Genomic DNA, 57,671 nt, shown 5'->3' with positions numbered 1-57,671 from the left:
TTCGCCTTTGGCGAATATGCGCGCTTCCAGCGCTCGGCCCAGATCGAGGAGCAGGATTACGAGATCGTCGCCTTCGGCCACGTCACCCCGGACAATTTCTTCCCCTCCCACCTCGAATATTGCCACGTCCACCAACCCGGTCTCCTGGTGCGCCGCGAATGCTATGACGAGGTGGGAGGCTTCAACGAGACCCTGGTCCGGTCGCAGGACTATGAGATGATGTTGAGGCTCGCTCGCCGGTTCAAGGCGATCCGGGTCGACGGCCTGATGTTCTTCCAGCGCCAGCACGACATGGTCCGCGGCAGCACCAAGGTGGTGATTTCCTACACCGACCGGATAAAGGCCTGGGGCTCGTACGACCGCGTGATCATGGAAGAGATCTACAAGTCGGTCGATCTCCACGAATATCTCGATCGCCCGGAACAGGCCTTGCCGAAAACGGCCGATCTCGAAATGCAGGCGGTGCTGCAGCGCTCGAGCATCATGGCGAGGAAGGGGCTATGGCATCATGCGGCCGCGGACATCCGCCGCTACGCCCAGCTTGCCGAGCGAGCCGGAAAGACGTCGCTCAGCGACAAGGAACRCGCCATCGTGCGGCGCACCTTCGAAGCCTATGACACGGGCTTGGCCACCGCCCCCGCCGACGAATTCGTCTCGGCTGTGAAGGYATGGAAGCCAGGTCCGCTGAAGGCCGACATCGTCAGGGAATACATGCACTCCTTCCCGCATTTTCTCGCCCGCGATTTGAAGGCGGGAAAATTCGTTCCTGCATCGAAGCTCTTGCGGGAGTACTCGACGCTGTCTCTTTCAGGCTCGGTCAGCCGCCTCTGCCGGGCAATGACGTCGAAGCTTCCGTTGCYACGCAGTGCAAGCTGACGACCTGCAATCGAGCGCCGCCGGACAACGCTGGACCGAATTAGGRGCCAACCGATGAAAGTGCTTTTTGCAAGCGGCAATGGATACATTCCCGAGTTCACCGGCGGCGTGCAATCCAACACCCATCATCTGGTCGAACAGCTGATCGAGCATGGCCACCAGGCATCGGTCCTCGCCTCGCTGTTCGGCGACGGCATGTTCGGCTTCAAGGCACGCGCCAAGATGAAGCTGTTGCGGCAGCCCGCGGTCGTCGACAATTTTCCCGGCTATCCGGTGTTGCGCGCCTGGTTCCCCTGGGAGGCGGCCGGCTTCGCCGTCAGGAAAACCAGGCCCGATGTCGCCGTCGTGCAGTGCCACAAATCCGTCCTGCTCGGAAAGGCGCTCCTTGCCGAAAGCGTGCCGCTGGTCGTCTATCTGCACAATGTCGAGTTTCACGAGCTCGCCGGCGATCCGCGCGAACTCGGTTCGGCGCTTTACATCGCCAATTCGGAGTTCACCGCGCGCGTCTACAAGGAAAAATTCGGCATCGAGTCCGTCGTGCTTCCGCCGACCATCAACGACGCCCTCTATTGCACGCACACCACCGGCGAATTCGTCACCATGATCAATCCCTACGAGGAAAAGGGGTTCGATCTGGCTGTGAGGATTGCGGCCGCCTGTCCGGAGATCCCCTTCCTCTTCGTTGAGAGCTGGAAGCTGGACGACGACCATCGCGCCCGTGTCGAGAAGACCATCGCGCCGCTCGGCAACGTCACGCTCGAAAACCGCACCAACGACATGAAGACGGTCTATGGYCGTACCAGGATCCTGCTTGCGCCGAGCAAATGGGAGGAGGCCTGGGGCCGAGTCGCGTCCGAGGCGCATTGCAGCGGCATCCCTGTCGTCGGATCGCGGCGCGGCGGCTTGCCCGAGGCGATCGGTCCGGGGGGCGTGGTGCTCGACTATGACGCGCCGCTCGCCGACTGGGCCGCGGCGGTAAGGCGCCTGTGGAACGATCGCCAGGAATACGACCGGCTTTCGGCCGCGGCACTCGCCTTCTCCAAACGCCCGGAGCTCGATCCCGCGCGGCAATTGGTGGTGTTTCTCGATCTGCTCGAAAGGGCGGCCCGGCAAGGCGTTCGCCGCGCTGCGTAGTTTGGCGAGCTGGAAGACAAAGTTGATTTGYTGCGCTGCACCAAAATTGTTGCGACGCAGCATTGCTCATACTAGGTTGTGCCGACAGGAGTCAAAGTTCATGCCGCATGTGTCAGGCTTTRCCGGCGACGTTTCCAGCCTGATCCGGGCGAGAACACCCTGYCGATGAGGATCTGTTTCGTAGTCGACAAGTTTCCCACCCTGTCCGAGACATTCGTGCTCGATCAGATTGCCGGATGCCTCGAGAGAGAGATGGAAGTCAGTGTCGTCTGCAACGAGATGGCCTTTGGCAAGGACAGCAACGTGGACGATGCACRTTGGCGGACATTGCCCGGGCCCGTCGTTTCCTGGTGGGGTGGCCTCAGTCGCTACCGCTCGTTGCTCAGGAAATGGTYCGGCAGGTTTTGGGACAAGCTTTCGACCTTCATCGACTTGGCTAACGCGCACAAGCTGCGAAACGTCGATGTGATCGTGGCGCATTTTGGCCATAACGGCCTGCGCGTCGCCCGCATCATGAAGCGGCGCAGGATTTCCGCGCCTTTGGTGACCATTTTCCACGGCACAGATGTCGGCAGGCCGATGCATGACAACGCACTCGGCTACTACAGGCCCGTTTTTGAACAAGGGGCTCTCCAACTGCCTGTGAATGCGTTCTTCCRCCAGGCCCTGATCGATGCCGGCGCCGAGCCGGCGCAGGTCGCGGTCCACCACATGGGCGTTCGCCCTGGCGAGATCGAATATCGCTGGCGCTCCTGGCAGGGACGTACGCTGTCCTTCATCTCGGTGTGCCGGCTGACCGAGAAAAAAGGGACCGAATATGCGCTTCGCGCGCTCGCCCGCCTGCCGCATCGCGACTGGATCTATTCGGTGATCGGCGGCGGGGAATTGTTGGAGCAGTTGAAGCGCACTGCCATCGACCTCGGTATTGCCGACAGGGTGACTTTCCTCGGACCGCGTCCGCATGACGAGGTGAAGCAGCGTCTGCGTGAGGCGGATGTCTTCCTTCTGCCAAGCGTCGCCGGGCGGGACGGCGATCTGGAAGGAATCCCCGTTGCGCTCATGGAGGCGATGGCCGGCGGCCTGATCGCTGTCAGCACCTATCATTCGGGGATTCCMGAGCTGATCGAGGATCACAAGACAGGCTTCCTCGTACCCGAACGGGACGTCGCTGCGCTTRCCGGCAAGCTCGCCTGGATCGCCGAGAACCCGGGCCTGTGCGAGCCGATAGCGCTTGCCGCCCGACGGAAGGTCGAGGCGGATTTCAATGCTGATATCTTGAACGAACGCTTTGCGCGGATCGTCGCGCGGCTGGGGGAGACCGGATCCGTCACATGAACGCCAACCCGCCGCCCCCTCAATTCGGTCGCGTTGCCTTGCGCGGCGGCCTGGTCACGGCTGGCGCCCAAGGCTTCAAGATAGCGATCCAGTTCCTTTCGGTCGTCATCCTTGCCCGGCTGCTTGTTCCCGAGGATTTCGGCCTGGTGGCTTCCGTGGGACCGATCGTGGCGTTTGTCGGCCTGCTCCAGGATCTCGGCCTCCAGCAGGCGGTCATCCAGCGCAAGGAGATCGATCAGCGGCAACTCAAYCAGGTCTTCTGGCTGAGCGCGGTTGTCGGCCTGTGCGCCGGGGCGGTCGTGGCTTGCCTGGCCCCCGCCATTGCCGCCTTCTACGGYGACCAGCGAATGTGGGGAATAACACTTGCTTCCGCCGTGCCGCTGCTTTTTGGCAGTCTTGCCGCCGTGCCGCTTGCCCTGATGAACCGCCATCTGCAATTCGGCCAGCTTGCGCTCAACGACACAATCACCGCGGCCGTCGGCCTGCTCGCCACCGCAACCGCGGCGTATTGCGGGCTTGGCTATTGGTCGCTGGTTTTGGGGCCGGCTGTTTCAGCCGTCGTAGCGCTGGCTGCCGGCTGGTTGGTGACGCGCTGGGTGCCGTCCTGGCCGAATCTGAAGATCGACGGCGACATATTCAGGTTCGGCGCGAACCTCACGGGCTTCAACCTTGTCAATTTTCTCTCCCGCAACCTCGACAACATCCTCATCGGAAAATATTCCGGCGCGGTCGAACTGGGCTACTATGATCGCGCCTACAAGCTGCTCCTCTTTCCGCTGMAGAACATCAACCAGCCGCTGACGCGTATCATGGTGCCGCTTCTCAGCCRCATCCATGAGGACAAGCAGCGCTTTCGAGACATCTACGTCCGTACAAACTGGCTGCTGGCCGTCATCACCATGCCCGGCATTGCGACGCTGACGCTGACTTCGGAGCAGGTGGTCAGGCTTCTCTTCGGCGAGCGTTGGATGGCTGTGGCGCCGATTTTCGCCTGGCTGGGCATCGCCGGCCTGATGCAGTCCGTATCGAGCACCACGGGGTGGATATTCATCTGCCAGGGCAAGACGAAGACGATGTTCCATTGGGGCATCTATTCGTCGCTGACGACGGTCGCCTCGTTCATCGTCGGCCTGCATTGGGGGGCGATYGGCGTCGCGGCCGCCTATGCCATCAGCGGTTATGTGCTGCGCGTCCCGGTGCTTGCCGCCATGATCCATCGTGTCGGCCCGGTGACAGCCGGCGATTTCCTGGGCATACAGGGGCTCTTCATCGTCTCGTCGCTGCTCGCCTGGCTCTCGTACCTGTCGCTGCCGGCGTTGCTGACCAATCAGTCGGACCTGCTCGCGATCCTTGCGGCGATCGCCCTAAATTACGGGTTCGCCCTGGYCCTCATGCTTGCTGTTCCGCAGTCGCGCAGGGTGCTGCTCGCCACTCTTGCCAACGTTGCCGGCAACATTGGGTGAGCGGCTGCCTATCACGGACGACAACTGCCTCGTTGCCGACATTGCCGACGCATGCTCATCTAGAACCGCCTCGAGGCTTGCCCRCCGATAGTGGTCCAGATTGCCGATGAATCTGCCGAGTTTTTCGGCTGCTTCMGACGGCGTCACAGTATCGATGTCGAGCAGAAGGTCGGCGACGCCGATGCGCTTGGCGACTTCCTTCGTCTTGAATTCATAGGYGATCGGCAGCACAGGCGTGCCGACGCAAAGCGACATGATCATCATATGCATGCGCGTCGCGACGACGAAGTYGCAATCCTTCACCAGCGACATCAGTTGGTCGGGCGTATGAAATGCGGCGTCGACATTGACGTGTTTGGCGATCTCCGGGTCGAGTCCGCCCACGACCGCCCTCGCAGTCTTGGCGTCGTCATGGGCATATTCCGGCACGCCCTGGCAGGTTGAGACGAAGGTCACCTCTTTGGCGTGGTCTCTGACAAGAATTGTGGCGATCTCCCGGATCGAATCGAGATAGCGGCGCATGCCATCCTCACCGTCGCTGACGAAGCTCCAGTGGCGAACGGAAATGGCGACAYGGCCCGTCGGCGCCGGCGCGGTGCCGAGAAGTTTCTTGATCCTGTCGGAATCCGCCAGGGCAAACACGGCATCGGCGACCACATGGCATTTGCCCGGGTCCTTCACCAGGTCCAGTATGTGGTTTCGGGATCGCTCGTCACGCAGCAGGATGAGCGGAGCCCGGTCAAAGATCGGGCCCAGTTCCTGGCGATTGTAGCTTTTCTTGAACGGGCCGAGCGACTGCGTGAAGAAGATTGGGTCCTTTCCCAACATCGCGTCGATGCGGAATTGATTGAGGCGCTTTTCAAGATCGTAATTCTCGACGAGATAGGTTCCGCCTGTCGTCACCACCAGGTCGGCGTTCGCATAGGCTTCAAGGCCGCGGCGGTCGTCCTGGCTGARGAAAACGCTGCCGGCGGCGCCGGTTTGCGCGAAGCGACGCAAGGCGCGCCAGACTCCCCGATTGTAGATTKACTTGAGCCGGCCCTTGATCCCGCCGCCACGCTGATCCTTGAATAGGGATTCCGACAACAGCTTGTGGAATTCGAGATCCGGGTAATCTTTCTTCGGGTAAAGCCTGGCCGCGACGTCGGGCTGACTGTCGAAAACCAGGAACTGCACATCGCCGCCGGCGATCGATCTGAGAATATGGCGGATAGCCAAGAGGATCGCGGCATCGCCCGTGTTCAGACACACCGTGTTTTCGATCACGACTTTCATGGGGAAACCTCGTTTCGCGTCCGTCGCCAGGCCAGCGGCGGTTAAAACGGCATGTTTTGCCGAAGTGTTGCCACGCGATCCGCGTCGCGATCCTGGCGTGGTGCGCCACGCTGGCAGCCAATGAGGAATCCAGATCGACGCCAAGCAGGGCCAGAGTATCGTATCATTTTTGCAGTGCAACAAAAAATGTGCAGGCGTTTGCTTCGTCGCACCAAAAATGTTGCGATGCAGCAAAAGCTGTACTAGCATCGCCGATGGGTGGGCCCAACAGCGGTCGAGTTACATGCTGCATGTCTTGTACCTTGTGCATGACGTATCCGACCCGGCGGTGYGCCGGAGGGTTCAGATGCTCAAGGCAGGCGGCGCCGGGGTCACCCTGGCGGGCTTCCGCCGCACCACCAGCCCGGTCGCCGAGATCGAAGGCATCGAGCCTGTCGACCTCGGCGCGACGCGCGACGGCCGATTCGCGCAACGCCTCGGCGCGGTCGCCAAGGCAGCCATGTCGATCGGCGCGAAGCTGGGCGCCATGCCCACGCCCGATCTCATCATCGCACGCAATCTCGAAATGCTGGCGCTGGCCCGCCGCGCCAATGCTGCTCTTGGGGCAAACGTGCCGATCGTCTATGAGTGCCTGGACATTCACCGTCTGGTGCTGCGCGACGATTTAGTCGGCAGGACGTTGCGCGGCGCCGAGCGTCGTCTCGCCCGCGACGTGAAGCTTCTGGTGACGAGCTCGCCGGCCTTCATCGCCAATTATTTCGAGCCGTTCGGGCAGATCGTCGCACCCGTCGAGCTGATCGAGAACAAATATTTCGAGACGGCATCCGGTGTCGCCGCGCGGTCCCTCGAGGACGACAGTCCGGCGTCGCCGCCTTGGCGCATCGGCTGGTTCGGCGCGCTGCGCTGCCGCCGCTCGCTGGAGTTGCTGGCCGATTTCACCCGCCGCCAGGCGGGGCGTTTCGAGGTCGTGCTCAGGGGCCGTCCGGCGCTGTCCGAGTTCCCGGACTTTCATGGCTTCGTCGAGGCCGAGCCCTGGCTTTCGTTCGAGGGGCCTTACCGCAACCCGGAGGACATGGCGTCAATCTACGGGCAGGTGCACTTCTCTTGGGCGATCGATTTCTTTGAAGCCGGCCAGAATTCCGAATGGCTGCTTCCCAACCGCCTCTATGAGGGCTGCCGTTTCGGCGCGGTGCCGATCTCGATGGCAGACACCGAAACCGGAAGGTTCCTGAAGCAGCGGGATATCGGCGTGCTTCTGCCCGAAGCGACGCCCGAAAGCGTCGGGGCGGTGCTCGGCCGGATGGATCAGGTTCGATATCGCGACCTGAAGTCGCGGGTGCTGGCGCGCAATCCGAGGACTTGGAGCTACGACCGCAGCGATTGCGCGGCTTTCGTCAAAAAGCTGAGCGGCCTCGCCACGATGCCTTCAAATTTTGCAACGACGGAGGCGGYGGCGTGATGGCAGGGGACGCGCAAGAACCCGTGACGCAGGCGTCGATCCTGATCGTCATTCCCTGCCTCAACGAGGCAGCTCATATCGGCGGCCTGCTCGACCAGTTGCGGCCGGCGGCGGCACGGCTCGGCGGCCGCATCGTCGTCGCCGACGGCGGCAGCGCCGACGGCACGCAAGCCATCGTCGAGAAGATCGTGGCGAAGGATCCCCGCGTCATCCTGCTCGCCAATCCGAAGCGCCTCCAGAGCGCCGCCATCAATCTCGCGGTGGCGAGCCTCGGCGAGGGCGCCGATTACCTCATCCGCATCGATGCGCATGGCGGCTATCCGGACGATTACTGCGACCGGCTGGTCGAGGAAGCGCTTGCCACCGGCGCCGATTCGGTCGTCGTTTCGATGCTGACCGCCGGCACCGGCGCCGTGCAGAAAGCGGTCGCGGCGGCGCAGAATTCCAAGCTCGRCACCGGCGGCTCGAAGCACCGRCATATGTCCGAGGGCGAGTGGGTCGACCACGGCCACCACGCGCTGATGCGCATCGCCGCCTTCAGGCATGTCGGCGGTTACGACGAGAGCTTCAGCCACAACGAGGACGCCGAGCTCGATTATCGCCTGCGCCAGGCAGGTTACCGCATCTGGATGAGCGGCAGGACGCAGATGGTCTATTATCCGCGCTCGACGCTGAAGAGCCTCTATTTCCAGTATCTCGGCTATGGCCGCGGCCGCGCCAGGAACGTGCTGAAGCACCGCATGGTGCCGAAGGTCCGGCAGATGATTCCGCTGCTGGTTGCGCCTGTGGTGCTGCTTGCCCTGTTCTCCTTCGTCCACTGGCTGGCGGCGGTGCCGTTCCTTTTGTGGGCGGCGGTGTGCCTCGGCTACGGGCTGGTGACGGCGATACGCCAACGCAACGCCAGCATAGCGCTCGCCGGCGTCTCGGCGATGGTCATGCATTTCGGCTGGTCCGTCGGCTTCTGGCAGCAGCTTTTGATGCGCCGCTCGCAGCGCGAGGTGGCGTGATGGCCGGGCGCTCGATCGACATCTGCATCTGCACCTTCCGCCGGCCGGAGCTGGCCGACACGCTGCGCTCCGTCGCCGCGCTGGAGAGGCCTGAGGGTTTGGAGATCGGCATCATCATTGCCGACAATGACGATGAGCCCAGCGCGCAGAAGCTGGTGAAGGCATTGGCCGACGAGCTGAAGCTGCCGATCCGTTATCGCCACGCGCCGGCGCGCAACATCTCGATCGCCCGCAACGCGTGCCTCGACGCCAGCGTGTCGGACTTCGTCGCCTTCATCGACGACGACGAGACGGCGTCGCCCTCCTGGCTGGTCGAGTTGATGGCGGCGGTCGACGCGACGGGCGCGGCGGCGGTGCTCGGTCCGGTGCGGGCGCATTACCGCCATGACGCGCCGGACTGGATGCGGAAGGGCGATTTCCATTCCACCTTGCCGGTCTGGGTGCGCGGCGAGATCCGCACCGGCTACACCTGCAACGTCCTGCTCGCGATGACCGATGCGAGCTTGCGCGGCCGTCGCTTCAGCCTGGCGCGCGGCCAGACCGGCGGCGAGGATACCGAATTCTTCGATGCCATGGTCAAGGCCGGCGGCCGCATCGCCTTTGCGCCCGATGCCTTCGTCGACGAGGTCGTGCCGCGCGCCAGGGCCGCGTTCGACTGGCTGCGCCGCCGCCGTTTCCGCTTCGGCCAGACGCATGGCCATCTGATCGGGCGCGGCGCCGGCGGTTTGCGTCGCGCCGGCCAGGTAGGGCTCGCTTCGGCCAAGGCCGCCTACTGCTTCGGCATGGCGATTTTGACCGCGATCAGCCCGGTGCGACGGAACCGCAGCGTGCTGCGCGGCATTATGCACGTTGGCGTCGTCAGCGGTTTGGTCGGCGTCCGCGAAATCCGCCAATACGGCCTCACGTCGCCAGAACAAGGGAACAAGCGTGCAGCCTGACGTCAGCTTCGTCATCGCCGCCTATAATGCGGAGGCCACTCTCGACCGCGCCATCGCCGGCGCGATCGCGCAGCTTGGCGTCACCGTCGAGGTCATCGTCGTCGACGACCAGTCGCGCGACGGCACGCTGGATGTGGCGCGCGCCTATCCGCAAGACATCGTCAAGGTGGTGGCGCTGCCGGCCAATCGTGGTCCGGGCGGCGCCCGCAATGCCGGCCTCGACCTGGCCAGGGGCCGCTGGGTGGCGGTGCTCGATTCCGACGATGCGGTTCTTCCCGACCGCCTGGCCATGATGATCTCCCGCGCTGAAGCAGCGGGTGCCCAAATTGCGGTCGACAATGTCCAGGTCGTGCGCGAGGACGGCACCCCCGACGACACCATGTTTCCGGCCGGCTATCTCGAAGGCCTGCGCGAAATCTCGCTCGCCGACTACATCGACGGCAATCTGATTTTCGAATCGCGCTTCAATCTCGGCTATCTCAAGCCGATCTTCCAGCGCCGCTTTCTCGACGACAACAGGCTGCGCTACGACGAGAAGCTGCGCATCGGCGAGGACTATATTCTTCTGGCCAGCGCGCTGGCCAGCGGCGGCCGTTGCGTCGTCGAGCCGACCGTCGGCTATGTCTATCACATCCGCACCGGCTCGATCTCGCGGGTGCTCGAACTGCATCACGTCGAGGCGATGACGCGCGCCGATGCCGCCTTCGCGGTGGCATATCCCATGGACAGCAGCGCGAAGGCGGCCTTCGCCAGGCGCGGCCGCAGCCTGCGCAAGGCGTCGTCGTTTCTGTCCCTGGTTCAGCACATCAAGGCGCGCGCGCCGCTCAAGGCGATCGGCGCGGCGCTCAGGGATCCGGCCGCGATCGGGCATTTGAGCATGCCGATCGCGGTCCGGCTCAGAAGGGTTGCGGCGCAGGTTCGCCGCGGGGGTGGGGAGATAAAGCATGYGGGCGATCTGATAGCCGGCGACAGGTAGAAACCTTTTTCTCTCAGAAGGAAGACCAGATGCAGAAAGTCAGGAAGGCAGTCATCCCGGTGGCGGGGCTCGGAACGCGGTTCCTGCCGGCGACCAAGTCGATGCCGAAGGAAATGCTGCCCGTCGTCGACAAGCCCGTCGTGCAATATGCCGTCGACGAGGCGTTCGAGGCCGGCATCGAGCACATCGTCTTCGTCACCGGCCGCAACAAGGCGGTCATCGAGGACTATTTCGACCTGCACCCTGAACTGATCGGCACGCTGGAGCAGACCGGCAAGAAGGCGCAGCTCGAATCGCTGGAAAGCCTGCTGCCCGTCGCCGGCGCCACCTCCTTCATCCGCCAGCAGTCGCCGCAGGGCCTCGGCCACGCCGTATGGTGCGCGCGCGACGTGATCGGCAACGAGCCGTTCGCGCTGCTGCTTCCCGACATGGTGTCCTTCGGCGCGCGCGGCTGCCTTGCCGAGACGGTCGACCTTTACCAGCGCACCGGCGGCAATGTGATTGCCGTGGAGCGCTGCGACCCGGCTGAAACCAGCAAATACGGCATTGTCGGCCGCGGCGACGAGGTCGGCTCCGGCTTCAAGGTCACGGCGATGGTCGAAAAGCCGGCGCCCGCCAACGCGCCGTCGAATTTCTACATCAACGGCCGCTACGTCCTGCAGCCGGAGATCTTCGCCCTGCTCGGCAACCAGCAACGCGGCGCCGGCAATGAAATCCAGCTCACCGACGCCATGGTGCGCCTGGCTCAGAGCCAGCCTTTCTACGCCCAGCCTTTCGACGGCCGCATGTTCGACTGCGGCTCCAAGGAGGGCTTCATCGAGGCCACCATCGCCTTCGCCTTGGCGCGCGACGACATGAAGGGCCCTGTCTTCGAGATGCTGCAGCAATTTGTCCGGTCGCATGAGCGCCGGGAAGTAGCCGCATAATGCCCATCTTTCGGGTGCATATGCGGTTTCGCGATGGCGCGACAGCCACTCCAGCGCCCGGGCCTTCCGGCCCGGCGCATCCTGGCAACAACGTTGCGCGGTCTTTTCTGGTCACGACGCCGATCTACCAAGGCCGATAGCGCCTGCAACCTGGAATTGGACCGAACATGAACTATGCCAAATTCCCTCTCGACAAGAGGGTGCCGTTGCCCGGTGCCGATCAGGAAAAGGGCGAAGACTTCATCGATGTCGAGCGTCTRCTCGGCATGGCCGCCCGACAGGCCAAGGTCGTAGCGGCCTGCGCCGTCATCGGCCTGTTCCTGGGCGTGATCTATCTGCAGACCACGCCCAAGCAATATATGTCCGTGGCGAGCGTCCTGGTCGACGAGGGCCTGAACAAGGTCGTCGACGACATCTCGGCCGCGTCACAAACCGTTCAGACCGACGCTTCCTTTCTCAGCCAGGTCGAGATTCTCACCTCCGCACGCCTGGCGTCGGTGGTGGTYGACAAGCTGAAGCTCGATCAGAACGACGCGTTCATGAACCCGCCCCAATCGGCGCTGGCCAAGGGCATCGGCTTCCTGCGCGGCGTGGTCGGATATTTCCGCGGCAGCTCGGCGGGCGACATCCCCGGCATTGAGAATGTCGACGAGGCGACGCGCCAGGCCATGATCAAAACGGCGACGCACGATTATGCCGTGTTGAAGCTGCAGAGCGAGGTGCTGGCGCAGCGCAACGGCCGCAGCTACGTGATTTCCATCGGCTACCAGGCGCCCGACCCTGCTTTGGCCACGGCCATTACCAAGGCCTATGCCGATGCCTATCTGGCTGACCAGCTCAACGCCAGCTTCGATGCCACCGAGCGCGCCGCCTTGTGGCTGCAGGGCCGGCTCACCGAGCTGCGCGAAAGCTCGCAGCGGGCTGCGATGGCAGTCGAGAAGTTCAGGGCCGAACATGGGCTCTCCGCCAACAGCGACGGCCAGTTGCTGAGCGACAAACAGCTCGCCGATCTCAATGCGCAGCTCATTGTCGCCCAGGCCGATACCGCCAGAGCCAGCGCTCGCTACCAGCAATACAAGGCGATCGTCGACAGCGGCTCCGAAAGCGCCTTCAACGATTCGGCCATCGGCGCCGACCAGCCGAGCAGCTCGGTCATCATCGGGCTCAAGACCCGCTATCTGGCCATCGCCAAGCGCCTGCAGGACGTCGAGACCAACTTTGGCAAGGACCATCCGCAGGCGGTCGCGCTGGCCAAGGAAAAGGCCGACGTCTTGGCGCAGATTTTCGGCCAGCTGAAGCAGCTTACCGAAAGCTACCGCAACGACTTCCAAGTGGCGCAGGCGCGCGAGCAGGCGCTGCGCGACAAGATCTCCACGGCCGCCGGCAAGAGCTCGATCGACAACCAGTCGCAGGTGAAGCTGAAGGAGCTCGATCAGCAGGCCCAGGCGCTGACCACGCTCTACCAGACCTTCCTCAGCCGTTACGAGGAAGCCTCGCAGCAGCAGTCCTTCCCGGTCGGCAAGGTCCGCATCATATCCGACGCGACGATGCCGCTCGCGGCCTCCAGCCCCCGCACCTTGCGCGTGCTGGCGCTGTCGCTGGTGCTCGGCCTGATGCTCGGCGCCGGCTTCGGCGGCCTCAACGAGTTCAACGAGCGGTTCTTCAGGACGGGCGAGGACATCCGTGACCGTGTGGGTCTGAAGTTCCTCGGCTATCTGCCGACGATCGGCGGCGGCAAGGCCAAGGATTCCAAGGCCGACGACCTGCCGGCCGACGGCAAGGTGGCAAGCCTTTCCGCGGCGGAGAAACGGGCGCGCATGCGTGTCAGCATCGATGCCCCGGCTTCGATGTTCGCCGAGACGCTGCGCAACGCCAAGATCGCCTTCGACGTCGTGATGGAAGACCGCGGCAGCCGGGTGATCGGCGTCATTTCGGTGCTGCCCGGCGAGGGCAAGTCGACGGTGGCCGCGAATCTCGCCGGCCTRCTCGCCGCCAATGGCGCCAGGACCCTGCTCATCGACGGCGACCTGCGCAATCCGGGCTTGAGCCGCAGCCTCGGCATGGAGGCCGAGCAGGGCCTGATGGAAGCGGTGGTCAACGGCCAGACCTGGCAGTCGGTCGGCAAGGTCGATCGCCAGACCAAGCTGGCGATCATTCCCGCCGTGCTGCGCGGCCAGTTCTCGCACACCAGCGAGCTTCTGGGCTCGGCCGGCATGYGGCGCTTCATCGAGAACGCCAAGGAGACGTTCGAATACATCATCGTCGACCTGCCGCCGCTCGGCCCCGTCGTCGACRCCAAGGCCTTCGCGCCGCTGGTCGACGGCTTCGTTCTGGTCACCGAGTGGGGCCGCACGCCGCGCAACATGGTTCGCTCGATGCTGGAATCCGAGCCTTACATCGCCAACAAGGTGATCGGCGCGGTGCTCAACAAGGTCGATTTGAAGAAGCTGGCCAAATACGGCGCGCTCGGTGGTTCGGAAAGGTTCTTCGACCGCTATTCGACCTACTATCTGGAAAAATCCGAACAGCGCCCCAAGCAGGCAGCCTGAGGCGGGTTTCCGTTCGGAAAGACAGAGTTGGCGGTTCAGCCTAAAAGAGTGAACCGCCCTAATCGTTTGAGGACAGCAGCCGGCCGTATTTACCGACGATCCTGAGCGCGGTCAGCCGTCCGGTTTGAAAGGCGCCGGTGTCGATGTCGAGCCGGCGCCCGTCGAGCGTCGGAGCGTCGACGATCGTATGCCCATGCACCACCCAGCGGTCGAGGCGATGCGCCGCCTGGAAGAACTCCTCGCGGATGTTGAGCAGGTCGCCCTCGTCCTGCGCCTCGAGCGCGATGCCGGGCCGGATGCCGGCATGCACGAAGACGAATTGGTCTGAGCAGACCATCGCCGGCAGCGTGCGCAGGAAGTCGACATGGCTGGCGGGAATGGCCTCGCGTATGCGCGCATCCGCCTGTTCGCTCGAACCGTAGAGGCTTATCAGCCGGTCAGGATCGACGCCGTAGGAGAACAGGGTCTCGCGGCCGCCATAGCCAAGCCAGGTTTCACGCGAGAGATGACCGTCCAGATAGAGGAGCAGCGCGACCTCATGGTTCCCCACGAGGCAGATGCGCTGGAAGCCCTTTGGCGGCGGCGCCATCAGATGGTCGATCACGCGCCGCGAATGCGGCCCGCGGTCGATATAGTCGCCCAGCATGATGATGATCTTGCGGCCGCGGAAGCGCTGCGCGTCGAGCTGGATCTTTCCTTCCAATGCGCGCAATTCGTCAAGGCAGCCATGCACGTCGCCGATCGCGTAGACGACCGTGTCGCGTATGTCCATGACGAGGCGCTCGCGCGGCGCGGGTCGAGGGCGTTTCGATCGTTGGAACAGGCTCACGGATTGAGGCTCGGATACTTGCACTGATTTGCGCCTCGATATCATGCCGAATGCGAACAATTCCACACCGGCGGTCCAGACAGCCAGACGAGCGGTTCCCCGTTTCCACGAGACGGTGAACCGCTCTCGGYGGCCGTCGACGGATGACGGAACAGGGTGGGACCGAGCGACGGCAGAGTGCGCGGATCGCCGCCGGGCTTTACCGGTCGGTTGACGGCGACGGTAGCAAGGCGTCGCGGTATGTCGACGCCGCCGAATGTCGTCTCTTGTTGAGCCATGCCGTGCTTTCGGTATGGCCCCCCAAACGAACTTTAAGGTCCACTGCTGCGCTGCACAACAAGCGATTGCAGGGCAGGACAAACTGGTGAATTCTTCGTTAACGCGGCCGTCTGCGGGCTGCTACACGCCGATGCCGCGTCCCTTCAGCGCCGCCGTGATCTCGTCGAGGATCACGGGGTCGTCGATGGTCGCCGGCATCGTCCATTCCTCCCTGTCGGCGATCTTCTGCATCGTGCCGCGCAGGATCTTGCCCGAGCGGGTCTTGGGCAGCCGCTTGATCGTCACCACGGTCTTGAAGGCGGCGACCGGGCCGATTCGCTCGCGCACCAGCCCCACCACCTCGCTTTCGATCGCGCCGGTATCGCGCGACACGCCGGCATTGAGCACGACGAAACCGAGCGGCACCTGGCCCTTCATGGCATCGGCGATGCCGATGACCGCGCATTCGGCGACATCCGGATGCGCCGCCAGCACCTCTTCCATCGCGCCGGTCGAGAGACGGTGGCCGGCGACGTTGATGATGTCGTCGGTGCGGGCCATCACATAGAGATAGCCGTCCTCGTCCATCATGCCGGCATCGGCCGTCTTGTAGTAGCCGGGGAACTCCTCAAGATAGGCTTGGCGGAAGCGGGCATCGGCATTCCACAGCGTCGGTAGGCAGCCGGCGGGCAGCGGCAGCTTGACCACGACATTGCCGAGCGTGCCGGGCGAGACTTCATGGCCGGCATCGTCGAGGATGCGGATGTCGTAGCCTGGCATCGGCACACCGGGCGAGCCGTATTTCACCGGCAGCAGTCCCAGCCCCGCCGGATTGATCGTCATCGGCGAGCCGGTCTCGGTCTGCCACCAATGGTCGACGACCGGCCGGTCGAGCTTCTGYTCCGCCCATTTGATCGTTTCGGGATCGGCGCGCTCGCCGGCGAGGAACAAGGTGCGGAACTTCGACAGGTCGTATTTCGGCACGAACTCGCCCTTGGGATCCTGCCCCTTGATGGCGCGGAAGGYGGTCGGCGCGGTGAACAGCGCCACAACGCCGTGCTCGGAGATCACCCGCCAATAGGTGCCGGCGTCCGGCGTGCCGATCGGCTTGCCTTCGAAGAGCACGCTGGTGCAGCCATGCAGAAGCGGTCCGTAGRCGATGTAGGAATGGYCGACCACCCAGCCGACGTCGGAGGCAGCCCAGAACACTTCGCCGGGCTTGACGCCGAACTCGTTGTCCATGGTCCACTTCAGCGCGACCATGTGGCCGCCATTGTCGCGCACGATGCCCTTCGGCTGGCCGGTCGTGCCKGAGGTGTAGATGATGTAGAGCGGATCGGTGGCCAGCACCGGCACGCAATCGACATTGGCGCCGGCCGCCCGTTCGCGGGCAACTGCATCCGCATAGTCGAAGTCGTAATTGTCCTTCATCTCGCAGCGCAGCTGCTCGCGCTGCAGGATCAGGCAGGCGTCGGGCTTGTGCTTCGACATCTCGATCGCCTTGTCGAGCAGCGGCTTGTAGGCGACGACGCGTCCCGGCTCCAGCCCGCAGGAGGCGGAGATGATCAGCTTCGGMTTGGCATCGTCGATGCGGGTGGCGAGCTCATGCGAGGCGAAGCCGCCGAACACCACCGAATGCACGGCGCCCAGCCTGGCCGAGGCGAGCATGGCGATGGCCGCTTCAGCCACCATCGGCATGTAGATGATGACGCGGTCGCCCTTGCCGATGCCGCGATGCCTCAGCACCGAGGCTAGCGCGACCACCTCGCGCTTCAATTCGGCATAGGTGAATTTCCGGATCGTTCCGGTGATCGCGCTGTCATGGATCAGCGCCAGCTGGTCGGCGCGGCCGCCCGCGACATGGCGGTCGATGGCGTTATGGCAGGTGTTGCAGGTGGCGCCGATGAACCAGCGGCCATAGACGCCTTGCGTCGGGTCGAAGACCTTGTCGGCTGGCTTATACCAGTCGATCGCTTTCGCCGCTTCGGCCCAGAACCCTACGGGGTCGCGTTTCCAGCCCTCATAGACTTCGTGATAGCGTGAGGCCATCCGCCTTCCTCCCAAGAAACGTTCTGCCGCCTGCCATAGACTAAGCCGCGCGTCGCGGCCATGTCTTCCTGCATTTTGGTCGACAACGCCGGCAAACGTCTCTGTTCGGCGCCTCTGGCGGAGGCGTCGCTGTCACTCCGTGATCTAAGCCGGCTTAAAGCGGCAGCGCCRCCARCATCAGCCCGACGCCGYCGGCGATCAGGATGGCCGCCGCAAGCGCTTTCCGATGGCGCTCGAACGCCGTCGGAGCCCGTTCCCAATTGTAACGCATACAAGATCACTCCCCAAAGCCCAGCGGATTCATAGCTTACCCAACGGCAGGAACGCAAGACCTCGCTAATATTCGTCCCGCGACGGGCAAGACTGCGGGGCCGATCATCCCCTTAGCTATCCATGCCAATGGACAGCCTCGCGGCGCCGCGCTAATTGCTCTTTCAGCGAAGGGAGCGGGCGGATGGCTGAAATCGGCTCTGAAACGGTGCTTCGGATGGCGGACGATGCGTCCGTCCAGCATGTCGGCGATGGCGCCGTCGTGCTTTTGGCGCGCAGTGGCCAGCTTTATACCTGCAACGACACGACCGAGGCTTTTCTCGACAAGGTCAACGGCGCGCGCAACCTTAACCAGATCGTCGACCTGCTGTCGGACGAATTCGAGATCGACAAGGCAACGCTCGACCAGGACATGGCCGAACTGGCCGCCGAGCTGGTGGCTGAAGGCATCCTCGCCGACCCGGGCGCATGATGGCCGACGGACCGGTCCTGCGCGCGCTGTTCCGCGTCCATTTGTGGCTCAGCGCCCGGCTGATGCCGGTGCTGGTCGGCCGGCGCGATTTCGAAGGCGTGTTGAGACTGGCGCCTCTGCAGTCGCCCGCGCCCTATCGTGACTTGCCCTGGACCTACATCGTCCATCGCGTCAAGCGAACGGTGCGGYGCCCCTGGTTGATGCGCGACCGCAGGTGCCTTCGGGAAGGTCTRCTCGGTTTTCGCTTCCTGCGCATGGCCGGCTTCGACCCGGAGCTGCGTTTCGGGGTCGACGCCAGGTCGATGCACGAGCCTCGCCTGTCGGCGCATTGCTGGGTCTGCCTCGACGGCAAGCCGGTGGTCAGCGACAGCCAGCCCGGCATGGTGGAGATCTACCGCCACCCCGCCAGGATGAAGGCGCCAGCCGCTTGAGCGACCAGACTTTCCGCTACGACCTCAACGGCCAGGTCATAGGCATCACCGCCGCGCGTGCCGATCTGTGGCCGAGCTTCGACCTGATGCTCGGCGCCCTGCGTGTAAACGAGCCTGTCCCGCCCGGTTTTCGCGTCGACATCGTCGAAACGCCTGAGTTGCAGGAGAACCCCGAAGGAAAGCTGGCTTTCGACGGCGACGTGCCGCTGGACGGCCATTGCCGCATGATCGACGCAGGCAGCGTCTTCCATCTCGTCTTCCCGGGCCAACAGACGCTGTCGATCCGCGACGGCGAGGGCCGGGCCGAAATCCGCCTTCATCCAGACAGCAAGATCAAGTGGACCTTGCTGATGATGGTGCTGGACGCGGCGCTCGACGCCGACGGCCAGCATATGCTGCACACGGCGGGTCTCACCTTGCCTGGAAAGGACGGCTTGGTTCTCGTCCATGCGCCAAGCGGCACGGGCAAGTCGACGACGTCGCTGGCGCTTGCATCGCGGGGTTTCGGCCTTTGCTCGGACGACGTGATGATCCTCAACGCAAGAGCTGAGGGCATCACGGCCTGGGGCATGCTGCGCCGGGTGAAGGTCCACCGCAACACGGCGGCGATGCTGCCCTTCGTCGCGCCTTGCCTCGGCGAGAAGTGGGACGCCGAGGGCGAGCAGTCCGTTTCGCTGGACTGCCTCGGCGAAATCATTCGGGTCGAGGATGTGCGCGCCAAGCCCGTCGCCGCGCTCCTGCATCTCGCGCGCTCGGCCGACGCCGAGACCCGGCTGCTGCCGATGGCCAGGACAGACGCCATGGTGGCTCTGGCCACCGACAATGTGCGGACCGGCATGACCGGCCTGCTGTCGCTGCAGAAAAGGCGCATGGCGATGATCGCGGCGCTGGTGAAGGCGGTGCCGACCTTCACGCTGGAGGTTGGGGCAAGGCCGGCCGAGGCGGCGGCGCTGATCCGCGCTGCGGTGGATATTTAGCCGGAAGTGAGCTTCCATCAGGCGGGATAAGGTCGCGGCCGCGCCAGCCTCTGCACCCAGCGGAAGGCATCGCGGCTGAGGCGCGAGCGCAGCTTCTCGCGGGAATTGACGCGAAGCAGCATGTTGCCGGTGATCAGCCATTTCGCCAGCCGTATCGACAGATCCGGCTTGATACGGTCCGCGAGCTCGATCGCGCGCGGCGCGCCGAACAGGCGCCCGGTGACGTTGAGGACCGTCGCCAGCTCCAGCTCGATCCCGGTCATGCGGGCGGCCTCGAGCAGACGCGCTTCGTCTTCCGGCGATTTCAACGCCCGCACGCCTTGCAGCACGTCGACGCAGAGCTGCAGCCTATGGAACTTGTGGCCGCCTGCGGCATGGACGATGGCGATGGTGAGCAGCGCCGCCGGCGTGTCGGTCTCGCCCTTGTCGATCGCCCGCAGCTCGCGAAAGCCGAGCGACAGACGCCTGCGCATGCCGGTGTCGTGCACCAGGTTGCCGTGCAGTTCGATCAGCAGGCTGGAATTCTCTTTCTCCAGCCATTTGAATTCCTGCAGCGCGTGCGAGAGGGCCTCGCCGCTGCCGAGCACGAAGCCGCATTCGGCGATCGTCCGGTTGGCCGCCTCGATGCCGGCGGGGTCGACGAGGATGTCGATGTCGGTGAAGGGACGGTCGGCAAGCTGGCGATAGAGCCTGCGCGCGAACACCGGCCCCTTGACGATCCGGGCCGGAACGCCTTTTGCCGCCAGCGCCTTCATGACGCGGTCGCCGTGATATTGCAGCAGYATCGACTGCCCGGTCGCCGTCGTCATCTGGTCGCGCAGCTCGGCAAGCTTTTGCCGCAGGCCCGCGTCATTCGGCAGATCGGCGTCGCCGCGTTCCCGGAGCTTGCGCAGCACGATCGGCAGCACGCCGTGGAACTCGGCATTGGCCAGCAGCGCCAACAGGTCGCTTGCGGAAACGTCGTTGCCCCAATCGGCGGGCGCCTCGGGGTCCGCAAGCTTGATCAGCAGTTTTTCCTGGGCAGGCGAAAGCTCGGGCAGCATCGTTCAGGCAGCAGCAAGGTTTCGCGTATGCTTGCCAGAAAAGCACCGGGGAAGCCAGYGACGCCTACATCCCCCAGCGCAGCGCCGCGGTGTGCACGGGAGCGTCCCACAATGCCGTCATGTCGTCGTCGAGCAGGGTGAGCGTGATCGAGCATCCTGCCATGTCGAGCGAGGTCACGTAGGAACCGACGAGCGAGCGGATCACTGTCACGCCGTGTTTCTCGAACATTTTGCGGGCGCTGTTGTACATCAGATAGAGCTCCATAGACGGCGTGCCGCCGAAGCCGTTGACGAAGAGCAGCGCCGGCCCTTCGGTCCGGCCGCCGAAATCGCCGGCGATCGCCGCGCAGACCTCTTCGGCGATGGCGTCGGCGCTCTTCAGCGCGTCGCGCCGCCGGCCGGGCTCGCCGTGGATGCCGACGCCGAACTCCATCTCGCCGTCGCCGATCTCGAAGGTCGGTTTGCCGGCCGCTGGCACCGTGCCGCTGGTCAGCGCCACGCCCATCGAGCGTGTCGCGGCGTTGACGCGCTCGCCCAGCGCCTTGAGTTCGCGCAGCGCCATGCCCTGCTCGGCCGCAGCGCCGACGATCTTTTCCACCACCAGCGTGCCGGCGACGCCGCGCCGTCCGGTCGTGTAGGACGAGTTCTCGACCGCGACGTCGTCATTGGTCACCACCTGCAGCACGCCGTCCGCCATCTCGGCCGCCATATCGAAATTCATCACATCGCCTTCGTAGTTCTTGACGATGAACAGGCAGYCGGCGCCGGTGCCGACGGCCTCAACGGCGGCCAGCATCTGGTCGGGCGTCGGCGAGGTGAAGACCTGGCCCGGACAGGCCGCGTCCAGCATGCCGTGGCCGACCAGCCCGCCATGCAGGGGCTCGTGGCCCGAGCCGCCGCCCGAGATCAGCGCCACCTTGCCGGGCTTCAGCTCCCTGCGGCGGATGAATTTTCGGTCCTCTCCAAGCACGAGGATGTCGGCATGAGCCGCCGCAAAACCATCGAGGCTTTCGGCCAATATCGTGTCCACCGAATTGATGAATTTCTTCATGGCTGTCCTCCCATGCTTCCGCTAGCCGCTGCCCTTGCCGGCGATGCTGGTTATTTTCTGGATGAATTCGTTGATCGCCCGATCGAGCGCGGCGTTCTGTTTGTCGTCGCCGAAATCCGGCACGATCAGCGAGACATGGCGTGTCTTGCGCTGGCCCGAAGCCGCGGGCGCCTTGCCGGGATGCGCCTGGTGATAGGCGGCCATGAACTGGTCGCGCTCGGCCTGGCTGAAATGGCAGACCGAGAAGATGGAAGGCAGGTGCTTCGACGGGATTGGGATCGAATAGGCCGGGCTCGATATCTGCGTGACGAAGCTGCGGTGCTTGCCGAGCGCATCGGCCAGTCGTTGACGCATGCCTGACGGGCGTTGGTCGATGACCTGCGAAAGGATGGTCTTATAGGCGCGGATCGCGTCTTCCGAGCCGGTTTCGGCTATCCTGGCGGCCTTGGCCATACGCTTACACCGAAACGTCCGCGATGGCCGCCTTGGCCATGGCGAGTTGCGCGGGGGCGACCGACAGGTCACGCAGGCCCGCTTCGAGYAGCGCCGGGATGGTTGTCGGATCRCCGCCCGCGTCGCCGCATAGGCTGACTGGAATATCTYGCTCCCGTCCGAAGGCCGTGATCGCAGCGATCAGCCGCAGCATARCCGGATGGCGCACGGAATTGAGATGCGCCACGGCCGCATTGTCGCGCGCGGCCGCCATCACATATTGCGTCAGGTCGTTGGAGCCGATCGAGAAGAAGGCGACGTCGGCGAAGGTTTCCGGCGCCAGCGCGACGGACGGCACCTCGACCATGATGCCGAGCGGCGGAAGCTTGTGCGCGACGCCCCGCGCGGTCAGCGCGGCCTGCTCTCCGGCGAATAGCGCGGCGGCTTGGCTGTACTCGTCATGTGTGGCGATCATCGGGAACATCACCTTCAGATTGCCGTGGATGGCGGCGCGCAGCAATGCCCGTATCTGCACGCGGAAGATATCGCGCCGCTTGAGCGAGAGCCTTATACCGCGCAGACCGAGGAATGGGTTGGTCTCCTCGACGGTGAAACCCGGCACCGGCTTGTCGCCRCCGGCATCGACGGTGCGGATGGTCACCGGCTTGTCGCCCGCCCATTCCAGYACCTTGCGATAGGCACGGTACTGCGTCTCCTCATCCGGCAATGCCTTGCCGAACAGGAATTCGGTTCGCATCAGCCCGACGCCGTCGCAGGTGGCGACATCGATGCCGTCGACGTCGGAGGGGTAGGCGATGTTGACCTGGACGCGCACCGCGGTGCCGGTCTTGGTGACCGCCGGCTCGGTCAGGAATGTCCGCGCCGCGCCCTGGCGGTCGGCGAAGGAGGCGGCGGATTGCCGGAAAGTTTCGACCTCGGCCGGCGATGGCGAAAAAATGATCCCGCCGCGTTCAGCATCGAGCAGCGCGACACCGGTGAGCGTTTCAGCATCGTCGCCGAGACCGACAACCATCGGCACGCCGCGCGAGCGCGCCAGCATCGCGACATGGCTGGCGGTGCTGCCGCGCTTGAGCGCGATGCCGCCGCCCTCGCTCCAATCGGCCTCCAGGAAGCGCGTCGGTGCGATGTCCTCGCCATAGAGGATCGCGCCGGGGGGCGCCGCGGCTTCGCCGGCTTCGCTCAGCGCCCGCAGCACCTGGTCACGGATATCGCGCAAGTCGGCGGCGCGGGCGCGGAAATAGTCCTGGTCCGAGGCTTCATAGCCGGCGATCTCGCTGTCGAGCGCCGCGCGCCAGGCGGCGTCCGCCGGCTGCCCGGAGCCGATCGCCGCCAGGGCCGGACCGCTCAATGCGTCGTCCTCCAGCATGGCGATGTGGAATTCGAGGATGCCGGCGGCGTCGCCGTCGGTGGTTTCGATCAGCGCCGTGAGCCGGCCGACGGCCTTGCCGATTGCGCTCACCAGTGCGGCTTGTTCTTCCTCGGCGCTCAACTTCGCCTTGTAGCTGGCTGGAGGCTGATCGAGATCGAACAGCGGGCCTTCGGCGTAGCCGGGAGAGGCGGGGATACCCTCAATCCGCATGGCCCGCGTTCCTTGCCGGCCTGGCGACAGTCGGATCGGCCTCAAGCGGACCGGGCATGATCCGCGTCCTCGTCGAAGTCACGCTGCACCAGGTCGACCAGCGCCTTCACCGCCTGGGCCGCGCCGTCACCCTTGGCGCGGATATGCAGCATGGTCCCTTTCGGCGCCTTTGCCGCCATTACCTTCACGATGCTCTTGGCGTCGAACCAGGGGCCGTTGGCGGCCACCGCCACCTCCACCTCGGCCGCGAACGACTTGGCAAGCTTGGTGAACTTCACCGAAGGGCGCGCATGCAGCCCCACCGCGTGGGTGATCAGGACCGTTGCTTCGGCGGATGCGGACATTCAGGCGGTTCCCGTTCGTTCACGACGGCGACAATTCATGCGCCGTCGCCACCACTTCCTTGAGCGAGGCGCCGCCGGAGGATTCGGTTGCCGCCATCACCGCGCCCTCGACGATCGGCGCGTTGCAGACGATTATTCTGTGGGAGCGCGGCTCGCCGATCATCTCGACCGCCATCTCCGAGTTGGTCTCGGCGCCGCCGAGATCGACCAGGATAGCGACGCCCGCTTCCGACCAGGCCTTGTCGATCGCACCCATGATCGCCTCGACGCTGGTGCCGAGCCCGCCATGGCCGTTTCCGCCGCACCATGCAAGCGGCACTTCGTCGCCCACCATCTGGCGCACCATGTCGGCCGTGCCCTCGGCAACCAGCGGYGAATGCGACACGATGACGATACCGACATTGCTCATCAATTGCCCTCTATCGCTTCCGCGACTGCGCGCACCAGAAGCGCGGTCGAGCGCGCTCCGGCGTCCATATGCCCGATCGAGCGCTCTCCCAGGAAGGAGGCGCGCCCGCGCAGGGCCTTCATCGGCACCGTGGCCTCGGCGGCCCTGTCGGCCGCGTCGGAGATCTCGGCGGCCGTCTTGCCTTGCGCCAATGCCTCATACACCGGCTGCAGCACGTCGAGCATGGTTTTTTGCCCCGGCTGCGATTTGCCGCGCGCCGCGACCGCTTCGATCGCCTTGCCTAAAGCCGTCGTCAGGCCGTTTCGATCGGGCGCTGCCGGCAAGTCCTTGCCGAGCGCCATGAACAACGTGCCGAACAGGGGTCCGGAGGCGCCGCCGACGGTCATCACCAGCTTGGTGCCGACCGCCTTAAGCGCTTCGGGCAGCGGTTTCGCCGCAAAAACATCTGCCTCGGCGCGCACGGCCTCGAAGCCGCGCTTCATGTTCAGCCCGTGATCGCCGTCGCCGATCGCCTGGTCGAGGGCCGTCAGTTCCTCGGCATGCGCCGCGATCGTATCGGCCGCCGTCGCGATCAATCTGGAGAAATCGGCCGGGGCCATCATTGGTCCTTCATGCCGGGGCGAACAGCGCCGCCACGGCAGCGAAAACTTCGGCCACCGCGAAGGCGCCGGGATCCGCAACGTCGAGCTGCCTGCCGATATAGGCGGAACGCCCGGCCTTGGCCTTGCGCATCGCGGCGGTAGCCTCGGCGCCTTGCCGCGCCGCCTTGGCGGCCGCTTCCAGCCCGCTGGCGTCAAGGGCCCTCAGCGCCGGCTCCAGCGCGTCGACCATGGTGCGGTCGCCGATCCTGGCGCCGCCATAGAAGGTCATCCGGTCGAGGCCGGCCAGCAGCGCCTTGGGTAGAGTTGCGCCAAAACCCAAAGTCTGCGCGGCGGCGGTGAAGAAGATCGACAGCAGCACGCCGCTGGAACCGCCCATGGACGTGCCCAGCGCGTCGCCGATCGCGGCGGCGGTCGCGGCCTTGTCGGCGAGCGGCAGCGTGTCGATACGCTCGAGAATGCTGCGCGCGCCGGTCGCCACGGTCGAGCCGGTGTCGCCGTCGCCTGCCTTGGCGTCCAGCGCGTTGAGGGGCTCTTCCAGGGAGATTAGCCTCTGGCAAACGGCTTTGATCAGCCGCTCCGCGGCCGCATCGCGGCTGGCGGGCTTTGCGGTTGCGCCGGCAGCCGGCTTGGCCATCGCGACGACGACCGGCTGACGAACCGGCTTTGYCGGCAGCCAGGCATGCGGGCCGACCGGCGCCAGCAGCGCCGCCTCGCGCGCCGCGTCCAGTCTGATCAGCGACAGCGAGAAGCCGTTCATGTTGAGCGCGGTCATCAAGTGCCCGGGCCCGATTGTCAGCGCCACCGCCTTTGCCAGCGACGAAGACAGCGCGACATTCGCGATCAGCGCCATTTCGAGCGGCGGCACCGATCCAAGATTGTTGACCAGCAGGGCGTAGCGGCTGTGCGGATCGAGCCGCGCCGCGAGGCGTTCCGCCATGATGGCAACGAACGCGCTGGCGCTCTGAAGCGCGATGCGCTCGACGCCCGGTTCGCCATGGATGCCAAGGCCGAGCTCGCCATCATTCGCGCCGAAGCGCTCCTCATGCGCCTGTCCGGGGATCGAGCAGGAGGAAAGCGAGATGCCGAGAGAAACGATGTCCTTCGCCGCCGCGCGCGCCGCGGCTGCGACCGACGCCAGGTCCCGGCCGCTCTCGGAAAGGTGACCGGCGATCTTGTGCACGAACAGCGTGCCGGCGACGCCGCGCGGCTGCGCGATGTCGGGCAGCGCAATGTCGTCGGCGACGATCACCATCTCGACCGCGAGACCCTCGGCGCGCGCCTTCTCCGCCGCCAGTCCGAAATTGAGCCGGTCGCCGGTGTAGTTCTTCACGATCAGCAGGCAGCCGGCGGGCCCCGTCGTGGCGCGGATCGCCGCCAGAACAGCCTCGACGCTCGGCGAAGCAAAAATCTCGCCGGAGACGGCAGCGGTCAGCATCCCGGCGCCGACGAAGCCGGCATGCGAGGGTTCGTGCCCGGCGCCGCCGCCCGAAACCACGGCCACCTTGGTCTTGTCCCAATCGGCGCGCAGCACGACCTTGATCTCGGGATAGCCGTCGAGGCGGGCGAGCGCGCTCGACCCCGCCGTGGCGAGGAAGCCGTCGAGGGCTTCGGTGACGATCGTGTCCTTGCGGTTGAAAAAGTGCTTCATGGATTTCGTCCAGTCCGTATCTGCGGTCGTCAATCGGTGTGTAAATAATCGCGAGACAGCTACATCAGCCTTTGCCCGTCCGAGCCGAAATAGAGCGGCGCTATGTAGCGGATCGTCACCTTGTCCCCCTTTGCGAGCGGCGTGTCGGGATCGGTCAGCGTCACCAGCTTCTTCGCCCCCACCGTGACATGCAGGTGGTTCTGGTCGCCGAGATGCTCGACCCAGTCGACGACGCCGTCGGCATGGCCGTTCATCGCCTTCTCGATCGCCAGATGCTCGGTGCGGGCGCCGATCGTTTTCGTTCCGGTCGGCGCGCCGCCGTCCGGCAGCAGGYCGGCGGGCAAGAGGTTGATCGCCGGCTGGYCGAGGCGCGCCGCGACATGAAGGTTCGCCGGCTCCGAATAGATCGCGCGCGGCGTGCCGATCTGCACCAGCACGCCGTCGGCGAGGATGCCGATGCGGTCGGCCATGGTCATCGCCTCGATCTGGTCGTGCGTGACATAGAGCATGGTGGCGCCGAGCTCGGACTGGATGCGCTTCAGCTCGAGCCTCAGATCGGCGCGCAGCTTGGCATCGAGCGAGGACAGCGGCTCGTCCATCAGGTAGATCGCGGGCTTGCGCACCAGCGCGCGGCCGATGGCGACGCGCTGCATTTCGCCGCCCGACAGTTTGGTCGAGCGGTTGTCGAGCTTGTGGTCGATGYGCACCATGCGCGCCACCTCCTCGACACGGCGGCGCACCGCGTCTTCCGGAAACCGCCGCGCCGGCGAGCGCAGCGGGAAGGCCAGGTTGTCGAACACCGACAGATGCGGGTAGAGCGAATATTGCTGGAAGACGAAGGCGGTGTCGCGCTCGGCCGGCGACAGCGCCGTCGCGTCATGGCCGCCGATATGGATCGTGCCGCTGTCCGGCCGTTCCAGCCCGGCGATCAGCCGCAGCGTCGTCGTCTTGCCGGCGCCGGTCGGCCCGAGCAGCACGACGAATTCGCCGTCCTTGATCGCGAGGTCGAGATCGTCGATCGCGACGGTCTCGCCAAAACTCTTGGTCACGCCCTGGATTCGGACATCAGCCATGGCGCGCCTCCTGATCATGCATGGCGGTCCTGACCGCGCGGCCGGAACCCTTGTCGAACAGCGACAGCCGCGCGCTGCTCAGCGCCAGCCCGACCTGTTCGCCGGGGCTGAGATGGATGCCTGCCGGCACCCGCGCCTTGATGATGCCGTCGGCCGTCTCGACGGCGACGATCTGCGTGGTGCCAAGATATTCGGTGCCGTAGATCGCGCCGCGCAGCTTGGAGGCGTCGTCGAAGCGGATGTGCTCGGGCCGGATGCCGAGCGCCATGTCRGCGGGCGCGATGTCCTCGCGCACTTCCGGCACCGCAACCTTGGYGCCCTGAATGACGATCTCCTTGGCACCCCTGGCGAGGCCGCCGCCGAACTTGAGGAAATTCATCGGCGGTGAGCCGATGAAATCGGCGACGAACATGGTCGCCGGCCGGTCGTAGATCTCGCGCGGCGTGYCGAACTGCTCGATGACGCCGTGGTTCATCACCGCGATCTTGTCGGCCATCGACATCGCTTCCATCTGGTCGTGCGTGACATAGACGGTCGTGGCGTGGATGCGGTTATGCAGCTCGCGCAATTCGTGCACCATCAAATCGCGGAACTCGGTGTCGAGCGTGCCCAGCGGTTCGTCCATGAGAAAACATTTCGGCCGCCGCACGATGGCGCGGCCGAGCGCGACGCGCTGGCGATCGCCGCCGGCAAGGCCGGAGACGGATTTGTCGAGCAGATGATCGATGCGCAAGAGCTTCGCGGTCTCCTCGACGCGGCTGCGGATCTCGGCCGACGGCATGCCCTGGGCCAGCAGCGGGAAGCCGATATTCTTGCGCACATTCATATGCGGGTAGAGCGCGAAGAGCTGGAAGACGAAGGCGATGTCGCGCTCGCGCGCCCGGCGCATGGTGACATCCTCGCCGCCGAGCAGGATCTTGCCGCCGGTCGGCAGCTCGAGGCCGGCGATCATGCGCAGCGTCGTCGTCTTGCCGCAGCCGGACGGCCCGAGCATGACGAAGAACTCGCCGTCCTCGACGACGAAATTGGAATCCTGCACGGCAACGAATGCGCCGAAGGCCTTCCTCAGGTTCTGAACACGGATCTCGGCCATCGTTATTCCGGGAATTTCGAGACGATGATGAACATCACCGTGCCGGCGAGCATGGTGACGAAGGAATAGGTGTAGAGCGCCAGCGCGAAGGGCTGGAACAGCATCAGGAAGCCGATCGCGATGATCGCCGTCGCGATGTTTTCCATCAGCCCGCGCCTTGCCCAGACGGGCCAGCGCGATTTGCGTTTTGCAGTCTGGATCGTGCTCATTTGCGCACCGCGCCGAAGGTGATGCCGCGCAGCAATTGCTTGCGGAGCAGGATGGTGAAGACGAGGATCGGCACCAGGAAGATGGTCGTGCCTGCCGCCACCGCCGGCCAGTCCTGGCCRCCTTCGCCGATGATGGTCGGGATGAAGGGCGGCGCGGTCTGCGCCGTGCCGGAAGTCAGAAGTGCGGCGAAGRCATATTCGTTCCAGGCGAAGATCAGGCAGAAGATGGCGGTGGCGGCAATTCCGGTCGTCGCCTGCGGCAGCACGGTGCGCCAGAAGGCCTGCAGCCGGGTATAGCCGTCGATCATCGCGGCTTCCTCGTATTCGCGCGGGATCTCGTCGATGAAGCCCTTGAGCAGCCAGACCGCGAGCGAGACGTTGACCGCGGTGTAGAGCAGGATCATGCCGAGCGCGGTGTCCGAGAGGCCGAGCTCGCGATACATCAGGTAGATCGGGATCGCCACCGCGATCGGCGGCATGAAGCGCGTCGACAGGATGAAGAACAGGAGATCGTCCGCGAGCGGCACCTTGAAGCGCGAGAAGCCATAGGCCGAGAGCGTGCCCAAAAACACCGCGCAGAAGGTCGAGCCGAAGGCGATGATCAGCGAATTGACGAAGCGCGGCAGGAAGTTCGACGGCCCGGCGATCACCATGTTGCGCTTGCGCACCGTCTCGTCGCAGAAGCCGGTCGCCGGCCCCAATGAGTTGATATATTCCGGCGTCTGCCTTGTGCGGGTGGTGAAGAGGTTGCAATAGCCCTCGATGCTCGGCTGGAAGACGATCTTCGGCGGATAGGCGATCGAATCCGGTGGCGTCTTGAAGCTRGTGGCGAAGATCCACAACAGCGGCACGATCGAGATCAGCGCATAGGCGATGATGATCGTGYCGGCGATCAGCTTGGCGTTCGACGAGGGCGCGACGACGGAATGGGCGGTGGTCAGGCTCATCTCTGCTTCACCTTGTTGAGCGCCTTGACGTAGATGTTTGCGAGGCCGAACACCGCGACGAACAGGATGATGGCGAAGGCTGAGGAATAGCCGGTGCGCCAGCTTTCGAAGGCCTGCCGCTTGAGCGTGATCGAGGCGACCTCGGTGGTCGAGCCTGGTCCGCCGCCGGTGAGCAGGTTGACCATGTCGAACATCTTGAAGTTCTCGATGCCGCGGAACAGCACCGCGAGCATGATGAAGGGCAGCGCCATCGGCAGCGTGATCRACCAGAACTGCCGCCAGTTCGAGGCGCGGTCGACCTCGGCCGCCTCGTAGATGTATTCGGGAATGGAGCGCAGGCCAGCGAGGCAGATCAGCATCACGTAAGGCGTCCACATCCAGGTGTCGACGATGATGATCGCCCAGGGCGCCARCTCGACATTGGACAGCATCTGGACATTCGTAGGCGGAATGCCGGTGACGAACGAGACGACATAGGAGAACAGCCCGATCTGCGGCTCGTAGAGGAAACGCCAGAAATTGCCGACCACCGCCGGCGACAGCATCATCGGCACCAGGATGATGGTGGTCCAGAAAGCGTGGCCGCGGAACTTGCGGTCGATCAGCCATGCCAGCGTGAAGCCGATGACCGTCTGCAGCAGGATCGTCCAGAACACGAAATGCGCCGTCGTCTGCATGGCGATCCAGATGTCCTGGTCGCCGAGGATTCGCTGGTAGTTCGAGAGCCCCAGATTCTTCACCACTTCGTTGGGGCGGTTGGCGCGGTAGTTGGTGAAGGAAAGATAGATCGCCCAGAACAGCGGGAAGATGTTGATGGCCAACAGCAAAAGGATCGTCGGCGAGATGAACAGCCAGGCGAGGCCCTTGTCGCTGATGCCCCGGATCTTCTTGGCCAACGGCTCCGGGGTAGCCCGGGCAACGTTGTCCGCAGTCCGATTGAGCATGGTAAGTCCTGCTTCGGTCACGGGGTAAGTCTCGGCTATGGAATTTATCTGAACTGCGTCCCGTGCCAAGGCGGCACGGGACGCTGCGGTTTGGGCTCGGGAGGAGCCGGTTACATCTTGCCGTCGTCCTGGAACACCTGCGTCCAGTCCTTGACGAGACCGTCAAGCGCGTCCTTGGCCGAGCCCTGGCCGGCCACGACATAGTCGTGGAAGCGCTTCTGCGAAGCCTGCAGCAGCGGCGCGTAGCTCGGTTCGGCCCAGAAGTCCTTCACGATGGCCATCGAGTCGAGGAAGGCCTGCGCATAGGGCTGGCTGGACGGGAACTTCGGATCCTTGACGACGGAGTTCAGGCAGGAATAGCCGCCGAGCGACCACCACTTGGCCTGCACGTCCTTGTTGGYGAACCACTTGATGTATTTCAGCGCCGATTCCTGCTTATCGGAATAGGAGRCCACCGAGATGYCCTGGCCGCCGAGCTGCGCGAACTGATCGCCGTCGGGACCCTTCGGATTGACGAAGTAACCGATCTTGTCGCCGCCGACATTCTCGTCCTTCTGCAGGCCGGGCCAGGTGAAGGCGAAGTTCATATGCATCGCCACCTGGCCGGATTTGAAGGCGTCGACGCCTTCGCCCATGTAGCTGTTGGAAGCGCCGGGCGGCGTGCAGCAATCATAGAGCGCCTTGTAGAACTCCAGCCCCTTCACCGATTTCTCGGAATTGACGAAGCCTTCCATCTCGTACGGCTTCTTCGGGTTCTCATACTGGAAGCCGTAGCTGTAGAGCACGTCCATGGCGCCCATGGTGATGCCTTCCGAGCCGCGCTCGGTGTAGATCGAGGCCCCGTAGACCGTCTTGCCGTCGATCTGCCGCTTCTGGAAAAATTCGGCGATCTGCTTCAGCTGGTCGAAGGTGGTCGGCGGGGCGAGGTCYCAGCCATATTTCTCCTTGAATTCCTTCTGCAGCTCCGGCCGCGAGAACCAGTCCTTGCGATAGGTCCAGCCGACGACGTCGCCCATGGCCGGCAGGGCCCAGTAGTTCGGCGTGTTCTTCGGCCATTCCGAATAGCCGACCACGGTCGCCGGCACGAAGTCGTCCATGCTGATCTTCTCCTTGTCGAAGAAGTCGTTCAGCTTGACGTAGTGGCCGTTCTCGGCCGCGCCGCCGATCCACTGGCTGTCGCCGATGATCAGGTCGCAGAGCTTGCCGTGCGAGTTGAGCTCGTTGAGGAAGCGGTCGGCGTAGTTGGTCCATGGCACGAACTCGAACTTCATGCCGATGCCGGTTTCCTTGGTGAAGTCCTTGGACAGTTCCACGAGYGCGTTGGCCGGATCCCAGGCCGCCCAGCACAGCGTCAGGTCTTCCGCATGCGCGACGTTCGAGACGGCTGTCGACGCAAAGATCGCCGAGGCCAGTCCCAACGCCAGTTTCAAGGTCGATTTCATGCCTTACCTCCCATTTGCGAAACGCGTCCGGATGACGGTTTCAAGAGCCCCTCAACCCTCGCTCCTCCGAGGGCCTAAACAAGGCGCGAGATGCGCAGCCGATGTTTAGTAATTTGTTTAGTGATGCTCTTTTTACTAAACAACGCAAGCGAATTCGTTGCTGCGTCGCAGCATGGCGAAACGGGTCATTGAAATCGTTGGGAAATGATCGCCGGACGCTGCGTTCCGCAGCCGTCAGCTGACCGGTTTGGCGGGGCCCGGGCTCGCCATCACCGGCCGGATCGCCGGCGCCGGCGGCAACAGCGCGCGTATGTCGGCGAAGGGGAAAGTCGGCTCGAAGCGGAAGGCTTCCGCCAGCGCGCCGGAGGCGCCGTTGCACTGGCCGGCGCGAAACTCGTTCTGGAGGCGCGCCCTGTGCACATAGTGCTCCGGACCTTGCGACTGGTGCGCGCGGATCGCCTTCGCCTTGATGTCCCAGTGATGCGAGATCTCGACATAATGCGTCGGCGAAAAGCCGGTGCCGCCAAGTGTGTCGGCATGCAGCACCGGCACCGCGAAGGACGCCGCGATGCGCACGCCGTCGGAAAGGGCGCGGTGGTCGCCATGATAATCATAGGGCGCATGGGTGATGGCGAGGTCGGGTTTCACCTCGTGGATCAACGCCTTCAGCGCCGAAACAAGCRCGGCATCGGCGACGAGTTCGCCGTCGGGAAAGTCGAGGAAGCGCGGCTCGACGCCGAGCAGCCCTGCCGCCTTGGCCGCTTCCTTGCGCCGCAAGCGGGTGAGCGCCGCCGGGTCCCCAGTACCGCCTTTGGCACCATCGGTGGCTATCGCAAAATTAAGCTCTGCGCCTTGCGCGGCATAGGCGGCCAGCGTACCGAACATGAATATCTCGATGTCGTCGGGATGTGCCCCCAGCGCCAGTATCTTCACGTCTTCTCTCCCGGAAATGGTATGCCGAACGGAATCCTGCTCGCCTTGATCGCCTATGCAAGCTATTCGTTCAGCGACGCCGTCATCAAGAGCCTGGGCGGGCAGTTCACCGTCTTCGAGATCGGCTTCTTTTCGACCCTGTTTGCCGGCTGTTTTCTGTTCTTCACCAAGCCGAGCGACGAACGCTGGCGCGACGCCTGGCGCACCAAAAGGCCATGGGCGGTGCAGGCGCGCGCCTTGGCGGGCATCGCATCCGGCGTGCTCAGTGTCTTTGCCTTCACCACCATTCCGTTGGCGGAAGTCTACGCGCTGATTTTCCTGGCGCCGCTGCTGGTCACCATCCTGTCGACGGTCATCCTGAAGGAAAGGGTCGGCCCCTGGCGGTGGCTGGCCGTCGTCGCCGGCTTTGTCGGCGTCATGCTGGTGGTGCGGCCAGGCTTTCGCGAATTGCATCTCGGCCATCTCGCCGCCTTCGCCAACGCCTTCCTCGCCGCCACCAGCGTCATCTTGATGCGCTCGCTCGCCCAGCAGGAAAAGCGCACGACCATTCTCGGCGCGCTGGTCGGCTACGGTCTTGTCTTCAACGGCGTCGGCGCGGCCGCGACGTCGTTCTCGCTCCCCGGTCTCGGACAACTGGTCTGGCTGGTGCTGGCTGGCATTTTTACCGCCGGCGGACAGCTGCTGCAATTGCTCGCGGTCAAATACGCGCCCGCGAACCGCATCGCGCCGACGCATTACTCGCAGATCGTCTGGGCGGTCATCCTCGGCGCGCTGTTCTTTCAGGAATATCCCGACTGGCTGTCGCTGGTCGGCCTGGCGGTGGTCGGCGCCTCGGGCCTGCTGACGATGGTGCGCGAGGAGGTGAGGCTCGGCACCGTGCGCTGGAACCCGTTTTCGCGCACCAGGCTTTGAGCGCATACGTTGCATGGCGACCGCGACCGCTGATATGCGGGCGACATGATGACGAGACCCCTGCCGGAGCTTCCGGTCACAGCCGCGCTGCCGGCGCTTGCCGCTGCACTTGCCGCGCGCAATAGCGCCGTGCTGGTGGCGCCGCCCGGCGCCGGCAAGACGACGCTGGTGCCGCTGGCGCTGCTCGACGCGCCGTGGCTAGGGCAGGGCCGGATCGTGCTGCTCGAGCCGCGGCGGCTGGCCGCCCGTGCCGCCGCCCGCCGCATGGCCGAATTGCTCGGCGAGGAGCCCGGCGGCACGGTCGGCTACGCCATGCGCATGGAGAACCGGACCTCGACGCGGACGAAAATCCTGGTCGTCACCGAAGGTGTGCTCTCGCGCATGATCCTCGACGACCCGGAATTGCCGGGCGTCTCGGCGGTGATCTTCGACGAATTCCACGAGCGGTCGCTCGACGGCGATTTCGGCCTGGCGCTGGCGCTCGACGTGCAGGGCGCGCTGAGGCCTGACCTGCGCCTGCTGGTCATGTCGGCGACGCTCGACGGCGCGCGCGTGGCGAAGCTTTTGTCGGAAGCGCCGGTGATCGAAAGCGAGGGCCGGGCCTTTCCGGTCGCGATCCGCTACGACGAACGGCCGGCCGGAACGGCGATCGAGGACGCCATGGCCAAAGCCGTGCGCGCGGCCCTGGCAGGCGAGCAGGGCAGCGTGCTCGCCTTCCTGCCCGGACAGCGCGAGATCGAGCGCACCGCCGAGCGGCTCGCGGGCAATGTCGCGGCCGACACCGACATCGTTCCGCTCTACGGGCAGCTCGACAACCGGACCCAGGATCAGGCAATCAGGCCGGCGCCGGCCGGTCGCCGCAAGGTGGTGCTGGCGACCTCGATCGCCGAGACCTCGATCACCATCGACGGCGTGCGCGTCGTCATCGATTCCGGCCTGTCGCGCCTGCCGCGCTACGAGCCGGCAAGCGGCCTGACCAGGCTAGAGACGGTCCGCGTCAGCAAGGCTTCGGCCGACCAGCGCGCCGGCCGCGCTGGCCGTACCCAACCCGGCGTGGCAGTGCGCCTGTGGCGCGCCGAGCAGACCGCGTCGCTTCCCGCCTTCACGCCGCCGGAAATGYTCGAGGCCGACCTGTCCGGCCTGCTGCTCGACTGCGCCGCCTTCGGCGTCGCCGATCCCTCCAGCCTTTCCTTCCTCGATCCGCCGCCGGCCCCGGCGCTCAACGAAGCGAGGGTGCTGCTCACGGCGCTGCATGCCATCGACAATACCGGACGGCTGACCGAGGCGGGTGCCGCGATGCGCAAACTGGCGCTGCCGGTGCGGCTGGCRCATATGGTGGCTGAGGCCGCGAAGACCGGCCATGCGCGGGAAGCGACCATGCTCGCCGTGCTGCTCACCGAGCGCGGCCTCGGCGGCGACAGCGCCGACCTGGAGCGGCGTCTGATCCGGTTTCGTGGCGAGAAATCTCCCCGCGCCAACGCCGCCAGGCAGCTTGCCGAACGTTTGGCCAGACAGGCCGGTGGCGGGCAGGGCGGCGAAGCGATTTCTGCCGGCGGCCTCCTGATCCATGCCTGGCCGGATCGCGTGGCAAGGGCGCGCGGCGAGCGCGGCCGCTTCGTGCTCGCCAACGGCTCGGGCGCCATGGTCGATGCCGCCGATCCGCTTGCCAATGAAGCTTGGCTGGTCGTCGCCGACCTGCAGGGCAAGGCGCAGAACGCCCGCATCACCGCCGCCGCGCCGGTCGGCGAAGCCGATATTCGCGCCGCCCTTGCCGATCGCATCGAGACGAAGCGCGAGACGAGCTTCGACCGCGAGCGCCGCGCCGTGCGCGTGCGCGAGACCGCCAGGCTCGGCGCCATCACGCTGTCCGAGCGGATGCTGCCGGCGCCGTCCGGCGCCGATGCCGACCGCGCCATTCTCGACGCCCTGAGAGAGCACGGCCTGTCGCTGCTCGATTGCGGCAAGGAGGCGGAAACGCTCCGCCAGCGGCTTGGCTGGCTGCATCGCGGCTTAGGCGCACCCTGGCCCGATGTTTCGGATAAGGCCCTCATCGAGGGCCTCGACGACTGGCTCCTGCCCTTTCTCTCCGGCGATGCCTCCTTCGCGGCCATCAAGCCGGCGACTTTGTCGTCGGCGCTCATGGCGCTGGTCCCGCACGACCTGCAGCGCAAGGTCGACGTGCTGGCGCCGACCCATTTCGACGCGCCGTCGGGCAGCCATGTGCCGATCCGCTATGACGGCGAGTGGCCGGTGCTGGCGATCCGCGTGCAGGAGCTGTTCGGCCTCGACCGTCATCCGGCGATCGCGGGCGGCACGGTGCCGCTGACGCTGGAGCTGCTGTCGCCGGCGCACCGCCCCATCCAGACGACGCGCGACCTCCCCGGCTTCTGGCGCGGCTCCTGGACAGATGTGCGCACCGACATGCGCGGCCGCTACCCCAAGCACGTCTGGCCGGAAAACCCGCTGCTGGCCGCCGCCACCAGCCGCGCCAAGCCGCGCGGAACGTAGTGATAGGGCTCACAGCAATGAGCCGCATACCTTTGCGATTGGGGCAAACACCTCGCCACTTCGTCATCCACGGGCGGAGCAAGGAGCGAAGCGACGCGCGTAGACCCGAGGATCCATTCCGTTACCTCGACCGTAGAATGCAGCGGAGCAGAATTCTGCACCGTGGCAACGCTTGGAAGTCACGGAATGGATCCTCGGGTCTGCGCTCCGCTTCGCGTCGCTCCGCCCGTGGATGACGAAGTCGCGAGGCGCCTCGGTCAATCCCGAGTGTTCACGAACGATGAAGCACCGGCTGCCAATCGCTTAGGTCGCCTTTTCAGCACTACTAGCGCTTACCCTCTCGCGGTTATAATCGTAAGTCGATGATCAACATCCTGCGCGCGCCCGATTCCCAGCAAAGCCAGCGGCTGCGGCTCAACACGCTGATCCGCCTGCGCTGGCTCGCCATCGTCGGCCAGAGCATCGCGGTGCTCGTCGTCGCCTATGGCCTGAAATTCCCGCTGCCGGTGTCGATGTGCTTCGCGTTGATCGCCTTGTCGGCCTGGATGAATCTGTGGCTCACCTTCCGCTATCCGGCGGCGCATCGGCTCACCCCGCTTTCGGCCTTCGCCATCCTCACCTTCGACGGCATCCAGCTTACCGGCCTGCTTTACATGACCGGCGGYCTGACCAACCCGTTTTGCGTGCTGCTGTCCGTGCCGGTCGTCATCTCGGCCGCGTCGCTGCCGCTGCGGTTCACCGCGATCCTCGGCGCGCTGGTCATGGTGGCCGCGACGTTGCTGGTGTTCTTTCACCTGCCGCTGCCCTGGTATGAGGGATCGCCGCTGCCGATGCCCTTCATCTATGTCGCCGGCATGTGGATGGCGGTCTTCGCCTCGATCGCCTTCACCGCCATCTATGCCTTCCGCGTCGCCGCGGAAGCGCGCCTGCTCGCCAACGCTTTGGCCGCCACCGAACTGGTGCTGCAGCGCGAGCAGCATCTTTCGGCCCTGGACGGGCTGGCTGCCGCCGCCGCGCATGAGCTCGGCACGCCATTGGCCACCATCACCGTCGTCGCCAAGGAGATGGAAAAGGCGCTCGGCAAGGATCCGAAATATGGCGAGGACGTCAAGCTGCTGCGCTCGCAGAGCGAGCGTTGCCGCGAGATCCTGAAGCGGCTGACCAGCCTTTCGTCGGAAGGCGAGGCGCATCTGTCGCGCATGCCGCTCACCTCGCTGATCGAGGAGGTGACGGCGCCGCATCGCGATTTCGGCATCTCGATCCGGCTGCGACCCGGCGAGCGTATCGGCCCCGAGCCGGTCGGGCGGCGCAGCCCCGGCGTCATCTACGGGCTCGGCAATCTGGTCGAGAACGCCGTCGATTTCGCCCGCAAGTCCRTCACCGTCAGCTGGAGCTGGGACAATGAGGCGGTCACCTTCACCATCACCGATGACGGGCCGGGATTCCCGGCCGAGATCATCGATCGCATCGGCGAACCCTACATGTCGACGCGCCAGGGCACGGAGGCCGGCGGCGGCCTGGGGCTGGGCTTGTTCATCGCCAAGACCTTGCTGGAGCGCTCCGGCGCCACCATCGATTTCCGCAATTCGAGCGGGCTCGGCGAGGGCGCGGTGGTGCAGATTTCCTGGCCGCGCGGCCTCTTCCTCAACCAGGACCAGGCTTCGGCCACCATGTTCGACAACGCGTAAATCTTGGTTGGACGGTGCTTAAACCTTGCAATTGCCGCATGGCAGCTCTGTTGCCGGCTCTAAAAATTGGACATTGTTCTTGCAGGACTGTATCTGCGTAAAAGTGAGGCATGTCGCCTAAAACCGTGCAGCGGCTTTGGGAAGACGACATGCCCGGAAACAAGGATCGGAAGGGCCCCCCGCCAGAATAGGTTCGGCGCGGTGCGCTTCAGATCAGTAGGATGCCGATAAGATGAGCGGAGACGAAACGACTGGCGCAATGGTCGAGGGCGAGGACACCTCGCTGCTCATCGTCGAGGACGACAAGCCGTTCCTCACCCGRCTTGCCCGGGCCATGGAGACAAGGGGCTTTGTGGTCGAGACGGCGGAGAGCGTGGAAGAGGCGGTCGCCAAGGCGCGCGCCCATCCGCCGGYCTATGCGGTGGTCGACATGCGGCTGGGCGACGGCAACGGCCTCGATGTCGTGGYCGCCATCCGCGAGAAGCGCGACGACGCCCGCGCCATCATCCTGACCGGCTACGGCAACATCGCCACCGCGGTGACGGCGGTGAAGCTCGGCGCCGTCGACTACCTCTCGAAGCCCGCCGATGCCGACGACGTGTTCGCCGCGCTTACCCGCACCTCGGGCGAGCGCGCGGCGCCGCCGGAAAACCCGATGTCGGCCGATCGCGTGCGCTGGGAGYACATCCAGCGCGTCTACGAAATGTGCGACCGCAACGTTTCCGAGACGGCGCGCCGCCTGAACATGCACCGCCGCACGCTGCAGCGGATCCTCGCAAAGCGGGCACCGCGCTAATCAGCGCTGAGCGCGCAGTGTTATGCACCTCCAGGCCGGCCTTGGTCCGGCTTGCAGTAAAGATGCCAACCGCCAAGGCCGGCGCTGCCCCTCATCGCCCTGCCGGGCACTTCTCCCCGTATGGTGACGGGGAGAAGGGGCCGTCCGAAGCCTTGGCGCTTTTCTTGCAACGTTGGCGATTGGYGAAACCGCCGGCGACAGCGCCCTTCTCCCCGTTCCACGGGGAGAAGATGCCGGCAGGCAGATGAGGGGCGGCGCCGGCGTTCGCAAAATTGTGGCGCTTGCCCGGCCGTTGAAGTTTGCGCATCATCGCGCCGCCGAAAGGGAAGCGAGGAGTCGAAATGCAGGCTTTGGATCAACGGCCGAGATCGATCCTGCGCGAGTTCCTCGACGGCGAGGCCGCCGGCGGCATCATCCTGATGGTGGCCGCGGCCCTTGCATTGATCGTCGCCAACTCGCCTTTGGCCGAGACCTATTTCGCCGTCCTGCACGCCTATCTCGGGCCGCTCAGCGTCTCGCACTGGATCAATGACGGGCTGATGGCGGTGTTCTTCCTGCTGGTCGGGCTGGAGATCAAGCGCGAGATGCTTGACGGACAGCTCTCGACCTGGCCGCGCCGCGTGCTGCCGGGCATCGCCGCCGCCGGCGGCATGGCGGTGCCGGCGCTGGTCTATGTCCTGATCAACCGCGACAATCAGGCGGCGCTCTCCGGCTGGGCGATCCCCACCGCCACCGACATCGCCTTTGCGCTCGGCGTGCTTTCGCTGCTCGGCAGCCGCGTGCCCGCCGCGCTGAAGGTCTTCCTCACCGCTCTGGCCATCATCGACGATCTCGGCGCCGTCGTCATTATCGCGCTGTTCTACACCAGCGGCCTGTCGTTCGCCTATCTGGCCGCCGCCTTCGTGGTCATTGCCTTGCTCGTCCTGCTCAACCGCATGCGGGCCATGAAACTCTGGCCRTATCTCCTGCTCGGCGTCGTCTTGTGGGTGCTGGTGCTGAAATCGGGCGTGCATGCCACGTTGGCCGGCGTCGCGCTGGCGCTCACCATCCCGCTGGAGCGTTCTCCCGGCATCAGCCACGATACGGGACATTCGCCGCTGCACCGGCTGGAGCACGGCCTGCACAAGCTCGTGCCCTTCATCGTCATCCCGATCTTCGGCTTTGCCAATGCCGGGGTCTCGCTCGGCGGCCTGAGCCTTGCAGCCCTTGTCGAACCGCTGACGCTGGGCGTCGCCGCCGRCCTGGTTCTCGGCAAGCTGGTCGGCGTTTTCGGCTCCTCGGCGCTGGCGATCCGGCTCGGCCTCGCCGACCTGCCGGTCAATGCCGGCTGGCTGCATATGCTGGGCATTTCGCTGCTGTGCGGCATCGGCTTCACCATGAGCCTGTTCATCGGCCTGCTCGCCTTCGCCGCCGACCCGGCGCTCCAGGACGCGGTGAAGGTCGGCATCCTCGCGGGGTCGCTGGTTGCCGCGCTGCTCGGCGCCGCCGTGCTGCTGACGGCACCGGCGGCCGGCGGGGCGGAAGAAGATCTGGGCTGATCCTCAGGACGCAACTGGCTCCGGCGGCAGGCCGAAGGCCGCGAACAAGGCGGGGCCGAGCGGCGGGACATAGATCGTCAGCGCGGCGATTCTGTCTTCGGCTGGTTCGATCACATGCAGCGAATGCGGCCGCCAGGCGGAATCCTGGCGGCCGAGCGCGTAGACCCCCACGGCCGGCTGGGCGTTGGCGCCGATGGCCACCGCTCGATAGGCGGCAAAATTTCCCCAGACGGTTCGGAGGAAAGCGCCGACGGCCGGGCGCCCATGGTACCATTCCCGCCATGGCGGCATGTGGTAGACGGCGTCCTCGCGCAGCAGGTCGACGAGTCTGTCGAGATTGTCGGCCTGCCAGGCCTGCATATAGCGTTCGAGCAGCACGCCTTCGTCCGCGCTGGGTCGCGACCGCTGCGTCGTGCGCACCTGGCGATTGCCCAGCGTCGCGCGGGCCCGCTGCAAGGCGCTGTTGATCGAGGCCGTCGATCCGCCGAGCAACTGCGCCGTCTCGATGGCGGACCATCCGAGCACATCGCAGAGCAGCAGGGCCGCGCGCTGCCGCGGCGGCAACAACTGGATCGCCGCGACGAAAGCGAGCCGCACGGCCTCGCGGGCCTCGTAGCGCGCTTCCGGACCAGGCCTGTCGTCGGCAATATCCGGGAGCTCCACGTCCGGATATGGATCCAGCCAGGCGAGCTCCGCGGTCGGGCCACCGTTCGCGCCTCCTTCGGAGGGCGACCGTCCAGGCTGTTCGAGAATGCGCCCAGCCGACGACCGTGCCTTGATCGCGTTGAGGCAGCTCTTGGTGGCGATCGCGTAAAGCCAGCCGCGCGCCGAGCCGCGCCCGTCGAATTGCGACCGCGCGCGCCAGGCCTTGAGGAACGTCTCCTGGACGAGATCGTCCGCCTCGTTGAGCGAGCCCATCATCCGGTAGCAATGCAGCTTGAGCGCGCGGCGGTGGGCGACGGTCAGGCGCTCGAAGGCCAGCCGGTCGAGCACCGGCTGGCCCGGCCGGCCCAAAGGCTCGATAGGGCCGGCAGCATCAGTCATGGGAAGCCCCGGGGCGCTGAATCCGACCCGCATCCTGCGCGCCTCATGCCGCCGCCGCAAGGCCGCTGCCGCTTACCGTGAAGGAACTGCCCTGCGGCTTGCCTGTCGCGAGCTCGACCACCGCCCGTCCGACATCGTCCGGCGTCTGCATGTCGCTCAAGCTGGCGAGGAAGTCGGCCGGGCGGATGCCCATATAGGCGGCGATGCTGTCGATGCCGCGATCGCCGACCCCGGTGCCCGGCATGATGCGGGCCGGCGAAAGCGCCATGAAACGCAGGCCGAGGCCGAGCTTGTCCGATTCCTTCTGGCAATGGCCGGCCAAAAATATCTGCATGCGCTTGGCGCCGGCATAGCCGCCCGAATTCGGCGGGCCGCCGGTGATGGCGGCGCCGCTGGCAATCAGCACCACCCGGCTGCCCGCTTTGAGTCGACCCTTGAGGGCTTCGCGGCAGAACAGGAACGATGCCTTGACGTCCATTTCCCAGTTCGCCGAGAAGACGTCCCAGCTCTGCTCCTGGATCGGCGCGGCAGCGGCGAGCGCCCCCGCGCAGACCACCAGCAGGTCGGGCGCCAGCGCATCGAAAACCGCCTGCGGCGCGGCTTCCGCCGTCGCATCCGCGGCCAATGTCTTCAAGCCCGGGCGTTCCCAGGCAAGCTGCTTCAGGTCGGCGGCGCCTCGGGCGACGGCAAGCACGGTCGCTCCCGCGCCAAGCGCGGCTTCCACGATCGCGCGGCCGACGCCCCGGCTGCCTCCGACGACGACGACATTCTGATTTTGCAACGGTTTCATGTGATCACCTCTTCCAGGCCGCCGGCCATCCGGACGCGCCTGTAGGTGAAGACAATCGGGATGAGCGAAAATCATCGGTGCGAGATGAAAATTCTTGCCGGCCGCAGGCGAGGGGAGGTTCGAGCCTGGCCCCACGCCAGACGTCAAGGACCCCGGCACCTAATCCTCGGGAAAAGAACCTATTCGCTCTCGCCGTCCAGCGCCGGCACGGCGACGCCGGCAAGCTCGGCTGCCAGGAGCCGCGCGGCGCCCGCCCGCGCGATCCGCAGCATCAGCGCCTTGCGCGTCGCGGCCGCCATGCGGTGCTCCGGCGCATCGCGCAGGATCTCCGCGCCGTAGCCGTCGGAAAGGATGAAGCCGCATTCCTCGGGAAAGATGTCAGCCGGCACGCCGGGATGGGTGGCGAAGAAGAAGCGGTCGGAGTGCAGCCGGTAGTCCGRCCATTTGCGGTCGACGCGAAAATCCTCGATCGAGGATTTGATCTCGATGATCCAGATGTCGCCCTGCCTGGTCAGCGCGACGAGATCGGCGCGCCGCCCGGTGGCCAAAGACAGCTCCGGCAGCACATGCGCGCCCATTTCGGTGAGCAGCCGCTGCACGCCGCGCCGCACCAGCATGGCCCGCTCCGACTGGCGGCCGTCGATCAACGGGTTGAGGGGAATCGGGGAAACGATGGGCATGGGACGCACCATGCCAGATTTTGTTCACGGTTTGAACCCGCAATGGGCGCACGATTATATATTTTGAAAAGCCGGGAGCGCTGATACGAAAAGCGCATGAGGCAACCCAATAAGTTTATGATGCGAGCCGTTGTAATCGCTATGGAGCTTGCTCTAGCCTGGCTGGTTGCCCAATCCCTTTGGACAAGCCGGATTCCTTTCAAGGATCACCCCATAGAGCGAGCCCTTGACCCATTTACTTACTGGGTCGAGTTGGCCTTAATGGCGTTCGCTATGGTAACCGTGCCGCTCTGGATGCTCTACCGAGAGCGGCAAGGGCGCTAAAGCCTACTTAGACCCACCCGCAGACCAGCGGTTTGACCTCTAGCTGCGATTGTATTTTACAATACTTAACCGCCCGGCGATAGGTTTCTACCTTGGGTTTTGAACCGGGGAGCGGCCATTTGGATTGGCAATCTATAGCAAAAGGATGGCGGCGGTTCTGGTCGGAACGGCTCGTAAAGCAGGAAGACGTCGAGACTCGAGACTTCACGCTATCGTTCAAAGTTTATCGTTCTGACGATGGTGCGCAGACATGCCGTATGAGTTTTCATACGGCTGGCGATGCATAGTCTTTCCAATTCCCGATGGTGATGTGGACCGCTTTATCCAAGCCGCTCAGGAAGCTAGGGCACAGCTAGCGACTCAGGCCCAACAAGCGGATGAATGCGGCGTCCTGTGAAAGATATAATCGCCAAAGGGCGGGCGATTATACAGACCGGCGGTCGAAATCCGTCGCTAGTGCGAGGCGACGGGATCCTGCTGTGATCCGATGGCTGGACAAAGGCCGGTTGGGCGCGGGTAACCTTGGGGACGAGCCGGTCCCGCGCTCCAGCGCGATTACGGTGCCGGTTTGTGAGTTCACGATCTAGCGCGACCCGGCCCAAAACGGGGGGAACATTGCCTGACCTCCCACGTTGTGCAGCGCGGCGCATCCCGTAGGACTGGAACACTGCTTGTCGTGCCGCCGTTGGGGATGACCTGACAGCCCGCCCGTGACAGCCATCTCGGGCGGGCCAGCTTTAAGGTGATCTGGCCCAAACCGGCGGATGAATTCAGCCAGATGCACTCCTGAGCTTGGCCATCGAGTCAGTGCGGATTCCTGACAGCCCGTGGAATATGAGGGCTTCGGGGACCCTTATTGCGAATCCSCCGCTCGAAATTCATCCGCCAGGAGCCTGGCCAGGTGGTCGCGGCTCAGGCTCAATGTCTCTTTCAGGAACCACAGGAAGTTGCTCGGGCCGTCCGTCGGCAGGCCGCTTTCCTCAGCCTGGGCGATGACCGCGCGCTGGCGCTCGATCCGCTGTTCGATCTCGCGGATATGCTGCTCGACCCGTCCGATGTCTTCCTGGAGACTCATGGCCGGCAATCTCATTGTGCACAATCGTCAAGATAGCACCAAACCGGAAATGCGTGGAGCGTAAAGCCAAGCGGGATGCTTGGCCGTGGTTCACGCAAGATTAGGTCTTGCTAACCATGCCCCTCGGCAGCAATCTCGCCCTGAGAGGATTTCCCCATGACCCGCGATCAGATGCTTGCCCACCTCCGGTCCGCCGACGCCGTCGCGCGCGAGGCGGCGGTGCATGGGCATCATCCGTTCGGCTGCGTGCTGATCGGGCCGGACGATCGCGTTTTGATGCGGCAGGGCAATCTCGACACGGTGCGCCATGCCGAGACGGAGCTCGCCCGCCGCGCCGCGGCGGCCTATGAGCCTGAGTTCCTGTGGCAATGCACGTTGGTCTCGACCTTCGAACCGTGCGCGATGTGCGCCGGCACGATGTACTGGGCGAATATCGGGCGCCTGGTCTATGGGGTCGAGGAAACCAGCCTCCTGGCGCTCACCGGCGATCACGAGGAGAATCCGACGATGAACCTCGCCTCGCGCACCGTCTTCGCCTCCGGCCAGAAGAAGATCGAGGTCTTCGGCCCCTTTCCCGAAATCGCCGACGAATTGCTCGCCCCGCATCGCGATTTCTGGAAGCGCTGACACGGTCTCAGAAGCTGGCGTTTCCCGCCTCGTTGAATCGGTAGACCAGCGACAGCGAGAGCGTCTGCACGGTCGGTTTGAAGGAAATGGCGCTGTCCGGGGCTCCGGTGGCTTCGACATACATGCCCGCGCTTCTGCGGCCGTAGTCGGCAAAGCGGTATTCGGTCTTCATGGACCAGCCCGGTGAAGCGATGCCCGTGAAGTCGAGCGTGTTCTCGACGCCGCCGCCCACGAACCAACCGCCATAATGTTGCCCCGCAACGCTCAAGGGCACGAGCGGCGCCGGGTCGAGGCCGGAGCCAGTGAACTCGGCGTGGCTGTAGCCRCCATCCACGTAGATCAGCGCGTCCGGAGTGGCCAGTACGCCGAGACGAAGCCCCGCGGCAAAGTTCAGCCTGTTGCTCGTGGTGCCAGAATATTGCTCGAAGGGCGCCTTGATCGAGCCCCTGATGTCGCCGAACTGCGCGTCGGCAAAGGCGCCGGCCACCCAATTGGGGGTGAATTGCCAGTCATAGCCCCCGCCTACGGTGGCGAAGCCGCCGCTGCCGCTGGTCCCCACCGACGGTCCCGGCGCAGGAAAGCCTCCGAAATCGGTGTACTGGTCGGCGCTCCACCAGCCGAACCCGCCGCCGGCGGAAAGATAGAACCCGCTCCAGTCCCGGGCCGGCGCTTGCCTCACGGCGTTCATGTCGGCCGCCCAAGCCGCCGGCGGCAACATGCTTGCGATCACGATACCGGCCGCGTGCAAAAATCTCATGCGAAAGTCCCCGAAATTGATCTTGGCACGTGCAGCCATGGCTGATTTTGCGGCTGCCGTCTTGGACGGACGGGCTCCGGCATTGGATGGGCGGGCGCGGTTTGAAATCGATTGGGAATGTGGCGCGGCTRCAACGAACACCGATCCAAATGATCACAGCTTGGACCGGGTGGCTCTAGGATTGGACTGGGGAGCCTTTTGGCTTCTTTTTGGTCGACCCCCGCTGGCACAGTCGTGCTAGGCTGAGAACGGGGCAAACAGATTTCCATCCATGCAGAAGATCGATTTTTCGTCGGCCAGCCTGCCAGCGCATCTGAGCGACAGGGATCGCTTTCGCCTCTGGCGCGACATGTGGATGGAGCAACTTGGCAATGCCGAGATCAGGCATGCCGAGGACAAGCCTTTCGCGACGGCGACGAAGATGCGCTTCCTCGGCGAGCTTCGCGTCGGCCTGTTCGAGACCACGACCGAATACTATGTGCGCACGCGCCGGCATGTCGCCAACGACCGCGACGATATCTTCGYCGGATTCTACCGCAGCCCCAAGCCGCAGATATGGTCGGTCGCCGATTGCGATCTGTCGCTGCGGCTCGGCAACGGCATCGCCTACAACGTCGCCCAGCCCTGCCGCAGCTTCACCGACGGCGTCACGTCATGGGTCCTGGCCTMCATCCCCCGCGCCTCGTTGCTGAGACAGGTGCCGCATGCCGACGACCGCCCGGTGACGCGGCTCGACCCGGYAAGTCCCGCCGTGCGCCATCTGGAGCGCATGATCGACTTCCTGCTTCGATCCGAGGAGGTGGATGAGGAGCCGGCGCTTTCGCGGCAGGCCGGAACGGCGCTGGCCGATCTGATCGTGCTGGCGCTGGGGGCCAAGGGCGATGCCGCGGAGATCGCGATCGGCCGCGGGCTGCGCGCGGCGCGGCTGCGTGAAGCTTTGGCGGTGATCGAGTTACGCTTCACCGACCCGGCGCTGTCGACGGAGATGGTGGCCCGTGCGATCGGGCTTTCGCGTCGATATCTCAACACGCTTCTGCTCGAGAGCGGCAGCACCTTTGCCGAGCGCGTGCTGGAGCTACGGCTGCGCAAGGCATGCGCCATGCTGTCGGACATCCGCAACGACGCCACGAAGGTAAGCGACATCGCGCTCGCCGCGGGCTTCAACGACGTATCCTATTTCAACCGGCGGTTCCGGGCTCGCTTCGGCGCCTCGCCCACGCAATATCGCGGCGGGTAATTTCTTTCAGGCGGATACTTGGTCCGCCGCGCCCGCCATGTCGTCCAGGATCGGGCAGTCCGGCCTGTCATCGCCATGGCAGGCATGGATGAGCTTCTGCAGCGTCGAGCGCATCGACTGCAATTCACGCACCTTCTCTTCGATCGCCCTGACATGGGCGGCGGCGATCTCGCGCACGTCGTGGCTGGCGCGGCCACGATCCTCATAGAGCGCCATCAGCTGCCTGCAATCTTCGATTGAGAAGCCGAGATTGCGCGCACGGCGCAGGAAGGCCAGCCGATGGACGTCGTCGCCGGAGTAGTCGCGATAGCCGTTCCCGGCCCGCGCCGGGCGGATCAGGCCGATCTCCTCATAGTAGCGGATGGTCTTGGCCGGCAGGCCGGAACGCTCGGCGGCATCACCGACATTCATGGCACTCTCCTTGGACTCCAGGCGGCTCTATGAGCCGCCTCATTGATTTTGTTTCACAATCCTGTGAACCCTGTTGCCGAAATGCCGCAGTTCGGCACTTACCGGCAGGTAAGGTCTTGCATATAGGCAGTGCGCGCTTGGCAAGCAAAAGAAATGCCAGCATGAATGATGGCAGCAAAGCGGCCGACTCGTGCCGCTGCCATAGAGACGGGGCGTCGGACCTATTCATGCGCTTGAAGTCATTTGCAATCCTCGCCGCTCTTGCGCTGTCGACCGCGATCAGCGGGTGYAGCACCATCGGCGGGCAAATGTTCACCAACAACTATGGCGCGATGACCGATGCCGGCTATCAGCTGCCGCGCATCCCGATCGAAAAAGTCCCCGCCAGGTATCACCGCCAGGAAGTGCGGTATGACTCCCCCGAGAAGCCGGGCACCATCATCGTCGATACCCAGAACAAGTTCCTTTACTTCATCGAAGGCGACGGCATGGCGATGCGCTACGGCATCGGCGTCGGCCGCGAAGGTTTTGAATGGCACGGCACCGCCCATATCGCGCTGAAGCGCGAATGGCCGACCTGGACGCCGCCGGCGCCGATGATCAAGCGCCAGCCCGAGCTCGCCAAATTTGCCGGCGGCATGGAGCCGGGTCTGAAGAACCCGCTCGGCGCGCGCGCCATGTATCTCTTCAACAAGGGCGGTGACATGGGCTACCGCCTGCATGGCAGCCCGGAATGGTTCTCGATCGGCAAGGCGATGTCGTCGGGCTGCATCCGGTTGATGAACCAGGATATTATCGACCTCTACGACCGCACGTCGGTCGGCGCCAAGGTCATCGTGATGTAAGGACCATGATCCCGAAAGGTGGAAGCCGGTTTTCGGAAAAGATCATGGTCAACTAAAGAGTTTCGCAAGCGGACCGTCTAGGCAACAACAAGACGTCCTGAAAACAAAAAACCGGGCTGTTGGGGCCCGGTTTTTTGTTTTCTGCGTTCTGGATCAGAACTCGCTCCGCCGCCACGCGGCTGGCGGACTCTCAGGCGACTTGCTCGACCTGCTGCACCTCGGGAACGAAGTGACGAAGCAGGTTCTGGATGCCGTGCTTCAGCGTCGCCGTCGACGACGGGCAGCCGGCGCAGGCGCCCTTCATATGCAGGAACACCGTGCCGTTCTCGAAACCGCGGAAGGTGATGTCGCCGCCGTCCTGCGCGACGGCCGGACGCACCCGCGTATCGAGCAGTTCCTTGATGGTCAGCACCAGCTCCTCGTCGGCCTTGTCGTAGAACTCGCCGGTCCCGCCGGCTTCGCTCGCCGGAGCGGCCGAAGCCATGACCGGCGCGCCGGACATGAAATGCTCCATGATGGCGCCGAGTATCGCCGGCTTCAGATGCTGCCAGTCCGGGCCGTCCTTGGTCACCGTGATGAAATCATAGCCGAAGAAAACCCCGGTGACGCCCGGGATCTCGAACAGCCGGCCGGCCAGCGGCGAGGCCTCCGCCGCGGCTTCGGCGTTGCGGAAATCGGCGGTGCCTTCGCGCAGCACTTCCTTGCCGGGAAGAAACTTCAACGTCGCCGGATTCGGCGTCGATTCGGTCTGGATGAACATGGGTATCTCCAGGCCCTTCGCGGGCCGATAGTTTGGAATAGTTCTAAATAGGCTCTATCGGCTGGACATTCAAGCGAAACGCGTCGCTGCGAACGGCTGGCTGGCGGAATGTTTTATCGCCTCCGCCATGAGTTTTGAAGTGGGTCGCGGTGGTCGGGTTGGCGGTCGCCCGATTGAGATGGCTTAAGCGAGACTGTCGATCTCTTCGTCGGACAGGTTCTGCGGCACCACCGTCACTGGAATAGGGAAAGCCGCGCCGCGGCCGGCAACCGCGCTGACCAGCGGTCCCGGGCCTTCCTTGCCGGCGCCGGCCGCCAACACCAGGATGGCGATGTCCTGATCGTCCTCGATCAGCTTGTGGATCTCCTCGGTCGGCTTGCCTTCGCGCACGACCAGTTCCGGCTCGATGCCGACGCTCTGACGCACCTTGTTGGCGTAGCCGTCGAGTGCCCCGCGCGCCGTCGCGTTTGCTTCCTCGCGCATGATCTTTTCCACGCCCAGCCAGTGCTGGAAATCGTCCGGCTCGATGACATAGAGCAGTACCAGCACGCCGCTGGTGTGCTGCGCCCGCTTCGAGGCATAGGCGACGGCGCGCTCGCATTCCGGCGTGTCGTCGATGATCGCCAGGAATTTTCTGCGATGCCCGGCTTCGCGGCTGAGGCGTTTGGAGACCATGTCTATCTGCTCGGTATGGTTTCAGCCGCAATCTGCCACCGCCACGGACCGGCGGCAAGCCGCCGGCCGGTACGGCAATGGTCCCAGAGCAATTCCAGGAAAAGTGTGTAGCGGTTTTCCGTCCGGAATTGCGTCGAAACAACTACTTGTCGATCAGTCCTGCAGCAGGCCGATGATGTCGCGAACCGTCTTCATCGTGCCCTCGGCGATCGCGCGGGCGCGGTCGCCGCCATCCTTGAGCACGGCATCGACATAGGCGCGGTCGCCCTCGATGCGGCGCATCTCCGCAGCGATCGGCGCCAGCTTTTCCACGGCAAGGTCGGCAAGCGCCGGCTTGAACACGGAAAACTGCTGGCCGCCATATTGCTTCAGCACGTCTTCCTTCGAGATCTCCGCCAGGCCGGCATAGATGCCGACGAGGTTTTCCGCCTCGGGCCGGCTTTCCAGCCCGTCGATCTCGCTCGGCAAGGCCTCCGGATCGGTCTTGGCCTTGCGGATCTTCTTCGAGATGGTGTCGGCGTCGTCCGTCAGGTTGATGCGCGAGAGGTCAGACGGGTCCGACTTCGACATCTTCTTGGAACCGTCGCGCAGGCTCATGATGCGCGCCGCCGGGCCGCCGATGACCGGTTCGGTGATCGGGAAATAGCCGTTCACCGTCTCCTCGCCTATCCTCATCTCGACGCCGACGCCGAGCGCCGCGATCTTCTCGGAGAAGTCGTTGTTGAATTYCTGCGCGATATCGCGGGTGAGCTCCAGATGCTGCTTCTGGTCCTCGCCCACCGGCACATGGGTGGCGCGGTAAAGCAGGATGTCGGCGGCCATCAGGCTCGGATAGGCGAGCAGGCCGAGCGAGGCGTTCTCGCGGTCCTTRCCTGCCTTGTCCTTGAACTGCGTCATGCGGTACATCCAGCCGATGCGTGCCACGCAGTTGAAGATCCAGGCCAGCTCGGCGTGCTGGATGACCCGCGACTGATTGAAGACGATGTGCTTCTTCGGGTCGATGCCGGAGGCCAGGAACGCTGCGGTGATCGAGCGCGTCYGGTCGCCGAGGTCCTGGTGCACGAGCTGCGCCGTCAGCGAATGCAGGTCGACGACGCAATAGATGCAGTCGGACTGTTCCTGTAGGGCGACGAATTTCTTGATGGCGCCGAGATAATTGCCGAGATGCAGATTGCCGGTCGGCTGGACGCCCGAAAAGACGAGTGGCTTGAAGGCGGTCATGATGTCCTCATGGCTTGTGGAGGGCCGTTTCGCGCGCGGCGAAAGTCTTTCGACGGCGCGCTTATGAACGAAGGTGGTTGTGGGATCAAGAGCTTGGAATTGAGCCAATTGAGACGAGCTCACAATTGACACTCCGTGGATGGAACTACATACTACTGGCTACACGCAGAAATGTAGACATGACCATCAACATCAACAACAAGGAAGYCGACAGGCTGACACGGGCCTTCGCTAAAGTCGAAGGGGTCGGTCTCACCGAGGCGATCGTGATTGCGATGCGGGAGGCATTGGAGCGTCGCCGCAATCGTGAAACGCCTTTGGAAACGGYGGCGCGGTTGCGGGCTGAATTTGGGATCAAGCTCAGCGAGCAAGCGCGCAAGCCGCTGCCTCGCTCGGTCTACGATGAATTGTCGGGCGACGACTGATGTTTGTCGACGCAGCAGCCATCGTCGCGATGCTGAGCAACGAGGTCGAAGCCGAACGCTGCGCGCGAGCGGTCACCGAAGCATCGGCACCGTTCACTTCCGCCATCGCCGTGTGGGAAGCCGCCATGGCGCTAGCTCGGCCGGAAAAGCTGGCCATACCGGTCGTCAGAAGTGCGGAGATTGTAGGCCGCTTTCTCGAAGAACGCGCAATTGCGTTACGCGAGCTTCCGCCGGCGCCCGAGGCAGCGTCGCTATCCATTGAGGCCGCGTCACGATTTCGCAGCAACGCCATGCGCCTGAACATGGCGGATTGTTTCCACTACGCTTGCGCTCGCTATTACGCCGTTCCGATGCTCTCTACGGCAGACGAATTCAGGCTCACGGATCTGGAGACTGTTCCGTAACAGGCGGCGTTGTCTTCGACCCGCGCCGAACGTTCCGGCGGATCATGCCGAAATCGGCGCCGCCGGTGCCGAAGGCGGCGATGAAATAGAGCGCCGCACCCCCGCCGACCAGCGCGAACAGCGTCGTCGCCTTCACCACCAGCGGCGAGCCGGGACCGAGCCTGGCGGCGAAGTAGTGTTCGGCGAAGTAAAGCGCCGTCGCCATGATCGCCGCCGACAGCACCAGCCGCGGAATACGCTTCAAGAGCGGGATGTCGCGGCCCCAATGGCCGCGCCTGATCAGCATGCCGAGCAGCATCAGCGCGTTGACCCAGCCGGCGACGGCCGAGGCCACCGCGATGCCCGGCGCGCCCATCGAAGGGAACAAAGTCAATGCGGTGGCGACGTTCACGCCGACCGAGATTGCTGCGAAGATCATCGGCGTGCGCGTGTCCTCGCGCGCGAAATAGCCCGGCGTGAAAGCCTTGATCAGCACGAAGGCCGGCAGGCCGAGGCCGAAGATCGCGAGGATGGAAGCGACAATCGGCGTCGAGTGGTTGGCGGCGAAGGCGCCGCGCTCATAGACCAGCCGCACGATCGGCTCCGACATCACCCAGAGTGCGGCGGCCGCCGGCAACGTCATGAACAGGGTGAACTCGACCGAGCGGTTCTGCAGATTGGCGGCCTCGATCAGATTGCCCGATTTCAGCGCCCGCGACAGTTCCGGCAAAAGCACGATGGCGACGGCCACGCCGACGACGCCGAGCGGCAGCTGGTAGATGCGGTCGGCATAGGCGAGCGAGGACACGGCGCTGTTCTGCCCCGAGGCGATCGCCGTGCCGATCAGCTGGTTGATCTGGGTTATGCCGCCGGTGATCGCCGCCGGCAGCGCCAGGATCAGCAGCCGCTTGACGTTGGGCGTCATCTTCGGCCGGCGGAAGCCGATCGAGATGCCGGCATGGCGCACCGCCACCCAGACGATGGCGAGCTGCACGATGCCCGCCGCCAGCACGCCCCAGGACAGCCCGAAGCCGACATCATGCGCGTCGAGCCCGTGATACCAGGCATAGGCGAGCACGCTGATCAGGATGATGTTGAGGAAGGCGGGCGCGATCGCCGCCGCGAAATAGCGGCGCAGCGAGTTCAGCATGCCCGCCATCATGGCGCCGAGCGACATGCAGATGAGATAAGGGAACATGATCGTCGCAAGCGTGACGGTCGTCTCGAACTTGCCCGGAATGTCGGCGAAGCCCGGCGCCACCAGGTAGCGCACGATCAGCGGCATCGCGAGTTCCATCGCGATGGTCAGCGCCAAAAGCGCCGAAAACAGCACGCCGAACACTTCCTCCGAGAAGCGCTTGGCGCCTTCATTGCCGTGCTGCTCGATCTCCTTGGCGAAGAGCGGCACGAAAGCGGCGTTGAAGGCGCCTTCGGCGAACAGCCGGCGGAAGGTATTGGGGAACTGGAAGGCGGCGTTGAAGGCATCGGCGACCGGCCCGGTGYCGAGCGCCGCCGCCATCAGCATCTCGCGGCCGAAACCCAGCGCGCGGCTCATCAGCGTGCCGGAGGCGACGGTGGCGAATTTCTTGACGAGGCTCATGCTGGGAATGACTGCCAGAAAAATTGCGTCAATTGGATGGTCACTCGGCCRCCGCCTTGGCCTTGCCGTTGCGTTCCGACGAATTGCCTTCCAGCGTATCGATCAGCCGCTTGTGGATGGCGGCGGTGCGCGTCGGGCTGTCGATCTTCTGTCCGGTCAGGTCGGTGACGTAGAACGTGTCGATGACCTTCTCGCCAAAGGTGGTGATATGCGCCGAGGCGATGTCGAGCGAAAGGTCGGAAAGCGTTCCGGTGATCTCGGAGAGCAGCCCCGGCCGGTCGAGACCCTCGACCTCGATCACCGAGAAGCGGTTGGACAGCGTGTTGCGGATCTCGGCGCGCGGCGGAATCCTGAAAGCCTTGGCGCCGCGTTTCGGCTTGGTGCGCTTCTCGATCATCTCGGGCAGCCAGCTCTTGCCGGACAGCACGTCCTCGATCAGCCGGCCGACGCGCTCGGCACGGCGGCGCTCGTCCTCGTCAAGGTCGAATTCCCTCGAGATCAGGATGGAGTCGAGCGCGCGCCCGTCCGAGGTGGTGAAGATCTGCGCGTCGACGATGTTGCCGCCGGCCGCGGCACAGGCTCCGGCGATGATAGACAGCAGGCGCGGATGGTCCGGCGCCAGCACGGTGATCTCGGTCACCGCCTCGAACTCATGCGTCTTGACCATGGTGGCGAGTTTCTTGCCGGCCGCGTCCGCCTCGCGGATGAACTCGGCATGGCGAAGCTGGTCGGGGAGGTCGACGGTGAGCAGATAGTTCTCGTAGTGCAGGGCGACGTAGCGCTTGCGTTCCTTGGCCGGCCAGGCGGACAGCGCCCCGGCCAGCTGCTCGCGCGCTGCCGCCGTGCGCTCGGCGCGCGAGACTTCGGAGAAGCCGCCGGTGAGCAGCAGTTCGGTCTCGAAATAAAGCGTGCGCAGCAATTGCCCCTTCCAGCCGTTCCACACACCAGGCCCGACGCCCCGGATGTCGCAGACAGTCAGGATCAAAAGCAGCTTCAGCCGCTCGACCGACTGCACGATCGAGGCGAAATCCTCGATGGTCTTGCGGTCGTTGAGGTCGCGCGTCTGCGCCATCATCGACATCACGAGGTGATTCTCGACCAGCCAGGCGACGGTCTCGGTGTCGGCTGCAGACAACCCCATATGCGGGCAGATGCGTCGGGCAATRCGGGCGCCGGCTTCCGAATGATCCTCCGGACGGCCTTTGGCGATGTCGTGCAGAAGCACGGCGACATAAAGCGCCTCGCGGCTCTTCCTCAGCCCCGGCATCAGCGAATGCGACAGCGGATGCACTTTGGCGCCGTCGCCGCGCTCGATCTCGGCCAGCACGCCGATGCAGCGGATCAGATGCTCGTCCACCGTGTAGTGGTGGTACATCGAGAACTGCATCATGGCGACGATCTTCCCGAAATCGGGGATCAGCCTGCCGAGCAGCCCCGCCTCGTTCATGCGCCGCAGGTTGAGCTCGGCGTTGCGGTCCGAGGTCAATATGTCGAGGAACAGCCGGTTGGCCTCCTCGTCGCGCCGCAGCGACTTGTTGACGAGGCCAAGCGAGCGGGTGAGCAGCTTGAGYGCATCCGGATGAAACTCCAGCCCATGCTTGTCGGCGAACCAGAACAACCTCAGCAGATTGACCGGATCGCGCTCGAAGACGYCGTCGTCGGCGATGTTGATGCGGTGATTGTCGACGATGAAATCGCTTGTGCCGGCAAGCTTGCGCTTGCGCCGCTGGAAGGTGAGGAAGATGCGGTTGAAGCCCGGCACATGCTTGGCCTGCTCTTCCTCGAGCGCAGCGCAGAAGATGCGGGTGAGGTCGCCGACATCCTTGGCGACGAGGAAATAGTGCTTCATGAAGCGCTCGACCGCCGACAGGCCGGGATGCGTCGTATAGCCTAGCCGTTCGGCGATCTCGCGCTGGATGTCGAAATGCAGCCGTTCCTCCGCCTTGCCGGTGAGGAAATGCATGTGGCAGCRCACCGCCCACAAAAAGTCCTCGGCCTTCTGGAACTCGCGGTATTCGGCCTCGGTGAAGACGCCCTTCTCGACGAGCTCCTCGCCGGTGCGCACGCGATAGAAATATTTGCCGATCCAGAACAGCGTCTGCAGGTCGCGCAGGCCGCCTTTGCCGTCCTTGACGTTGGGCTCGACCAGGTAGCGGCTTTCGCCGGCCTTGGCGTGGCGCTCGTCGCGCTCGGCGAGCTTGGCCTGCACATATTCCGGCCCGGTCGTGCGCACCACTTCGTGGTCGAAGCGGGTGAGCAGCTCGTCATAGAGCTTGCGTTCGCCCCACAGGAAACGCGCCTCCAGGATCGATGTGCGGATGGTGATGTCGCTGCGCGAGAGCCTCAGGCACTCCTCGATGTTGCGGGTGGCGTGGCCGACCTTTAGCCCCATATCCCACAGCATGTAGAGCATGTATTCGACGATCTGCTCGCCCCACGGCGTCTGCTTGTAGGGCAAGAGGAAAAGCAGGTCGATGTCGGAGCCCGGCGCCAGCGTGCCGCGGCCATAGCCGCCGACGGCCACGACCGCCATGCGCTCGGCCACCGACCGGTTCTTGACGCGGTAGACGTGGGTGGCGGCGAAATCATAGAGCGCCCGGATCAGCTCATCCATCAGATGCGAGAGCCGCTCGGCGCAGGCATTGCCGCCGCCATCCTGCATGAGCATGGCCTCGGCGATCTTGCGCCCCTCCGCCAGCCTGCCTTTGAGCAGCTGCAGGACGGCCGTGCGAACCGCCGGTCCAGAACCGTCGCCGGCGGTCGCCGCCGTCAGCGCGGTCAGGTCGCGGCGCAGCGCGTCGCCATCGATGATTTCGTCGAGTTTCAGGGAGATCTTTGCCATTCGGCGGCGTCTATAGCCTGTTTTCGCGGCGCTGTGTATGGGGGCGGCGGCCGCGATTTGCCGCCGCGCGGAAGCGTAAACCGCAATCGCCCGGCCGATTTTCGCAAAAGTCGAAACCGGCCCTTGACCTTCCAGTAACTGGAAGGACTACCTCCGCCTCAATTCGAGAATTTCGAGGTACTGCCGATGACCCATTCCGACCATCACCACCATCATGCGCATGGCGGCGCCTGCTGCTCCGCAAAGAGCACCGCGCCCGCCGCCGAAGCGGTGATTCGCGATCCTGTCTGCGGCATGACGGTCGATCCGGCGGCCGGCAAGCCGACGGCCGAGCATGGCGGCCGGACGTTTCATTTCTGCAGCGAGCGCTGCCGCGCGAAATTCCAGGCCGAGCCGGACAGCTACCTGACGGCCACCGATCCGGTCTGCGGCATGAATGTCGATCGCGCGAGCGCGAAGCACTTCGTTCGCCACGAAGGGCAGGGTTTCTATTTCTGCTCCGCCGGTTGCAAGGCCAAGTTCGAGGCGGAGCCGGCAAAATATCTTGCCGGCCGGCCCGAGCCGCAGCCGATGCCGAAGGGCACGCAATACACCTGCCCGATGCATCCCGAGATCATCCGCGACAAGCCCGGTTCCTGCCCGATCTGCGGCATGGCGCTGGAGCCGATGGGCGTGCCGACAGGCGACGAAGGCCCTAACCCGGAACTTGTCGATTTCACGCGCCGCTTCTGGGTCAGCGCGGTGCTTTCCGTACCGCTCCTGATCGTCGCCATGGCGCCGATGCTGGGCTTCAGCTTCGAAAACCTCATCGACGGTCGCACCAAGACTTGGGCGGAGCTGGCGCTGGCAAGCCCGGTGKTGCTGTGGGCGGCGTTTCCGTTCTTCCACCGCGGCTGGGAATCGATCCTCAACCGTAGCCCCAATATGTGGACGCTGATCTCGCTGGGTGTCGGCGCCGCCTATCTTTACAGCGTGGTCGCCGCCCTGTTCCCGGACATCTTCCCGCATCAGTTCCGCGGTCATGACGGCGCGGTTCCGGTCTATTTCGAGGCCGCCGCCGTCATCGTCGCGTTGGTCTTCCTCGGCCAGGTGTTGGAACTGAGGGCCCGCGAGCGCACCGGCTCGGCCATTCGCGCGCTCCTTGACCTTGCGCCGAAGACGGCGCGTCTGATCGGCGCCGATGGCTCCGAGAACGACGTGCCGCTCGATCATGTCAAGACCGGGGACAAGCTCCGCATCCGCCCCGGCGACGCCGTGCCGGTCGACGGCATCGTGCTGGAGGGCCGCTCGGCGATCGATGAATCGATGATCACGGGCGAACCGCTGCCGGTCGAGAAGACCGAGGGCGACAATCTTACCGGCGGCACGCTGAACAAGAACGGCTCGCTGGTCATGYGCGCCGAGAAGGTCGGCGTCGAAACCACGCTGTCGCGCATCGTCGAGCTGGTCGCCAAGGCGCAGCGTTCGCGCGCGCCGATCCAGGGGCTGGCCGACCGCGTGTCCTTCTATTTCGTTCCGGCCGTCGTGCTGGTCGCCATC

At 64.7% G+C, this 57,671-nt stretch carries 53 protein-coding genes (2 of these 53 only partly in view); 24 read left to right on the top strand and 29 right to left on the bottom strand.

Going from position 1 to position 57,671, the window contains the following annotated elements; translation table 11 throughout:
- The 4 genes from LCM4576_RS32780 to LCM4576_RS32765 form a co-directional block, all read left to right on the top strand.
- Positions 1-876: the 3' portion of a glycosyltransferase family A protein gene (locus tag LCM4576_RS32780; protein WP_071036434.1), read on the top strand. 345 nt of this gene lie to the left of the window's left edge; the window shows 876 of its 1,221 coding nt (coding positions 346-1,221); the start codon falls outside the window, past its left edge; its stop codon occupies positions 874-876.
- Between the two features lie 54 nt (positions 877-930).
- Positions 931-2,010, top strand: coding sequence for a glycosyltransferase (locus LCM4576_RS32775; RefSeq protein ID WP_071036433.1), 1,080 nt, complete (start codon positions 931-933; stop codon positions 2,008-2,010).
- Between the two features lie 165 nt (positions 2,011-2,175).
- On the top strand, positions 2,176-3,345 hold the full coding sequence (locus LCM4576_RS32770; RefSeq protein WP_071036432.1) for a glycosyltransferase: 1,170 nt from the start codon (positions 2,176-2,178) through the stop codon (positions 3,343-3,345).
- Positions 3,342-4,808 carry a lipopolysaccharide biosynthesis protein gene (locus LCM4576_RS32765; RefSeq protein ID WP_071036431.1) on the top strand — a complete coding sequence of 489 codons (1,467 nt, stop codon included), beginning with the start codon at positions 3,342-3,344 and terminating at the stop codon, positions 4,806-4,808. The genes LCM4576_RS32770 and LCM4576_RS32765 overlap by 4 nt, the downstream gene beginning before the upstream one ends.
- Here LCM4576_RS32765 and LCM4576_RS32760 read toward each other — a convergent pair.
- Positions 4,710-6,227 (bottom strand): polysaccharide pyruvyl transferase family protein, encoded by a 1,518-nt coding sequence (locus LCM4576_RS32760; RefSeq protein ID WP_244510977.1) that lies wholly within the window; start codon positions 6,225-6,227, stop codon positions 4,710-4,712. The two genes, LCM4576_RS32765 and LCM4576_RS32760, sit on opposite strands and share 99 nt — an antisense overlap.
- A 139-nt stretch (positions 6,228-6,366) precedes the next feature.
- Between LCM4576_RS32760 and LCM4576_RS32755 the strand changes: the two genes are divergently transcribed.
- From LCM4576_RS32755 to LCM4576_RS32730, 6 genes are all read left to right on the top strand, one after another.
- On the top strand, positions 6,367-7,542 hold the full coding sequence (locus tag LCM4576_RS32755; RefSeq protein WP_071036429.1) for a glycosyl transferase family 1: 1,176 nt from the start codon (positions 6,367-6,369) through the stop codon (positions 7,540-7,542).
- On the top strand, positions 7,542-8,549 hold the full coding sequence (locus LCM4576_RS32750; RefSeq protein ID WP_116398062.1) for a glycosyltransferase family 2 protein: 1,008 nt from the start codon (positions 7,542-7,544) through the stop codon (positions 8,547-8,549). Before LCM4576_RS32755 ends, LCM4576_RS32750 begins: the two co-directional genes overlap by 1 nt.
- Positions 8,549-9,487 carry a glycosyltransferase family 2 protein gene (locus LCM4576_RS32745; protein ID WP_071036428.1) on the top strand — a complete coding sequence of 313 codons (939 nt, stop codon included), beginning with the start codon at positions 8,549-8,551 and terminating at the stop codon, positions 9,485-9,487. Before LCM4576_RS32750 ends, LCM4576_RS32745 begins: the two co-directional genes overlap by 1 nt.
- Positions 9,477-10,463, top strand: coding sequence for a glycosyltransferase family 2 protein (locus tag LCM4576_RS32740; RefSeq protein WP_071036427.1), 987 nt, complete (start codon positions 9,477-9,479; stop codon positions 10,461-10,463). The genes LCM4576_RS32745 and LCM4576_RS32740 overlap by 11 nt, the downstream gene beginning before the upstream one ends.
- Positions 10,464-10,492: 29 nt before the next feature.
- Positions 10,493-11,389 (top strand): UTP--glucose-1-phosphate uridylyltransferase GalU, encoded by an 897-nt coding sequence (gene galU, locus LCM4576_RS32735; protein ID WP_041001220.1) that lies wholly within the window; start codon positions 10,493-10,495, stop codon positions 11,387-11,389.
- 167 nt (positions 11,390-11,556) lie between these two features.
- Positions 11,557-13,938 carry a polysaccharide biosynthesis tyrosine autokinase gene (locus LCM4576_RS32730; RefSeq protein ID WP_071036426.1) on the top strand — a complete coding sequence of 794 codons (2,382 nt, stop codon included), beginning with the start codon at positions 11,557-11,559 and terminating at the stop codon, positions 13,936-13,938.
- Positions 13,939-13,996: 58 nt separating this feature from the next.
- On the opposite strand, the gene LCM4576_RS32725 is transcribed toward LCM4576_RS32730, so the two are convergent.
- Positions 13,997-14,710 carry a metallophosphoesterase gene (locus LCM4576_RS32725; RefSeq protein WP_064745047.1) on the bottom strand — a complete coding sequence of 238 codons (714 nt, stop codon included), beginning with the start codon at positions 14,708-14,710 and terminating at the stop codon, positions 13,997-13,999.
- A 456-nt stretch (positions 14,711-15,166) separates the two neighbouring features.
- A complete protein-coding gene (locus LCM4576_RS32720) occupies positions 15,167-17,074 on the bottom strand; it encodes a propionyl-CoA synthetase (protein ID WP_071036425.1) in 1,908 nt (635 codons plus the stop codon).
- A 454-nt stretch (positions 17,075-17,528) separates the two neighbouring features.
- Between LCM4576_RS32720 and LCM4576_RS32715 the strand changes: the two genes are divergently transcribed.
- From LCM4576_RS32715 to LCM4576_RS32705, 3 genes are read left to right on the top strand one after another with little or no spacing between them, the layout of a single operon-like run.
- Positions 17,529-17,816 (top strand): PqqD family protein, encoded by a 288-nt coding sequence (locus LCM4576_RS32715; protein WP_071036424.1) that lies wholly within the window; start codon positions 17,529-17,531, stop codon positions 17,814-17,816.
- Complete coding sequence (locus LCM4576_RS32710) at positions 17,816-18,247, top strand: lasso peptide biosynthesis B2 protein (RefSeq protein WP_071036774.1); 432 nt, start codon at positions 17,816-17,818, stop codon at positions 18,245-18,247. Before LCM4576_RS32715 ends, LCM4576_RS32710 begins: the two co-directional genes overlap by 1 nt.
- On the top strand, positions 18,244-19,224 hold the full coding sequence (locus tag LCM4576_RS32705) for a serine kinase (RefSeq protein WP_071036423.1): 981 nt from the start codon (positions 18,244-18,246) through the stop codon (positions 19,222-19,224). The genes LCM4576_RS32710 and LCM4576_RS32705 overlap by 4 nt, the downstream gene beginning before the upstream one ends.
- Before the next feature lie 17 nt (positions 19,225-19,241).
- On the opposite strand, the gene LCM4576_RS32700 is transcribed toward LCM4576_RS32705, so the two are convergent.
- The 15 genes from LCM4576_RS32700 to LCM4576_RS32630 all read right to left on the bottom strand — a co-directional run bounded on the left by LCM4576_RS32700 (position 19,242) and on the right by LCM4576_RS32630 (position 32,994).
- On the bottom strand, positions 19,242-20,267 hold the full coding sequence (locus LCM4576_RS32700; protein ID WP_071036422.1) for a nucleotidyltransferase family protein: 1,026 nt from the start codon (positions 20,265-20,267) through the stop codon (positions 19,242-19,244).
- Positions 20,268-20,331: 64 nt separating this feature from the next.
- Positions 20,332-21,318, bottom strand: a complete 987-nt coding sequence (gene dhaK, locus LCM4576_RS32695) for a dihydroxyacetone kinase subunit DhaK (RefSeq protein WP_071036421.1) — start codon at positions 21,316-21,318, stop codon at positions 20,332-20,334.
- Between the two features lie 21 nt (positions 21,319-21,339).
- Entirely contained in the window at positions 21,340-21,771 is a 432-nt protein-coding gene (locus tag LCM4576_RS32690) for a hypothetical protein (protein WP_041001233.1), read from the bottom strand.
- A 4-nt stretch (positions 21,772-21,775) separates the two neighbouring features.
- The gene (gene ptsP, locus LCM4576_RS32685) at positions 21,776-23,350 is read right to left on the bottom strand and encodes a phosphoenolpyruvate--protein phosphotransferase (protein ID WP_071036420.1); all 1,575 of its coding nucleotides are present in this window, start codon (positions 23,348-23,350) and stop codon (positions 21,776-21,778) included.
- A 41-nt stretch (positions 23,351-23,391) separates the two neighbouring features.
- Positions 23,392-23,694, bottom strand: a complete 303-nt coding sequence (locus LCM4576_RS32680) for an HPr family phosphocarrier protein (protein ID WP_040988690.1) — start codon at positions 23,692-23,694, stop codon at positions 23,392-23,394.
- Between the two features lie 19 nt (positions 23,695-23,713).
- On the bottom strand, positions 23,714-24,103 hold the full coding sequence (gene dhaM / locus LCM4576_RS32675; protein WP_027166091.1) for a dihydroxyacetone kinase phosphoryl donor subunit DhaM: 390 nt from the start codon (positions 24,101-24,103) through the stop codon (positions 23,714-23,716).
- Positions 24,103-24,702, bottom strand: coding sequence for a dihydroxyacetone kinase subunit DhaL (gene dhaL, locus LCM4576_RS32670; protein ID WP_041001363.1), 600 nt, complete (start codon positions 24,700-24,702; stop codon positions 24,103-24,105). The genes dhaM and dhaL overlap by 1 nt, the downstream gene beginning before the upstream one ends.
- Before the next feature lie 10 nt (positions 24,703-24,712).
- On the bottom strand, positions 24,713-26,353 hold the full coding sequence (locus LCM4576_RS32665) for a dihydroxyacetone kinase subunit DhaK (protein WP_071036419.1): 1,641 nt from the start codon (positions 26,351-26,353) through the stop codon (positions 24,713-24,715).
- Between the two features lie 59 nt (positions 26,354-26,412).
- Complete coding sequence (locus LCM4576_RS32660) at positions 26,413-27,426, bottom strand: ABC transporter ATP-binding protein (protein WP_071036773.1); 1,014 nt, start codon at positions 27,424-27,426, stop codon at positions 26,413-26,415.
- Positions 27,419-28,519 carry an ABC transporter ATP-binding protein gene (locus LCM4576_RS32655; RefSeq protein WP_071036418.1) on the bottom strand — a complete coding sequence of 367 codons (1,101 nt, stop codon included), beginning with the start codon at positions 28,517-28,519 and terminating at the stop codon, positions 27,419-27,421. The genes LCM4576_RS32660 and LCM4576_RS32655 overlap by 8 nt, the downstream gene beginning before the upstream one ends.
- A gap of 2 nt (positions 28,520-28,521) precedes the next feature.
- On the bottom strand, positions 28,522-28,728 hold the full coding sequence (locus tag LCM4576_RS32650; RefSeq protein WP_041001242.1) for a hypothetical protein: 207 nt from the start codon (positions 28,726-28,728) through the stop codon (positions 28,522-28,524).
- The gene (locus LCM4576_RS32645) at positions 28,725-29,675 is read right to left on the bottom strand and encodes a carbohydrate ABC transporter permease (RefSeq protein ID WP_071036417.1); all 951 of its coding nucleotides are present in this window, start codon (positions 29,673-29,675) and stop codon (positions 28,725-28,727) included. Before LCM4576_RS32645 ends, LCM4576_RS32650 begins: the two co-directional genes overlap by 4 nt.
- On the bottom strand, positions 29,672-30,619 hold the full coding sequence (locus LCM4576_RS32640) for a carbohydrate ABC transporter permease (protein WP_071036772.1): 948 nt from the start codon (positions 30,617-30,619) through the stop codon (positions 29,672-29,674). Before LCM4576_RS32640 ends, LCM4576_RS32645 begins: the two co-directional genes overlap by 4 nt.
- Positions 30,620-30,729: 110 nt before the next feature.
- A complete protein-coding gene (locus tag LCM4576_RS32635; protein WP_071036416.1) occupies positions 30,730-32,061 on the bottom strand; it encodes an ABC transporter substrate-binding protein in 1,332 nt (443 codons plus the stop codon).
- A gap of 234 nt (positions 32,062-32,295) precedes the next feature.
- Complete coding sequence (locus tag LCM4576_RS32630; protein WP_071036415.1) at positions 32,296-32,994, bottom strand: PIG-L deacetylase family protein; 699 nt, start codon at positions 32,992-32,994, stop codon at positions 32,296-32,298.
- A gap of 21 nt (positions 32,995-33,015) precedes the next feature.
- Here LCM4576_RS32630 and LCM4576_RS32625 point away from each other — a divergent pair, with 21 nt between their 5' ends.
- The 5 genes from LCM4576_RS32625 to nhaA all read left to right on the top strand — a co-directional run bounded on the left by LCM4576_RS32625 (position 33,016) and on the right by nhaA (position 40,436).
- The gene (locus tag LCM4576_RS32625; RefSeq protein WP_040988677.1) at positions 33,016-33,906 is read left to right on the top strand and encodes a DMT family transporter; all 891 of its coding nucleotides are present in this window, start codon (positions 33,016-33,018) and stop codon (positions 33,904-33,906) included.
- Between the two features lie 45 nt (positions 33,907-33,951).
- Complete coding sequence (hrpB, locus tag LCM4576_RS32620; RefSeq protein WP_071036414.1) at positions 33,952-36,414, top strand: ATP-dependent helicase HrpB; 2,463 nt, start codon at positions 33,952-33,954, stop codon at positions 36,412-36,414.
- A gap of 362 nt (positions 36,415-36,776) precedes the next feature.
- Positions 36,777-38,102 (top strand): ActS/PrrB/RegB family redox-sensitive histidine kinase, encoded by a 1,326-nt coding sequence (locus LCM4576_RS32615; RefSeq protein ID WP_071036413.1) that lies wholly within the window; start codon positions 36,777-36,779, stop codon positions 38,100-38,102.
- A 232-nt stretch (positions 38,103-38,334) separates the two neighbouring features.
- Positions 38,335-38,898, top strand: a complete 564-nt coding sequence (locus LCM4576_RS32610; protein ID WP_071036412.1) for an ActR/PrrA/RegA family redox response regulator transcription factor — start codon at positions 38,335-38,337, stop codon at positions 38,896-38,898.
- A 341-nt stretch (positions 38,899-39,239) separates the two neighbouring features.
- Positions 39,240-40,436, top strand: coding sequence for a Na+/H+ antiporter NhaA (gene nhaA, locus LCM4576_RS32605; RefSeq protein WP_071036771.1), 1,197 nt, complete (start codon positions 39,240-39,242; stop codon positions 40,434-40,436).
- Positions 40,437-40,439: 3 nt separating this feature from the next.
- Here nhaA and LCM4576_RS32600 read toward each other — a convergent pair whose 3' ends face one another.
- The 4 genes from LCM4576_RS32600 to LCM4576_RS32580 form a co-directional block, all read right to left on the bottom strand.
- On the bottom strand, positions 40,440-41,480 hold the full coding sequence (locus LCM4576_RS32600; RefSeq protein WP_071036411.1) for an RNA polymerase subunit sigma-70: 1,041 nt from the start codon (positions 41,478-41,480) through the stop codon (positions 40,440-40,442).
- 43 nt (positions 41,481-41,523) lie between these two features.
- Positions 41,524-42,270 (bottom strand): SDR family NAD(P)-dependent oxidoreductase, encoded by a 747-nt coding sequence (locus LCM4576_RS32595; protein WP_071036410.1) that lies wholly within the window; start codon positions 42,268-42,270, stop codon positions 41,524-41,526.
- Between the two features lie 179 nt (positions 42,271-42,449).
- Positions 42,450-42,950, bottom strand: a complete 501-nt coding sequence (locus LCM4576_RS32590) for an MmcB family DNA repair protein (protein WP_071036769.1) — start codon at positions 42,948-42,950, stop codon at positions 42,450-42,452.
- Positions 42,951-44,127: 1,177 nt separating this feature from the next.
- Positions 44,128-44,364, bottom strand: coding sequence for a hypothetical protein (locus tag LCM4576_RS32580; RefSeq protein ID WP_071036408.1), 237 nt, complete (start codon positions 44,362-44,364; stop codon positions 44,128-44,130).
- Positions 44,365-44,505: 141 nt separating this feature from the next.
- Here LCM4576_RS32580 and LCM4576_RS32575 point away from each other — a divergent pair, with 141 nt between their 5' ends.
- Entirely contained in the window at positions 44,506-44,976 is a 471-nt protein-coding gene (locus LCM4576_RS32575) for a nucleoside deaminase (RefSeq protein ID WP_041008124.1), read from the top strand.
- Positions 44,977-44,983: 7 nt separating this feature from the next.
- Here LCM4576_RS32575 and LCM4576_RS32570 read toward each other — a convergent pair whose 3' ends face one another.
- Positions 44,984-45,772 carry an outer membrane protein gene (locus LCM4576_RS32570; RefSeq protein ID WP_083354620.1) on the bottom strand — a complete coding sequence of 263 codons (789 nt, stop codon included), beginning with the start codon at positions 45,770-45,772 and terminating at the stop codon, positions 44,984-44,986.
- 232 nt (positions 45,773-46,004) lie between these two features.
- Here LCM4576_RS32570 and LCM4576_RS32565 point away from each other — a divergent pair, with 232 nt between their 5' ends.
- A complete protein-coding gene (locus tag LCM4576_RS32565) occupies positions 46,005-46,970 on the top strand; it encodes a helix-turn-helix domain-containing protein (RefSeq protein WP_071036407.1) in 966 nt (321 codons plus the stop codon).
- Positions 46,971-46,976: 6 nt separating this feature from the next.
- Here the strand turns inward: LCM4576_RS32565 and cueR are convergent, their stop codons facing one another.
- On the bottom strand, positions 46,977-47,381 hold the full coding sequence (gene cueR / locus LCM4576_RS32560) for a Cu(I)-responsive transcriptional regulator (RefSeq protein WP_071036406.1): 405 nt from the start codon (positions 47,379-47,381) through the stop codon (positions 46,977-46,979).
- A gap of 227 nt (positions 47,382-47,608) precedes the next feature.
- Here cueR and LCM4576_RS32555 point away from each other — a divergent pair, with 227 nt between their 5' ends.
- Positions 47,609-48,226: a L,D-transpeptidase gene (locus tag LCM4576_RS32555; RefSeq protein WP_040988659.1), complete on the top strand. Its 618-nt coding sequence runs from the start codon at positions 47,609-47,611 to the stop codon at positions 48,224-48,226.
- 190 nt (positions 48,227-48,416) lie between these two features.
- On the opposite strand, the gene LCM4576_RS32550 is transcribed toward LCM4576_RS32555, so the two are convergent.
- The 3 genes from LCM4576_RS32550 to trpS all read right to left on the bottom strand — a co-directional run bounded on the left by LCM4576_RS32550 (position 48,417) and on the right by trpS (position 50,882).
- The gene (locus tag LCM4576_RS32550) at positions 48,417-48,986 is read right to left on the bottom strand and encodes a NifU family protein (RefSeq protein WP_040994447.1); all 570 of its coding nucleotides are present in this window, start codon (positions 48,984-48,986) and stop codon (positions 48,417-48,419) included.
- A gap of 183 nt (positions 48,987-49,169) precedes the next feature.
- Positions 49,170-49,661: a universal stress protein gene (locus LCM4576_RS32545; protein WP_040988654.1), complete on the bottom strand. Its 492-nt coding sequence runs from the start codon at positions 49,659-49,661 to the stop codon at positions 49,170-49,172.
- A gap of 153 nt (positions 49,662-49,814) precedes the next feature.
- Positions 49,815-50,882, bottom strand: a complete 1,068-nt coding sequence (gene trpS / locus LCM4576_RS32540) for a tryptophan--tRNA ligase (protein ID WP_071036405.1) — start codon at positions 50,880-50,882, stop codon at positions 49,815-49,817.
- A 179-nt stretch (positions 50,883-51,061) separates the two neighbouring features.
- Here trpS and LCM4576_RS32535 point away from each other — a divergent pair, with 179 nt between their 5' ends.
- Entirely contained in the window at positions 51,062-51,307 is a 246-nt protein-coding gene (locus LCM4576_RS32535) for a type II toxin-antitoxin system VapB family antitoxin (protein WP_071036404.1), read from the top strand.
- A complete protein-coding gene (locus LCM4576_RS32530) occupies positions 51,307-51,711 on the top strand; it encodes a type II toxin-antitoxin system VapC family toxin (protein WP_040988650.1) in 405 nt (134 codons plus the stop codon). Before LCM4576_RS32535 ends, LCM4576_RS32530 begins: the two co-directional genes overlap by 1 nt.
- Here the strand turns inward: LCM4576_RS32530 and murJ are convergent.
- Both murJ and LCM4576_RS32520 read right to left on the bottom strand, forming a co-directional pair.
- Positions 51,686-53,290, bottom strand: a complete 1,605-nt coding sequence (gene murJ / locus LCM4576_RS32525; RefSeq protein WP_071036403.1) for a murein biosynthesis integral membrane protein MurJ — start codon at positions 53,288-53,290, stop codon at positions 51,686-51,688. The genes LCM4576_RS32530 and murJ overlap by 26 nt on opposite strands.
- Before the next feature lie 40 nt (positions 53,291-53,330).
- On the bottom strand, positions 53,331-56,132 hold the full coding sequence (locus LCM4576_RS32520; RefSeq protein ID WP_071036402.1) for a [protein-PII] uridylyltransferase: 2,802 nt from the start codon (positions 56,130-56,132) through the stop codon (positions 53,331-53,333).
- 186 nt (positions 56,133-56,318) lie between these two features.
- Between LCM4576_RS32520 and LCM4576_RS32515 the strand changes: the two genes are divergently transcribed.
- On the top strand, positions 56,319-57,671 hold the 5' portion of the coding sequence (locus LCM4576_RS32515) for a heavy metal translocating P-type ATPase (protein ID WP_071036401.1). Its footprint extends 1,152 nt past the window's final position; only the first 1,353 of its 2,505 coding nucleotides appear in the window; it begins with the start codon at positions 56,319-56,321; its stop codon lies off the right edge, out of view.

This window comes from Mesorhizobium sp. LCM 4576, assembly GCF_001854815.1.
GTDB classification, from domain to species: Bacteria; Pseudomonadota; Alphaproteobacteria; order Rhizobiales; family Rhizobiaceae; genus Mesorhizobium; species Mesorhizobium plurifarium.
This window is presented reverse-complemented; position numbering and strand designations above follow the sequence as displayed.

Coding starts and splice junctions, on each gene's coding strand:
- LCM4576_RS32745 (WP_071036428.1), top strand. CDS start 8,549: ATGGCCGGGCGCTCGATCGACATCTGCATCTGCACCTTCCGCCGGCCG.
- galU (WP_041001220.1), top strand. CDS start 10,493: ATGCAGAAAGTCAGGAAGGCAGTCATCCCGGTGGCGGGGCTCGGAACG.
- LCM4576_RS32725 (WP_064745047.1), bottom strand. CDS start 14,710: ATGGACATACGCGACACGGTCGTCTACGCGATCGGCGACGTGCATGGC.
- LCM4576_RS32715 (WP_071036424.1), top strand. CDS start 17,529: ATGGCTGAAATCGGCTCTGAAACGGTGCTTCGGATGGCGGACGATGCG.
- LCM4576_RS32690 (WP_041001233.1), bottom strand. CDS start 21,771: ATGGCCAAGGCCGCCAGGATAGCCGAAACCGGCTCGGAAGACGCGATC.
- LCM4576_RS32680 (WP_040988690.1), bottom strand. CDS start 23,694: ATGTCCGCATCCGCCGAAGCAACGGTCCTGATCACCCACGCGGTGGGG.
- dhaL (WP_041001363.1), bottom strand. CDS start 24,702: ATGGCCCCGGCCGATTTCTCCAGATTGATCGCGACGGCGGCCGATACG.
- LCM4576_RS32650 (WP_041001242.1), bottom strand. CDS start 28,728: ATGAGCACGATCCAGACTGCAAAACGCAAATCGCGCTGGCCCGTCTGG.
- LCM4576_RS32625 (WP_040988677.1), top strand. CDS start 33,016: ATGCCGAACGGAATCCTGCTCGCCTTGATCGCCTATGCAAGCTATTCG.
- LCM4576_RS32600 (WP_071036411.1), bottom strand. CDS start 41,480: ATGACTGATGCTGCCGGCCCTATCGAGCCTTTGGGCCGGCCGGGCCAG.
- LCM4576_RS32595 (WP_071036410.1), bottom strand. CDS start 42,270: ATGAAACCGTTGCAAAATCAGAATGTCGTCGTCGTCGGAGGCAGCCGG.
- LCM4576_RS32575 (WP_041008124.1), top strand. CDS start 44,506: ATGACCCGCGATCAGATGCTTGCCCACCTCCGGTCCGCCGACGCCGTC.
- cueR (WP_071036406.1), bottom strand. CDS start 47,381: ATGAATGTCGGTGATGCCGCCGAGCGTTCCGGCCTGCCGGCCAAGACC.
- LCM4576_RS32550 (WP_040994447.1), bottom strand. CDS start 48,986: ATGTTCATCCAGACCGAATCGACGCCGAATCCGGCGACGTTGAAGTTT.
- LCM4576_RS32545 (WP_040988654.1), bottom strand. CDS start 49,661: ATGGTCTCCAAACGCCTCAGCCGCGAAGCCGGGCATCGCAGAAAATTC.
- LCM4576_RS32530 (WP_040988650.1), top strand. CDS start 51,307: ATGTTTGTCGACGCAGCAGCCATCGTCGCGATGCTGAGCAACGAGGTC.